This is a genomic window from Ruegeria sp. AF7, assembly GCF_056541885.1.
On record NZ_JBQFYX010000016.1, the window covers coordinates 1 to 56,730 of the forward strand.

Sequence of the window (56,730 nt, forward strand, 5' to 3'; positions counted from 1 at the left end):
CGCCCGGCCTTCAGGGCCGGGCGCGCGCTGGTGTCAGGCAGCGAGGCCAACCTTGGTGCTTTGCATGGCCACAAAGCCGGGCAACGCCTCAACCCGGGCCAGCAGGGCACGGATATTGGGATAATCATCCAGTGAAACGTTTCCCTCAGGCGCATGGGCCGTATAGCTGTAGATCGCGACATCAGCGATGGATGGGCTGGTTCCGACCAGCCAGTCGCGTCCGCTCAAATGCGCCTCAAGCCGGTCAAAGGCGGATTTGGCGATGGCCTTGGCACGTTCTGCATCCAGTTGAGCGCCAAAAACGGTGATCAATCGTGCTGCCGCAGGGCCGTGGGCGATGTCGCCGGCGGCCAGCGACAAGAACTTCTGAACTTCCGCCTCGCGCACCGGATCAGTCGGCAGCCAATCAGGCGCGTATTTCCGCGCAAGGTACACGAGGATAGAGTTGGAGTCGGCGATCGCGATTTCACCGTCCTCAATCACCGGCACCTGTCCGGCAGGGTTCAGGGAAAGAAACGGCTCTTTCTTGTGTTCGCCAGACAGCAGGTCGACATCGATCAGCTCGTGATTGATGCCGCCAAGCTTGGCGAATAGTTCCACCCGGTGTGAATGCCCGGACAAGGGATGACGGTGGATACGGATGGCGTTTGGCATGTCTGTTTCCTTTCGGAGGAGTTTCTTGGGAGCGAGCTGGCAATGCTCGTCAGCGGTCACTGGCTAGAACATGGCAAAACCTTTTTTAGTTATAATCCTGCGTTTTATTCAGTAACTATGAACAAATTGGGTATAATTGACCAAACACCAACCTGACGAAGGAGCGCTGCGTTGGATACAATTGACACGATGCGGGCATTTATGGCGGTTGCTCATGAGGGCTCGTTCACTGCCGCGGGGCGGCGGCTGGGCCTGTCTACCAAACTGGTCAGCAAGTATGTTGCCCAGTTGGAGGCCAAGCTATCGGCGCAACTGTTCAACCGGACAACCAGAAGCGTTTCGCTGACAGACGTCGGCATCGCGTACCTTGAACGCTGCCGCCCGATCGTGGAACAAATCGACGAGCTGGAAGACCTTGTTCAGGAGCGGCAATCGGCACTGGCCGGGCCAATCCGAATAACCGCACCAACCGGGTTCGGCAGCATCAACCTGACTCAGGCTTTGGCTTCGTTTCTGCGGGCACATCCGAAGGTCGATATCGACCTTAAACTGTCGGACTCGCGCGTGGCGCTTGTTGAAGAGGGGTTCGATCTTGCCATACGGATCGGGGTGTTGCGGGATTCGACCCTGATTGCGCGGAAGCTGTCCGATATGCCGCTGATCGTCTGCGCGTCGCCTGATTATCTGGCGGAAAGGGGGCGTCCGGGTGATCCGATGGCACTGGCCACACATAACTGCCTGATTGACGAAAATCCAGCCGACGCAACAGCATGGAGGTTTCGAGCCGGGACAAGGGATATTGTGGTCAAGGTGGCGGGAATGTTTCATGCCAATGCCCCGGCGGCGATTGCCAACATGGCGATTGCCGGGCTGGGTATTGCGCGTTGCCCGCACTATGTGATTGCCCGCAGTCTGGAAGAGGGTACCCTGGAGCGCCTGTTTCAGGACTATGAAACGGAAAATTTCGGCCTTTATGCGCTCTATCCACCCAATCGTCACCTGACGGCCCGGGTGCGCGCGTTGATTGATTTTCTGGCGCAGCATTTTCGTTCAGGCTGAGGCTTCGCACCTGAACCAGGAGGTAAAACCCAGTTACAAAATTCGCGCTGCGCTCTCAGCAGGTTGCGTTGTTTGTGTCTGCACTTATTCTGAATGCAGCAAGTTTCGGTTCACTGTTTTTGAGGCTGGTTACCGCGCGGGCACCTGCAACTCTATGTGCCGGAACAGCAGAGAAATGAGGCCCGCGATGATCAGGTAAATTAGCGCCAACAGCAAAAGCGGCTCGTATACCACGAACGTATCCGCTCGAACTCTGGAAGACACGGCGTAAATTTCAACCACGGTAATGGTCGCGACCAGCGGGGTTGCCTTTAGCTGCAGGATGGTCTCGCCACCGAGCGTCGGCAATACACTGCGAATAGCTTGAGGAAGCCAGATCCTGCGAAACATCGTAAAGCGCGGCATGCCAAAGGACTGCGCCGCTTCAAGCTGGCCTTTTTTTACACTGGCGAATGCGCCGCGCATGATCTCGCCCTCATAGCCTGCGTAAGATAGGGTAAGAGCCAAAACTGCATAGGGCCAGGCCTGCCTTAGATAGGGCCACAGTTCGCTGCCGCGTATCCACGGGACTTGAGGGAAGAGTGATCCAAGCCCGTAGTACAAAAGCCAAATTTGTAAGAGGATCGGCGTGCCTCGAATGATGGTGCAAAACACGCGCGCCGGGACCGACAGATACCAGGGCCCAATCGCCTGCGCGAGGCCAAGCGGGATCGCCAGTAGAAACCCGAGCGCTGTGGTGACGACAAGCAGCCAGATGGTTCTCCACAAACCTTCCAGTGCCAGCGGTGCATAGGTCGGAATCCAATCCCATCGTAACGAGAGAGCGCACCAGATTACGAACGCCGCAAACAGGGCCATCAGCACGATCCGGTGCGGTTGCATGAGTGCCCGCCAGTTCATCATCGGCTTGCTCCCTTCAACGAAGGTTGCCCGCGGCGGGCCCATTTCTCGATCCGGCCAAACACGACGCCGGAACACAGGGTGACGATCAAATAAAGCGCACCGGCAGCAAGGAAGAACGTGAAATATGCGCGCGTGCTTGCAGCAGCCTGGCGTGTTTCCAGCGTTAGTTCGCTGAAACCAACGATGGCAAGCAAAGCAGTGTCTTTGGTGGCGATCAGCCAAAGATTGGCCAGCCCCGGTGTGGCAAAGGACATCATCGCGGGGATCGTGACACGCCGCATAAGCATGAATGGCGGCATACCAAAGGATCGCGCCGCCTCAATCTGCCCTGAGGGTACCGCCTGGATAGCCCCACGCAACACTTCGGTCGCATAAGCCCCCTGCACAATGCCCAATACCCAGATACCAGCTACAACGCCGCTGATTTCAACCCGGCCATAACCCATTGCCTGTGCGGCCTGATTGATCAGGTCGGTCCCTACATAGTAGAGGATCAGGATAAGCACCAGTTCAGGTACGGCGCGCATCACGGTTGTGTATATGGCGAGAAGGTCGCGGGTGACCGGTCCGCCATATAGTTTCCCATAGGCCCCGAAAAGCCCGATGATCAGTCCGAAACCGAACGCGCCAAGTGCGATCTGCAACGAGTGAACGAGGCCACGCAGGAGATTACCGCCCCAACCCGGAGGGGTTAGGGACAGCAGCTCCAAGCTTTGGGCAAGCCCCAGGCTTTCGAGGAGCGCTTCCACGACGAAGCTTATTCGCTGTAGATGCTGGTCGTGAAATAGCGCGAGGTAATTTCCTCATGCGTACCGTCGGCAAGAATTGCCGCGATTCCCGCATTCAGTTTTTCACGCAGCGCGTCGTCACCCTTGCGAACACCAGCGCCGACGCCACGGCCCAGAATTGCCACGTCGTTCGCAACCGGGCCCTTGATTTCGCAGCAGGCACCGGTGTCGGTTGCGACAAAGTCAGCCATGGCAATGCTGTCCGCTTGAATTGCGTCGATCCGACCGGCGAACAAGTCCTGATTGGCCTCGTCCTGGGTTTGGTATACTCGGATTTCTACGGCATCTTTGAAGTGTTCGTTCGCATAGGCCTGGTGGATGGTTGATGCCTGCACGCCGATGATCTTGCCAGCCAGAGATTCCGGCGTTGGTTCGATGTCCATCGACTTGTCGGCGACGATCACTGCCGGTGTGTTGTAGTAGGGATCGCTGAAATCGATGGTTTTCAGGCGCTCTTCGGTGATCGACATCGACGCCATCAGAGCGTCGATTTGCTGACCGGTCAGCGACGGGATGATGCCGTCCCAGGCAACCGGTGTGATCACGCAGTCAAGCTCGGCCGCGGAACAAACCGCGTCAATCACCTCGATTTCCCAGCCGACCCAGGTGCCCGAGGAATCGAGTGAGGCAAATGGGGGGTAGGGTTCGGCGGCAATCCCGATTTTTACTTCTTCTGCACTGGCCGTTCCGGCGCTGAGCATTGTCGCAGCCACACCTGCTGCAATTAGGTTTCTTTTTATCATTTTAGTCTCCCTGTCATGATTTTGTTTACTCAGCCGACTGATTTCAGGAATTGCTTCAGCCGAGCGGATTTAGGATTATCAAAAAGCTCGTCAGGTGGCCCCTGTTCCTCGATTTTTCCTTCGAAAAGATACACAACGTGGGTCGCAACCTCACGCGCAAACTTCATCTCATGGGTCACTATCAGCATGGTCCGGCCCTCGGCGGCGAGATCCCGAATGACGGTCAATACCTCGCCGACCAGTTCGGGATCCAGCGCGCTGGTGGGTTCGTCAAACAACATCACACTGGGATCGACCGCCAGCGCGCGCGCAATCGCTGCACGTTGCTGCTGACCACCTGAAAGGAACGAAGGGAAGGTGTCGGCCTTGTCGCCCAAACCCACGCGCTCCAGCAGTTGATGCGCCCGTTTGATTGCCTGGTCACGCGGCACTTTCAAAACGTGAACGGGCACTTCGATGACGTTTTCCAACAAGGTGCGATGAGTCCAGAGGTTGAAGGCCTGGAATACCATCGCCAGCCGCGTGCGGATACGCTCAAGCTGACGCCGGTCTTTGGGCAACCCGTCAGGGCGCATCGCGATCGTTTCACCGTTTACAACGATCTCGCCAGAGCTAGGCGTTTCAAGGAAGTTGATGCAACGAAGGAACGTGGATTTTCCGGAACCGCTGCCTCCGATGATGGCGACGACATCACCCTGATGGGCAGTGAGCGAAACGCCCTTGAGAACCTCAAGCGAGCCAAAAGACTTGTGCAAGTCAATGACCCGAATGGCCTCATCCGGCTTGGTCTCGGGGTCAACGTTCATTTGTTGTTTCCATCCCTATCCACCATTTTTTCCTTGCAGCTTTAGCGATTCCCCACAATTATGCAACTGTATAATTGTAATATCTGGAAAGAATAATGCCGGATCACGTAACAAAATTTAGGCGCGAACCAGCAGAGCAGCGTAAAGAGTCGTTGATTGAGGCTACGTTGTCTTTGATTGCCGAGCAGGGTTTGCAAGGGGCAACCGTTCGGGCGATTGCTGATCGGGCGAATGTGACTCAGGGTCTGATCCGGCATCATTTTTCTTCGAAAGAAGACCTGATTACAGCAGCTTACGACTATCATATGCGGCGAATGACCGCCATGACTGCCGCGCAGAGTGCTGAACCAAATGACTCCGCCAGATCACGGCTGGCGACGTTTGTAGTGACCGGGTTGACCCATCCCGTGGTCGACCCGGACTGGGTTTGTCTGTGGGCGGGGTTTCTGAATAAAACGCGCAAAGATACCAAAATGCAGGAGATCCACGAGCAGACTTACCGTGATTTCCGTGATCGGCTAGAGGCGCATATTTCAGATGCTCTGCAAGAGGCGGGTATGCCCCCAAAAAGCAGCCACCTAAGACGAATGGCCATCGCTTGCAACGCGGTGATCGACGGACTGTGGATGGAAGGTGGCGCCCTGCCAAGCGCTTTCAAAGCGGGCGAATTGCCCGAGATTGGGCTCGACTCAGTCGGATCAATCATCGGTTTGGACTTAACGGTTATTGAGTAGGATTGAAGATGAAAGAAACAGCGATAACCGAACGCCTGTCCGGGTTGGGTGGCGCAAAGTGGGAAGTGCATCTCACAGCTCAGCGCCGTGTTGCAGAAGGGCAGGACATCATCGAATTGACGATCGGTGAGCCTGACGTTCCAGCACCTACCAGACTTGTGGACGCGGCTGTGAACGCCCTGCATCAGGGTCGAACGACCTACTCGAGTGGACGCGGTGAAGCCGGGCTGCGTGCAGCATTGGCAGAGCGCTACTCCGATAGGTCCGGCCGGGCGATTTCCGATTTGCAAGTGTTGTGTTTCCCAGGGACCCAAACTGCGCTTTATGCCGTACTAATGGGTGTTGCGGAAACCGGTTGTGAAGTGCTGGTAGGTGATCCGATGTATGCGACCTATCAAGGTGTAATCCGCGCCAGTGGGGCAGACGTCGTGCCTGTTCCTCTGCGACCGGAGAATGGCTTTCGGATTGCTGCCGATGACATCGCCGCTCGCATCACCCCGAAAACCTCTGCCATATTGCTCACAACGCCACACAACCCGACGGGTTCGATCCTAACTAAGGCAGATCTGAATGCTATCGGGCAGCTGGCCATCGATCATGATCTCTGGATCATTTCAGATGAAGTCTATGAAGAGTTGATTTTCGACGGAAACGAATTTGTTTCGCCCCTGTCCCTTCCAGAGTTGTCTGATCGGGTCATTGTGGTGTCATCCATATCAAAATCGCATGCCGCCCCTGGATTCCGCAGCGGATGGTGTATCGGCCCCGAGACATTTGCAGAACGCCTTTTGCCTCTGTCTGAGACCATGCTTTTCGGCAATCAACCCTTCATCGCGGACATGACCGAAATGGCCATTCGCGAGGGATCGGATGTCGCGGCCGGGATGGCGCAACGCTTTGCCAATCGCGCGCGCATCTTGCAGGACAGGTTGTCGACTGAAACGCGGCTGCGTGTTCATCGTCCTCAGGCCGGCATGTTCGCGATGATCGACGTTTCGGCGACCGGACTGAACGGCAACGATTACGCATTTCACCTGCTGGAACATGGCAAAGTGGCTGTAATGCCGGGCACATCGTTTGGCGGCACAGTGGATGACTGGGTGCGTATCGCACTGACGGTGGATGACGCGGACTTTGCTGCGGCTTGTGACCGGATCATCAATCACGCGAACCAGTTGCAGTTGGAGAACGCATGACAAGCATTGGTGAGGCGTTGGTGTCCCAACTGGTTGCGCGCAACGTAGATACTGTCTTTGGTATTCCTGGCGTACATACGGTCGAACTGTATCGGGGGCTTGCATCCTCTGGTATCCGCCACGTCACCCCCCGGCACGAACAGGGCGCGGGGTTTATGGCGGACGGGTATGCCAGGGTGTCCGGCAAGCCCGGCGTTGCATTTGTTATCACTGGTCCAGGTTTGACAAATACACTTACTGCGATGGGGCAGGCCAGGGCAGATAGTGTTCCGATGCTTGTGGTCTCTGGGGTGAATACGCTGTCCAGCCTTGGTAAAGGTTTAGGACACTTACACGAGTTGCCGGATCAGAGGGCGATGGCGCGGACAGTCGCGTTGCGGTCCGAGCGCGTTGAGGGCTCGGATGATTTGCTTCCGGCCATGGATCGGGTCTTTCGACCGTTCCAATCGGGACGCCCGGGGCCGACGCATATCGAAATTCCCTTGGATATTGCTGGGGATCAGTATGTTGAAACAACGGTAGCGCCCGGATCTCTGACCGAAAAACCAGAAGACATGGCGCTAATTGACAAAGCTGTCAGCCGATTGGCCGCAGCCAAGGCTCCGGTGCTGTTGGTCGGTGGCGGTGCGCGTCGGGAAAGCGCGGCAATACGTTTGCTGGCGGAACGTTTGGATGCGCCGGTCGTGCAGACCGTAAATGCGCGCGGGCTGATGTATGGTCATCCACTCAGTGTGCCGGCAAGCCCAAGTCTTCAGGCTGTACGCGATTTGATTGAAGGATCAGACGCGATACTGGCGCTGGGAACTGAACTGGGGCAAACGGACTTTGACATGTACGCAACCGGAAACATCGTCAGTATGTCGTCCCTGATCCGGGTCGACCTCTGCCCCGACCAAATGCGTCGCCACGAAGCCGAAGTCGCAATTGTTGGCGATGCAGGCGTTGTAGCCGCTGCGATATTGGAAGCTTTGGGTCCTGCGACCGCATCCTTGAACGGCGCACGACGTGCCAAAGCGGCACGCCGCGGTGCTTTTGAGGAAATCGGTGCGGATATGCGCGCGCTTCACGACATTCTCGTTGCGATGCGTAGGGCCGTTCCAGACGCGATCATGGTAGGCGATTCCACTTATCCGATCTACGCGGGCAATCTCTACTATGACCATGATCGTCCTGGTGGTTGGTTCAATGCGTCGACCGGGTTTGGCGCACTTGGATACGGCATACCCGCAGCGATCGGAGCGTCGCTGGCAGCGCCGAATGCATCTGTGCTCTGTATCTCTGGCGATGGTGGGGCACAGTTCAGCCTGCCCGAGTTGATGACCGCAGTTGATGAAAACCTGCCGATTACTTTCGTTATATGGAACAATCACGGCTATCAGGAAATTGCGACCTCGATGCAAGCTGTCGGGGTGACCGTTCTTGGGTGCGAACCAACACCGCCTGACTTTGAAGGCGTGGCCCGCTCCTGCGGGATGCCGTTCTGGCGGATCGGGCCGGATGCAGCAGAGGTGGCGCAAGCTTTGACTGCTGCGCAGTGCCATGAAGGCCCACGACTTGTTGAAATCCGCGCACCTAATCAATCACACTCCTCATAAAAAGCGAGAACGGAAATGACTGACCCGACTTTTCAGTTTACGCGGGCGATTACGCGCCGCCCGGCTGCAACCATCACCATGGGTTTGCGTGCAGAAGATATCGGTACACCAGATTTGGACGGGATGCTGGCGGCACACGCACACTATGTAGCAACGCTGAAGAGCACCGGTGCCGAGGTGATTGAACTGTCACCGCTGGATACGTTCCCGGATGCAGTGTTTGTCGAGGATACAACCCTTTGTCTGCCGCAGGGCGCCGTTATGATGCGTCCAGGGGCACCCAGCCGCATGGGGGAAGTGGCCGAGATGGAACCAACTATTCGCTCGGTTTACGACGACGTGCACCGTATCAAAGGACCGGGCCATATCGAAGGTGGGGATATCCTGGTCACTGGCCGCGAAATCCTAGTTGGGCGTTCGGATCGCACTGACGCGGCTGGTGTTGCCGAACTGACCGACATCGTTTCGAAATGGGGCCACACCGTGCGTGAAGTGTTCACACCGCCGGGTGTACTGCATTTCAAAACGGATTGTTCTCTGTTGGATGGGGAAACCATCCTTTCAACCAAGCGTCTGGACGATTCAGGATGTTTCGAAGGGTACCGCGTTTTGCACGTAGCCGAAGGTGAGGAAGCAGCGGCGAACTCGATCCGGTTCAACGAGCTTGTGCTGGCCCCGGCTGGGTTCCCACGTACAGTAGAAATGTTGCGGAAAAACGGCTACGAGGTCGTAGAAATCAACAACACCGAATGTGCAAAACTGGATGGCGGAATGTCATGCCTATCTCTTAGATTCTGAAGGCTTTGCACGTTACTTTTTCCTATGGCGATCGCAATTGTTGGTCCTGACAAAAAAGTCAGGGCCATCGGTTCAGAATTGAGTCATCTGATTTATTCGGCAACTACATCAAGTAGGCGTAAATCGCGTTCAGCTCCGAACACTTGGGATATAGTGGTCTTCCGGGATGTTTGTGGCGGAACCAGTCTTGCCCATTCACGCTTCTGCTCACGCTCCCCCGCAAAACCTTGTCTGGTCTCTTTGAAATTCACAGTCAAATTGATCCATAGGGCTGGCTTATGGTTTTGAAGGTATAATCGATTTTTCTTGACACCTTATTCTGTCAAAATGCCAATGCTAAAATGTGAATGTAACGCCGCACAAGAATGGCGAACCTGTCGAACAATTCACCAACAGAGGAAAACAATGAAACACACCACATCATTTCTCGCAGCTTTGGCCGTCGGCGCACTGACCGCGACGGTAGCGGCATCGGAAACAGAATTGACAGTTTACACCGCCGTTGAGGCGGAGGATCTGGCACGATATGCCGAGACGTTCAATCAGAGTAACCCGGATATCAAGATCAACTGGGTTCGTGACTCGACCGGGATTATCACGGCGAAACTGCTGGCCGAGCGGGACAACCCTCAGGCGGATGTCATATGGGGTTTGGCAGCGACCTCTCTTCTGCTGTTGAAATCCGAAGGGATGCTGGAGCCTTATGCCCCGGTTGGCGTAGACAAGCTGGATGCGAAATTCGTCGATGGTGACAACCCGCCTGCCTGGGTTGGCATGGACGCCTGGGTTGCCTCGGTTTGCTACAACACGGTTGAGGCGGAAAAGGCCGGGCTGAAGCCGCCCACTTCGTGGAAGGACCTGACTGATCCGATGTACAAGGATCAGGTGATCATGCCGAACCCGAATTCCTCGGGCACGGGGTTCCTTGATGTGTCCAGCTGGCTTCAAATGTTTGGCGAAGAAGGTGGCTGGGAATACATGGATGCGCTGCACGAGAATATTGCGCGCTACACCCATTCCGGCTCGAAGCCTTGCAAACTGGCGGCGGCGGGCGAGATCCCGATTGGTATTTCTTTTGCGTTCCGTGGGGCGAAGTCCAAAGCTGATGGTGCACCGCTGGAGATCATTGTGCCTTCGGAAGGCGTCGGCTGGGACATGGAAGCAACCGCGATTGTGGCCGGTACCGCAAATCTGGAAGCCGCGCAGAAGCTGGTGGACTTCACCGTCACCAAAGAGGCCAACGAGATGTACAATACCGGCTATGCGGTCGTGGCGTATCCCGGCGTTGCAAAACCGGTTGAACACTTCCCAGAAGGTCTTCTGGATGCGATGATCAACAATGATTTCGAGTATGCCGCCAACAATCGCGCGGCAATCCTGAAGGAATGGCAGTCTCGCTATGACGGAAAGTCTGAAGCGAAATAATTCCATTGGCAGGAGGGGCTTTTGTGCCGCTCCTGCCCGCCACTCTCTTGTTCCCACCAACACAACCAACTCACCCGGCGCGCACCGGCCAGGATCGGTCGTGCCCGAGGTGCAGATGTGAGGACCTCTCCCGTGCTTCAGAAAACACCACCCGGTGAACTGTATCTCAGCATCCAGAATTTGTGGAAAGCGTTCGGCAGCTTTCTGGCACTCAAGGACATCTCTCTTGAAATCAAAGAAGGTGAATTCATTTGTTTCCTTGGCCCGTCCGGCTGCGGCAAGACCACCTTGTTGCGGGCGATTGCCGGGCTGGATCTGCAGACCAAGGGTACGGTTATGCAGGATGGCAAGGACGTCTCCAACCTGCCCCCGTCCGAGCGCGATTTCGGGATTGTGTTTCAGTCCTATGCGCTGTTCCCGAACCTGACGATCGAAAAGAACATCGCATTTGGCCTTGAAAACACGGGCCGCAGCAAGTCGGATATCGCAGTTCGGGTGAGCGAGCTGTTGAACCTTGTTGGTCTGCCGGATCAGGGCAGGAAATACCCGGCACAATTGTCCGGGGGCCAGCAGCAGAGGATTGCGCTGGCCCGCGCCATTGCAACCAATCCCGGTTTGCTGCTGCTGGACGAACCCCTGTCGGCGCTGGACGCCAAGGTGCGCGTTCACCTGCGGCATGAGATCAAGGAATTGCAGCGCAAACTGGGTGTGACCACCGTGATGGTGACGCACGATCAGGAAGAAGCGCTGGCCATGGCCGACCGCATCGTGGTGATGAACCACGGGGTGATTGAACAAGTTGGATCGCCCACGGAGATCTACCGCGAACCGGCCAACCTGTTCGTGGCCGACTTTATCGGTGAAATGAACCAGATCCGATCTCAGGTCACCAAAGGCGGGCGGTTGAGCGTCGGGGAAAAGACCTTTGCCTGCCTCAGCCACACGTTCAATGATGGCACTCCGGTCATCGCAGCCATTCGTCCCGAAGACATCATCCCTCATGAAGCTGGTTATCTTGACACGGGCGGCAATCGGAACTGCATCGAGGTCACGCTTGATGAAATGGAGTTTCTGGGCTCGTTCTGGCGCTGCCGCCTGAACAACGAGCGGTTCGGATCTTCTGAACTGATCGCGGATTTTTCGATCAACGCCGTGCGTCGTCTTGAGCTGGAAGAGGGGTGCAGCATGGTGATCGAGCTTCCCGAGAACCGCCTGATGGCGTTTGACCTTCCGGGGGCTGCGGCATGAGCACGATGTCGACCAATCACGACACATTGCCTGTCGGGCCGGATATCAGGCCCAGGCTCAGCCGCGATGACATCCTGATGCGCGGAAGCATGATGGTGATCGCGCTCTATCTGATCGTGACACTGGCGCTGCCGCTTTACACGATGCTTTCCAAGTCCTTCTCGACCTACCGGGTCGAGCTGTCCCAGTATGAGTTTCAGGTCAGTGATGAAGCGGGTGTGTTTGACGGAACGATCCTGACGGCTGACGAACTGAACAGGCAATTGGGGGTGTATTCCGACACCGATCTGACAACTGGCTCGGACGGGCGTTTGCCGGTGACCGGGTTCTTTCCGGATTTCAGCTTTCGCAGCCCGGTCATGTACCAGATGCGGAACACGACGGAGGTCGGGCGCTTTCTGGTCGGGTCGACTTTGAACGAAGGCACCGATTGGGTCGAGCTTGATTCCAACACGTTCCGCCGAGTGCAGATGCGACCGGTTCAAGCGCGGGGTCTGGGAAACTTCATCAACTACTTCTCAACCCCGGCCCTGTTCAACTCGATCAAGAATTCCCTTTGGATTTCGGTTGTCAGCACAATCGTTACGGTGACGCTGGCGTTCTGGTTTGCCTATGCGCTGAACCGAAGCTGCATGCGGTTCAAGGGGGCCTTTCGCCTGATTGCGATGGCGCCGATTCTGGTTCCCTCGCTGCTGCCGGGCATCGCGCTGGTCTACCTGTTCGGTAACCAGGGGATGATCAAGGAGTTGCTATTCGGCGCCAGTATCTATGGCCCCATAGGCATCGTGATCGGATCGGTCTTCTTTACCTTTCCACACGCGTTCCTGATCATATCGACCGCGCTCGCGATATCGGATGCGCGGTTGTACGAGGCCGCTGTCAGCTTGCGCTCAACCCCCTGGCGGACATTCTGGACCGTTACCATACCCGGCGCGCGCTATGGCCTGATTTCCGCAGCCTTTGTCGTGTTCAATCTGGTGATCACCGATTTTGGCCTGCCAAAGGTGATCGGCGGCCAGTTCAACGTGCTTGCCGTGGATATCTACAAACAGGTGATCGGCCAGCAGAACTTTGAGATGGGCGCCGTGGTCTCGGTGGTTCTGGTCATCCCCGCAATTCTGGCTTTTGCCATCGACCGGATGGTTCAGTCCAAGCAGGTGGCGCTGCTGTCTGCGCGCTCGGTTCCATATCAGGCAACACCAAACCCAAAGACTGATCGCATATTCCTGATCTACTGCAGTTTGATCGGCCTGTTCATTGTTGGTCTTCTGGCCGTGTGTCAGTTTGCGGCGTTGATCAAGTTCTGGCCCTACGATCTGAGCCTGAGCCTCAAGAATTACCAGTTCGACAAGATGGATGGCGGCGGCTGGGGATCGTATTTCAACTCGATCAAACTGGCTTTCCTGACGGCGGTGATCGGCACGACGGTTGTCTTCTTCGGGGCGTACCTGGTGGAAAAATCGAACGGCTTCAAAACCGGGCGGTCGATCTTTCAGATGTTCGCCATGCTGCCGATGGCCATCCCGGGCATGGTTCTGGGGCTGTCGTATATCTTCTTCTTCAACAACCCGTCCAATCCGTTCAATGCGATCTACGGCACCATGGCGATTCTGGTGATTTGCACGGTGACGCATTTCTATACCGTATCGCACCTGACGGCGGTCACCGCTCTCAAGCAGATGGATAAAGAGTTCGAGTCAGTGTCAGCCTCTCTCAAACAGCCAACAATGAAGCTGTTTGCCCGTGTCACGGTGCCGGTCTGCCTGCCTGCGGTGCTGGACATCTCAATCTATCTGTTCGTCAACGCGATGACGACTGTATCGGCGGTTGTGTTCCTCTACTCACCCAAAACCACACTCGCGTCCATCGCGGTGCTGAACATGGATGATGCCGGGGACATCGCACCCGCAGCTGCGATGGGCATGATGATCTTCTACACCAACGCAGCCGCCCGGATCGTCCACCTGATTGCGTCAAAAGGCATTCTGGCCCGCACACAGGCCTGGCGCAGCAGGTAAGCCCTACAAAACTCAAAGCCCCGCAGGTCACATATCAGCGGGGGTTTCTTTCTCCTTAAGCACCCGCTCAGCAAAGTCCATAAACGCCCGTATGATCTTGACGTCGCGACGCTGGGAAAGTGAGATCATGCTTTCACCCATTTGCAAGTTCACACCCTTCAATTTGATTTGCTGCAATCGATCATCGTGCCCGTATTCCGCCTGAGATACAAAACCGATACCCGCACCCGAGGCAACAAGCTCGCGAACGGCCTCTCGGCCTTCTGCAACGATTGCCGGGTTTAATCTGATGCCGTGTTTCTCGGCTGCATCCTCTAGTTTCTCGCGTGTTTTTGACCCGTGCTCTCTGAAAATCAGGGGCAATTCGGCCAACTCTTCCAGGGATAAGGTTGGTTTGGATGCCAAAAGCACGCCCTGGGCAGCAAAGGCCACAATCTCAGTGGACCCCAGATTCAATACGTCCATGTCCTTGCCAGGAGACAGGCTGCCTACAACACCGATTTCCGCATTGTAAGACCGAAGCTCCTCCAGGATTTCTTCGGTGTTGCCGGATCGTACGGTGATCGTGATTTTTGGGTATTTCTTTTGGAACGAACCTAGAAAAGACGTCATGTGATGCGCTGAATCGGCAATGATCCTTAATTCTCCATCAATCGCGGCTTTGGTTTCAGAGAGATAATCCTCAATCTGATCTTCGATCTCGAAATACTGTTTCGTGAATCGGTAAAGCTGTTCGCCTTCGGGCGTTAAGTTCACGCGTTTTCGTTCACGCTGGAACAACAACAGGTCGTGATCCTGTTCCAGTTTTCGAACCTGTTCGGAAATCGCTGGCTGGGTCAGATACAAAGCCTCAGCTGCACGGGAAAATCCACCATGTTTGGCCACGTAATGAAAAGCTTTCAACTGGCTGTGTCGCATAACGGTTTCCTGGATATGAATGCATAGGCTGCGCTTATTAATGGATTGATAATTGCAATTTCACATATAGCAACCGTTACTGCAAATGTGTTCCTGAAAACGCTGTTCTGGAGCCTGGTAATGACGCCATCCATACCCAAAATTGAGCAACCGCGCCTTGGCGAACCCTACCTTCTGACACCCGGTCCTTTGACAACGTCCTACGCGGTTAAAGAGGCCATGTTACGCGATTGGGGAAGCTGGGATGACGATTTCCGCGCCATGACGCGGGAGGTGCGATCAAGCCTGCTGAATCTGCTTGGCGAGGGCGCTGACGAATTTGATTGTGTGCCGATGCAGGGCAGCGGATCGTTTTCTGTCGAAGCGATGCTGGCATCCTTTATTCCGCGGGACGGAAAGGCGCTGGTATTGGCCAATGGTGCTTATGGGCAGCGTTCGGCCCAGACGTTGCAGTATCTGGGTCGTGATCATGTCGTATTGGACAAGGGCGATTACCTGCCTCCGAGGGGTGACGAGGTGGCGCGCATTCTCGCGGATGACCCGGACATCACGCATGTCGTCGCCATTCATTGCGAAACCAGCTCGGGCATCCTGAACCCGGTCGAGGAGATTTCAGAGGTCACATATGCCGCCGGGCGCAAGCTTTTGATCGACTCGATGTCCGCATTTGGAGCGATTGAGCTCAAACCCACTGAAATTCGATACGAGGCGATGGTGTCTTCGGCGAACAAATGCATCGAGGGCGTTCCGGGCTTTGGGTTCATCGTGGCGCGCAAATCCGAGCTGGAAGCCGCAAAAGGTAACAGTCATTCGCTGTCTCTGGATGTGTATGCGCAGTGGGCGCATATGAACAAAACGGGACAGTGGCGGTTTACCCCGCCGACGCATGTGGTTGCGGCTTTCATCGAGGCACTTCGGGCGCACACTGCCGAAGGCGGTGTTGCAGGTCGCGGTGCCCGCTATACCCGCAACCGGGACGTCATGGTTGCGGGCATGCGGGAACTGGGTTTCGAGACGCTGCTGGATAATCGTTGGTTGAGCCCGATCATCGTCACCTTCTTCTGCCCGGCTGATGAGAATTTCGTTTTTGATCAGTTCTATAACCGGATGAAAGAAAAAGGGTTCATTATCTACCCGGGCAAGCTGACTGTCGTCGACAGTTTCCGCGTCGGTTGCATCGGCCAGATGGACGAAGATGTCATGCGTAAAGTTGTGATCGCTGCAAAAGAATCTCTGGAAGAAATGGGCGTGACAAGCGCTGCGCCTCCTCTCCGGGCACTGGAAGAACGCGCCAAGTTGGCCGCATAAAAATCAAGGAAAACACAGATGACCATTCAAACCCCTGTCGAAGCAAATGAGCGCGTCTACCCAACGCCGAAGGTGCCCGCAATTGCCATCTGCCTTGATGGATGTGAACCTGAATACCTCGACGTGGCGATTGCGAAAGGGCTGATGCCCAACCTCAAACGGATGCGGGAGGAAGGTACAGACCGTCTGGCGCATTCTGTTATTCCGTCGTTCACCAACCCCAACAATCTTTCGATTGCCACCGGGCGTCCGCCGATCGTGCATGGAATCTGCGGCAACTACCTTATTGATCCCGACACCGGTGTAGAGGTTATGATGAACGATGTCCGCTTCCTGCGCGCGCCGACCATCTTCTCACAGTTCTATGATGCAGGTTTCCGCGTGGCGATGGTAACCGCCAAGGACAAGCTTCGCGCGCTGCTTGGTGCCGGGCTGAAGTTTGACGAGGGCAGGGCGGTTGCATTCTCTTCTGAGCGTTCGGGCGAAACGACGCTTGAGGAACATGGCATCGACAATGCCAGCAAATGGTTGGGCATGGACGTGCCCGAGGTATACTCGGCCGAGCTGTCGGAATTCGTTTTTGCTGCTGGCGTCAAGCTGCTGAAAGAGTTCAAGCCCGACGTCATGTATTTGTCGACTACCGACTATATCCAGCACAAGTTTGCACCCGATCAAAAGGGCGCACTTGATTTCTACGCCATGTTCGACCGCTATCTGGGCGAGTTGGACGCATTGGGGGCCGCCATCGTGGTGACGGCTGATCATGGCATGAAGCCTAAGCACCTGGCAGATGGATCCCCTTCGGTCATCTATGTGCAGGACCTGATGGACGAATGGCTGGGCAAGGATGCGGCGCGGGTCATCCTTCCGATCACTGACCCCTATGTCGTGCATCATGGTGCACTGGGTTCGTTCGCGACCGCTTACCTGCCGGATGGCGCGGATCAGAGTGACATCATTGCCAAACTCAAGGCGACCGAAGGGATCACCCATGTGCTGACCAAGGCTCAGGCCATTGAACGGTTCGAATTGCCCGGTGATCGGATTGGCGACATTGTGATGGTTTCTGGCGAAAACATTTGCATCGGAACGTCCGAGCATCGCCACGATCTGGCAGCGCTCAAAGAGCCCCTGCGCAGCCATGGTGGTTTGACGGAACAAGAAGTTCCCTTCATCGTGAACCGTGTCATCGACCTGCCAAACCAACCCGTGCTGCGCAACTTTGATGCCTTTTTCTACGCAACTACAGCGGCGGCACAGTAAGCCATGAAAGACCAGACCATGTCGAAAATCGAAGTACGTAACGAAGGAATGCGGATCGGTGGCGAAATCGTCTTTACCGATGAAACCATTCCTGTTCTTTACCCGTACACCAACGAGGTCGTGGGCCATGTTCCCGCTGGCACCGCAGAACACGCACGCAGGGCATTCGAAATCGCGGCGAATTACAAACCTAAACTGACCCGGTACGAGCGCAGCCAGATTTTGCAGCGCGCAGGCGAGCTGATCGGCGAGAAACGCGATTACCTTGCGAAATGGCTGACGTTGGAGCTGGGCATCTGCCACCAGCATGCGATCTACGAAACCAAACGCGCACAGGATGTTTATCAGTTTGCGGCGGCTGAGGCGCTAAAGGACGATGGCGAGATCTTTTCCTGCGATCTGACCCACAATGGCAAAGCCCGCAAGATTTTCACCACCCGAGAGCCGGTGAAAGCAATCAGTGCGATCACCCCGTTCAATCACCCTTTGAATATGGTTAGCCACAAAATCGCGCCGTCGATTGCGACCAATAATTGCATGGTTTGCAAGCCCACGGAACTGACGCCGCTGACTGCGCTGACATTGGCCGACATACTTTATGAAGCAGGCCTGCCGCATGAGATGTTCCAAGTGGTGACCGGCTGGCCGGCTGACATTGGCGATGAGATGATCACCAATGAACATATCGACATCATCACCTTCACCGGGGGTGTGCCGGTGGGCAAGTTGATCGCTGAGAAAGGCGTCTACAAGCGGCAGGCGCTGGAACTTGGGGGTAACGATCCTCTGATCGTTCTGAATGACCTCAGCGATGCGGATTTGGACAAAGCCGCAACAATTGCAGTGGCGGGTGCGACCGGAAACTCCGGTCAGCGGTGTACGGCAGTCAAGCGCATCCTCGTGCAGGAAAGTGTGGCCGACAAGTTTGTGCCGCTGGTTCTGGAGAAGGCCAAGAAGATCAAATTCGGCGATCCGCAAGACCCCGAAACCGAGCTGGGGTGTGTGATCCACGACAAAGCCGCGGAGATATTCGAGAACCGCGTTCTGCAGGCTGAGAAAGAGGGTGCAGAAATCTTGTATCACCCGGGCCGTCAGGGCGCATTGCTGCCGCCTATCGTTGTCGACAAGGTTCCCCATGACAGCGAGCTGGTGATGGAAGAAACTTTCGGTCCTATCGTGCCGATCGTGCGCGTGCCAGACAACGACGAAGAGGTGATGGCGATCTCGAATTCGACCGAGTTCGGCCTGTCTTCGGGGGTATGCACCAATGACCTGAACAGGGCCATCGCCTTTATCAACGGGTTGAATGTCGGCACCTGCAACATCTGGGAACAGCCGGGTTACCGCATTGAGATGTCACCCTTTGGCGGCATCAAGGACAGCGGAAACGGGGTGAAAGAGGGCGTTATCGAGGCGATGAAGTTCTTCACCAACGTCAAAACCTATTCGCTGCCCTGGCCCAACTAAACCTTGTGTCCTTTCCCCACAGACGGGAAGGACGCTTCAAATCCTCCCTGATACTGGCGGGCCTTTTGGGGCCCGCATCTTTTGATGACAGAAATGAGGAGCGGACATGCCACAGATTGTCCACACGGAAGGGGAATCAAACACATCCGAAGCGCGCAAGGCATGGTTGCGAAAGTCCACGGGGCCGAAGTCGGCACCTCTGCTCAAACGCGATGCGGATGTGTTCCTGCATCAATCTCTGTCATCACCCTGCGTCAGCACTATTGCAAAGGCCGAGGGGATCTGGATCGAGGATATGGAGGGTCGCCGGTACATGGATTTCCATGGCAACTCGGTGCACCACATAGGCTATGGGCACCCGCGTCTGATAGCCGCCATCAAAGCGCAACTTGATGATCTTCCTTTTGCACCCCGCCGCTTTACCAATGACCCGGCAGTGGATTTGGCAGAAAAACTGGCAGATATCGTGCCTGGCGATCTGGGGAAGATGCTCTTTACCACTGGCGGCTCTGACGCCAACGAGGTTGCCCTCAAAATCGCGCGTGCCGCGACCGGTCGGTTCAAAACAATCAGCTTCTGGGATGCCTTCCACGGTGCGGGCTTCGGCGCCGCAAGCGTCGGTGGCGAGGCGACGTTCCGCAGTCATATCGCGGGTCCCCTCTTGTCGGGCACTGAACATGTCGCGCCCTTCGCCTGCTACCGTTGCCCATACAATCACGCGGGACCGGAAACCTGCGGGTTGGCCTGCGCGAAAATGGTCGAATATGTTCTGGAGCGTGAAGGAGATGTGGCCGCAGTCATAGCCGAACCGATGCGCGCGGTGCCCTATGTACCACCGCCGGGGTTTTGGAAATCCGTGCGCGAGGCGTGCAATCGTCACGGCGCGCTTTTGATCATGGATGAAATCCCGACCGGCCTTGGCAAAACCGGCAGGATGTTCGCCTTTGAACATGACGAGATCATTCCCGACATTGTGACGCTTGGAAAAGCGCTTGGCGGTGGTATCCTGCCCATTGCCGCTTGTGTTGCCCGCAAACAATTGGATGTCTGCGGGGATTTTGCCATTGGTCATTACACACACGAAAAGAACCCGGTCACCGCGCAGGCCGCTTTGACAACACTTCAGATCATCGAAGATGAGGGGTTGGTTCATCGGTCGGCCATGCTGGGTGAGCACGCAATTGGTCGTCTGATGGACGAACTTCAGAACGTACCCACCGTCGGAGACATCCGGGGTAGGGGTTTGATGTTCGGGGTCGAAATCGTTGATGATCGCGTTGAAAAGATACCGGGCAATGCGCGTGCCGAACGGATTTACTACGCCTGTCTGGAGGCCGGTTTGAGCTATAAGATCAGTCAGGGATGCGTTCTGACACTGTCGCCGCCGCTGACCATCTCACAAACGGATCTGGACCACGCAATCGACATTGTGGTTGCTGCGATCAAGGCCGAGAGTTGACGCGTCGGAACAGTCAGTCTCAGCTGTTGTGAAACGGGGCTAGCCGGGACAGCATCGAAGGTTCCAAAGTACGGTTTGCGAATACGAGTTCGATGGTGCTCGGCGTACAACGGATTTTGGGTTTGGCCGATGGCGTTGTAATATCCAAATGCACTTAGCCCTCAAACGCCGACAAAGCGACGGAGAAAGGCAGAAACTTCAATTCGGACATTGGCGCAACTGAAACAGACCAAACTGGCGGAATTTCAGAAACTCAATATCAACAGAGCGGGGTCTTTCATGGTACCGAATGTATTTCAGAAGCTGAAAGACCTTTTGTTACTGCGCTCTATAGACAGCAGGCCGTCGTCTTTGCAAAAAAATGTGAAAAAAGATGCAGATCAACAGGCGACTACATTTTATCTGCCATAGATAATTCGGACTGACTATGTCGGCTAAGTCATTAGACTGCCTGTCAGTCTGGCCCTGTTGCATAAACCAGATGATGGACGCGTTTTGGCCCTTCCCCGGACAGACGTATCCCACAGACTCCGTGGCCGGGATGCCGAGCGCGGTGTAGCCGTTCAGGACGGCGATGCGGTCCTGGATCTCGGCGACCTGACGGTCGACATGCCTCGCCATGAGCCGTTGGCCCAGCAGTTTCACACAGTGCATCTTCGCCCCGACGCGGCTCCCACGATGGTATCCACTCTATCGTCGCCACAGGGCGCGGCCGAGGTATTTGACGTGCAGGGCTTTGTTGCGGGCCACGGCTCCAAAAGTAATCGTCTTCCAGGGCTTCGCGTTCTTGCGGGGTGGGATGACGGCATGGGTACCGCTATCTGCAATCTCATCGAGGTACTCGCGCGTACCGTAGGCACCATCTGCCGTGACGCCCGGTGATCCCGACCGCTCGGATTTTCAGGGTTTCCTCTTTGATCCCAAGGCGAATCTTGCGCCAGACCCGCCGTTTGGGGCCACAATGCTTGCGGGCGTGCCACTCGCCTTCACCTTCGACCTTGATCCCGGTGCTGTCGATCAGCAAGTGCAGCGGCCCGTTGGACCTGTGATACAGGGTGTTCATGGTCAGGGTCTTCTGGCGGCGATATTCCAAGCATAGCAGCGGCTTCGGTCACCGTCCCAGTCGAAACCACCGCTCGAAATGCCTCAACTTGTTTGAACGTGACCTCCATGAGGTGTTGGTTTCTTTGACCTTGTGTTGGAACGATCGTTCTTCGCGCGTTTCTGAGGGCGTCACCTCACGGTGATGACCTCAACTTCTTCGGACAATATCTCGGTGAAATCATGCGCCAGCATTGCATCGAAGCTCAAAGTGTCGCTGACCCCCAGAACAAAATCATCAGCTCTGCATTGATGCACGGCTTCGCCCCGGATCACGTACAGGAAGTCCAATCCTTTGCGTTGGTATCTTGGCAGCGATTTGGATTGGTCGCGGGCAATCGTGACATTGCTGATTGAAGCATGCCGCCAGCCCACCGTGCTTGCCCAGCAAACGGTCGCCATGCGTGTAACTCTTTGTGATGCGTCGCGAAGGCAATCCTTCGCCTGCCTAAACATGATGCACATCTGCCGTTACATCGGTAAGGACGAAGAGGGCCATCAGAGGGACTTCCAAAGCGGTAGACAGTGACTGGAGCGTGGCAAGCGATGGTGAGACTGATCCGCTTTCAACCCGGCCGAATGTACTGGCCGTTTGCCGCATGGGTTGATGGTTAAGTCGCAGGGACAACACAGTGCTCAAACTCTCCAATACTCAAAAGGATAGTGCTGTCACTCCACCGGGCCGATCCGGTCAATCTGTTGCAGTAATGTATGGCAGTTGGTCAGAGCCTGTCCCGTTGCCAGGATCATCTGGGGCAGGATCATCCATTCCAGCGTCCAGGCGGCACCGGATCTTTCCTGCTCGTGCACCAGTGCCTGATGCATTCCCGACAGTTGGGTGGTGTTGAAACGGGCCAGAGCGACCAGCAATTCCGCGCGGACCGGGTTGCGCTTATGAGGCATCGCCGAAGATCCGCCGCCACCTGTCAGCGAAACCTCGTCCACCCCCTGCTGAGCCATGAGCGACACGTCCTGACCGATCTTTCCCAGCGCGCCCGTTATCAATGACAGCCATGAGGCAAATTCTGCAAGATTGTCCCGGCGGGTATGCCAGTTTGCATCGCAACTGATCAGGCCAAGCCTATGGGCCATATGATCCGCGATTGCCTGTCCGGATCCGTGCATCCCGGCGCGGTCTCCAACGGCGCCGCCAAGTTGCAGCACAAGCAATCTGGGCTGCAATTCGGTCAGGCGTTTCTGGTGATCGGCCAATGGCAACCGCCAGTTTTGCAGGCGCGTGGCAACTGTAATCTGCAATGCCGCCTGCATTCGGGTTCGCCCCATCATCACGCATTCGCCGTGTGCCTGTTCCAGCGCCACAAGCGCATCCGTCAGGTCTGAAAGACGGGCTGAAAACAACTCCAGAATGTCCTTGATTGACAAGACCAGAGCGGTGTCGACAACATCCTGCGACGTCATCCCCTTATGCAGCGCCACGTGGCAATGATCAGGCAATGCCGCTTTGAGCGACCGCACCAGCGCGGGCACCACCACGCCATCCAATGCCGTCCCGTCGCGCAGCGCCTGCATGTCGGGACGGTGTTGTCGGATAAGTTTTGCCGCGGTATCCGCCACCTCTGCTGGTACGGAGCCGACGGCTGCCAAAGCCTCAGAATATGCGGCCTCGACGGACAGCATGTGTCGCAGCTGAGCCTCTGTACCCAGCATCTCTGAGGTCTGTGGGTCCTCAAACAGCCCGCTGAGCCAGGGATGAGTGGAAAGCTGTTCCATCCTATTTGTGGCCTTTGAACTGAAGAGGGCGGATATCAATCGTCATGGCGCCATTCCTCCCTGCGCTCAAAGAGCCAAAATTTCGCGGGCCTGTTGCCATGTTGCGACCGGACGTTCGTGCTTGGCGCATAGCTCGATCACGCGATTGACCAGCGCAGCATTCGAAGGCGCAAGCGTGTTCCGGTCCAGCCGGACATTGTCTTCCAGACCTGTTCGCGTGTGCCCACCCGCAGCAATGGCCCATTCATTTACCACAACCTGATTTGGACCGATCCCGGCCGCACACCATTCAGCATCCGGTGCGCGATCCTGCATGGACTTCACGTAAAAGTCGAATACGGCCCTGTCGACCGGCATCGCGTTTTTGACACCCATGACAAACTGAACATACAGCTTGCCATAAAGCTTGCCTTCCTTGTGCAATCTGATCGCTTGCAGGATGTGGGACAGGTCAAACGCCTCGATCTCGGGTGTGACTTCGTATTTTCTCATCTCGGCTGACAGCCAGTCCACCAGATCGGGTGGATTTTCATAAACCCGGGTGGGAAAGTTGTTCGATCCAACCGACAGCGACGCCATGTCAGGTGACAGGGGCAGCATTCCGCCCCTGGCCTGGCCGGCGCCTGACCGCCCACCGGTGGAAAACTGGATGATCATTCCGGGGCAGTGTTTTTGCAAACCCTCTTTCAGGAGAGCGAATTTTTCGGGGTCGCTGCAGGGCGTCTGATCATCGTTGCGAACATGGGCGTGGACGATGCTGGCCCCGGCCTCGAACGCCTCTTGCGTGCTTTCGACCTGTTCCGCAACCGAGATCGGCACCGCGGGGTTGTTCTTCTTGGTGGGCAGGGAACCGGTGATAGCCACGCAGATGATGCAGGGTTTGGTCATGGTGATTTCCTGAATTAAGTGCTGCCTTGGAAAGACAGCACCAAGTAGTCAGATATCAAAAAAGACGGTCTCATCTTCGCCTTGTATCTTGATATCGAAGCGATAGACAACTTGACCGTCCCGATTGGTCCGTTTGGCCAGCAGCGTTGCGCGGCGGCGTTCCCATTCGATGAGATTAAGGACCGGGTCCTTGCTATTGGCCTCTGCCTCGTCCTCGAAATAGATACGCGTATTCAGGCCGACATTGATACCCCGGGCAACAACCCAAAGGTTGATATGAGGCGCTTGCTGGCCCACGTTTCGTCCCGGTGTCGGACCGGGTTTGACTGTGTCGAACGCCCATTCGCCGGTTTCAAAGTTGGTGATGACGCGTCCCCAGCCGCGAAAGCCGTCTTCGACATCGCCGCCGCCCTCAGGATGGGCATAGACGCCCCTGGCATTTGCCTGCCAAGCCTCAAGCAAAACATCCTTGATGGGCGATCCTGCCCCGTCCACGACCAGCCCTTCGACCCGAATACGCTCACCCTCGGCATTTGGTCCGGCTATGTCCCAGCCCAATTCCTGCCTGTAGATTTCGAATCCGGCGGCCCCGGGTGCCAGGCCGATATGGACGTAAGGCCCAGCTGTTTGCGAGGGGGTTTCCTTCAGATAATTAAGCTGTTGCATCTTCAGTTCCCCTCCAGACGGTTTTCAAACAGGGTCGAGCGCCGACCGCGCAAAACCACGTCGAATTTATAGGCGATGGTATCCAGTGGGATCGTTGAATTCATGTCGAGCCGCGAAATCAGGCGGCTGATCGCATCGGCGTCAGGAATAGTTTTCACGATCGGACACCTGTCGATCAGCGGGTCGCCTTCGAAATAGCATTGTGTGATCAGGCGTTGCGCAAAACCTGTTCCGAATATCGACATGTGGATATGGGCGGGACGCCAGCTGTTCACCCAATTGCGCCAGGGGTAGGCCCCGGGTTTTACGGTGCGGAAGAAATAATACCCGTTTTCATCTGTCAGGGTGCGGCCGCAACCACCGAAATTGGGATCGATCGGTGCCAGATAGGTATCTTTCTTGTGACGATAGCGCCCACCTGCATTCGCCTGCCAGATCTCCACCAACGTGTTTGGCACCGCGCGTCCGTTTTCATCCAGCACCCTGCCGTGTAGAATGATACGCTCGCCAATCGGGCTTTTTCCGGGTTGCGCATAGTTCGAGATCAGGTCGTTATCCAGAGGGTCAACATCGTTGTCGCCAAAAACCGGGCCGGTGACCTCACTGATTGAGTTTTGCAGCGAGATCAGCGAATATTGCGGTGAACGGGTCACGCTGGTCTTGTAGTCGGGTGTCAGCGCAGGTGGGTGCCACTCGCGGTCACGCTGGTAGAAATCACCTTGTTTCAACATTGTCGGATCACACTTCCTTTTTGTCTGACTCGGGTTTCTGCGCGTTTCCCATTCAGTCCTGTTCCATTTGATCATAGGTCAGTTTTGCCAGTTTGAGGGCCTGATTGGCGCGTGGCACGCCCGCGTAAATTGCGACGTGCTGAAACGCTTCAAGTACATCCTGCTTGCTGGCGCCGGTACGGACTGTGGCGCGGATATGCATCGGGATTTCTTCGAAATTTCCCAACGCAGCAAGCAAAGCCAGCGTCAGCATGGATCTTTCTCGGTCACTGATCCCGTCCGAGGCCCAGACGGTGCCCCACGCGCCTTCGGTGATAAGCGTCTGAAATGGACCGTCCAGATCAGACTTGGCGTCTTCGGCGCGATCCACATGGGCGTCGCCCAGAATTCTGCGGCGCACTCGCATACCGGACTCGTATTTGTCACTCATTGCGGTTCTCCATCAGGAAGGCGGACAAGTGTTCAGCATAGGTGGCGGGGGCTTCCACGCATGGCAGGTGCCCGGTGTTGGGTATCTCGACATAGTGCGCTCCGGGGATCATAGCACAGGTCTGCCGGACCAGTTCGGGCGGGCAGGCGCGGTCATCTGATCCCGCGATGGCCAGAACCGGCAATCGCAGCGTCCGGGTCATGGATTCAAGATCAGCATTTGCAATGGCGTTGCAACATCCCAGGTACCCAGAATCAGGGGTACGCACCAGCATGTTGCGCCAAAGCAGCACGTTATCGGTTGCCCTGAAACCCGCCGCAAACCAACGGTCCAGAATTGCGTCTGCCACAGGCTCGATGCCGGACGATCGGATTGCGCCCATCCGGTCACGCCACATCTGGGCCGTCCCCATTTTTGCGGCGGTGTTGGACAGAACAAGGGCGCGGATCAGGTCTGGTCGGCGCGAAGCCAGCACCTGACCGATCATGCCGCCAATCGACAGGCCGACAAACACCGTGTCGCGAACCCCGATATGGTCAAGCAACGCCTCGGCGTCATCTGTCAGCTCAGCCAAGCTGTAAAGCGCCTGAGGGCATTCCGACAGGCCGTGACCACGCAGATCGAACCGGATCAGGCGCAGCCCCTTGGGAAGCAAGGGCAAAACCCTGTCCCAAAGGCGCAGGTCAGTTCCCAGCGAGTTGGCAAACACCACAGGCGTGCCATCTGGATCGCCATCCTCACGCCAATGCAGGTGAATGTTATCCAGCGCCGCAATCTGCATCAGTAGGGCAGCCCGACGTAGTTTTGTGCAAACACTGATTGGGCCTCTTTGTTTTCGCGCAGGAAATCAATGTCAGCCTTTTGCATTTTCAGGTCAAAGCCGTTCTGTTCCGGAAAACGGTGCAACAGATTGGTCGTGGACCAACTGAACCGCTCGGCCTTCCAGATCCGGGCCAGCGCTTTTTCGGAATAGCGGTCGATGCCTTCGCTGTCGTGGTCTTCATAGAATTGCAGCAGTGCGTTGTGCAGATAGTGGATGTCGCTTGCCGCCGTGTTAAGCCCCTTGGCCCCGGTGGGGGGCACGATATGCGCGGCATCCCCACACAGGAACAAACGGCCCCAGCGCATTGGTTCGGTCACAAAAGACCGCAGCGCCGCAATTGATTTTTCGACCGATGGCCCGGTAATCAGCGTCTCAGCATATTGCGCGGGGATCCTGCGTTTCAGCTCCTGCCAGAAGGCTTGATCAGTCCAGTCATCGGCACTGTCGGACAGCGAGCATTGAATGTAGTACCGGCTAAGGTTCTCATTGCGCATTGAACAAAGCGCAAAACCGCGTTCCGATCCGGCATAGATCAGTTCGTCATGGACCGGGGGTGTTTCGGACAAAACGCCCAGCCAGCCAAACGGATAGACCTTCTCATATTCCCGGCGCACGGTCAGCGGGATGGTTTGACGCGACACCCCATGGAACCCGTCGCACCCGGCGACAAAATCGCAATCAATCCGGTGTCCGGTCCCATCCGCTTGATACGTCACACAAGGTGCATCGCTGTCAGCCCCATGAATCTGAACATCATCGACGTTAAAAGCAATCTTGCCGCCCATCGCATCGCGTGCATCATACAGGTCGCGGGTTACTTCCGTTTGTCCGTAAACAACCACGTGGCTGCCGGTCAGCTCTTTAAAGTCGATACCGAATTCGATATCGCCATATGAGATCACTGTGCCGTCATGGACAAAACACTCCTTGTCCATCCGATCTGCTACACCGGCTTCGCGCATCAGCTCCACAAAACCGGTTTCCAGAATGCCAGCGCGAATGCGGCCCAGAACATATTCCCTGGTTTTGCGCTCTAACACGATGGTGTCTATGCCGTTGCGGTGCAACAACTGGCTGAGCAAAAGACCTGAAGGTCCACCGCCGATGATCGCGACCTGAACGCGCATGTTGGCTCTCCTGATTTCGCGTGTCTAATAATTGAACGTCATTTCTCGATATGTAAAATGAGTTCTACTTGGACTTAGTTGCTATAATTGGAAAGTAATGATAGATCGCCGCATCAAAGTTAGGCATATTCAATGTTTTATTGAGATATGTCGCGAGAAAAGCCTGAAAGTTGCGGCAGAGAAGCTGTTTCTCACGCAACCGGCGATATCCAAGACGCTTAAGGAGCTTGAGGATATTCTGGGCACTGTGCTGTTGTCCCGTAACCGGTCCGGTGTTTCTCTGACGCGGCAGGGCGAAGTGTTTCTGCATTTCGCCGAAATGTCGCTGGCCGCTTTGCAGCAGGGCTTTTCTGGTGTGGAGCAGATCGAAGCGCGCGGCAGGGCCAGTCTTCGGGTCGGGGTGCTGCCTTCGGTTGCGGCCCGTTTGATGCCAGCCGTTGCCACCGATTTTTCCGAACTTGCGGGCAATGCCCGACTGAGCGTTTTCGACGGTCCACATGGCCATTTGATGGAGCGTCTTCGTCTGGGCGACCTGGAGCTTGTTATCGGGCGTTTGGGTCGCCCTGAAACCATGCAGGGCATTTCCTTTACCCAGCTTTACGAGGAGAAGGTCGTCTTTGTCGTGCGCGCGGATCACCCGCTGCTGAAAGCCCCCGATCTCAGGCGGATTACCGAGTGGCAAGTGCTTTACCCGCCTGAAGGATCGGCAATTCGGCCCTTGGTGGATCGCCTCATGATCGCGCATGGGATTGGTGAAATCGAAGATCGTTTGGAAACTGTCTCGGGTGCTTTCGGGCGGGTGTATACCCGGCAGACCGATGCGATCTGGATCATCTCGGCGGGGGTGGTTGCCAATGAAATCAGCGATGGCCACCTTGTAGCGTTGCCGTTTGATACGTCGATAACGCGCGGACCCGTTGGGCTGATGCGTCGGCCAGACCAGGTCCTGTCACCTCAGGCGCAGGTTTTCGGGTTGGCTTTGGACAATGCAATTGCAAGGTTGGGCTTGTCGCCTGATGGTGCGACCTCTGATAACTAAGGCTGGTCCATTCTGCCGGGGTGGCGCGAGGACAGGAGCACAAGATGGATGACAAGGAACGCAGAGTCCGTGAGGCGATTATCGAGAAATGCCTTTTTCTGAATTCCAGCGGGCTTAGCCAAGGCACATCGGGCAATATCTCGGCCCGATACGAGAACCGGATGCTGATCACACCCTCGGCGACGCCCTATGACAAGCTGAACCCCGAGATGATCGTCTCAATGCCATTTGATGGAGAGTATGGGACCTGGGATGGCTCGCTCAAACCTTCGACCGAATGGCGGTTCCACTTCGACATTCTCAAAACCCGCCCCGATATGGGCGCGGTGGTCCATGCACATCCGACCTATTGCACGGCGCTGGCGATTGCACACAAGGAAATTCCGGCAGCGCATTACATGGTTGCGGCCTTCGGTGGTACTAATGTCCGCTGCGCACCCTATGCGCGCTTTGGAACGCCCGAGCTGTCCGAGCTGGCGATTGAAGCGATGCAAGACCGAACCGCCTGTCTGCTTGGCAATCATGGGTCCATTGCCATGGGTGAGGATTTGGACAAGGCCATGTGGCGCGCGGTCGAACTGGAAACCATAGCCCGGCAGTATTACCTTTCCCTGGCCCTTGGTCCGGTGATCCTGACCGATGAACAGATTTCCGAAACGCTATCCGGTTTCGCTTCTTACGGTGTTCAGGGCGACTACAAGGATGTCGCAGCAGGTACTGCTAAGAAGCAAAATGAGCCTGAACAGACCTGACGACCAAGATGGCTGCGCTTGGGGTCGGCATATTGGGCGTAAACCCAAAACGTCGCGACTTGATCAGGAGGTTTTCGCCTGTTCGCCGTTGGTGCCACGCATCTGGCCATTCGCGCGGATACGGCTGCCTATTGATTTATTGGCGCGCGTAAAGAAAATGTAAGGTCAAAGCAAAAGAGTTCCGCAAGCGGGTAGGTATGGCAAAAATAAGAAATATGGAGGAATTCGCGGCCCTGAGCGGGATTTCTCGGCCAACGGTTTCCAAATATTTCCACGACCCGGAAAGCGTTCGTTCCTCTACGCGGGCGCGTATCGAAGAAGCTTTGGAAAAGTTCGATTACCGCCCCAACATCTACGCGGTGAACCAGAACCGAAAGCTGACCAAGAATATCGGCATCGTTGTTCCCTATCTAGCCGATCCTTTTTTTGCCGAGATGGCCAGATACCTTGAGCAGAGCTGTATTGCTGCCGGGTATCGTCCATCTCTTTTCAGCTCGCATGGTGAACAGAAGCTGGAGAATGAAATTCTCGATAGTTTGCGCTCTCTGAAACCGGCGGGCGTGCTGTTTGCCCCATTAGGGCGTGCCTCGGACCGCGCTCACATCGAGAAGTTTTGCGCCGAGGTGCCTACTGTTCTGTTTGACAGCAACCTTGAAGGGTTGGGCGCCGCATTTATTGGATCGGACAATTTCAGTTTTGTGTCCCAAACCGTGGAATACATGACCCGGACGGGTGAACCTCCGTCTTTCTTTGAAATGCGCACGCCAGCAAACCCAAACGCCAACAAGCGACGCAAGGCATATATCGAGGTAATGGAACGTCTGGGGTTCGAGCCCCATGTCATTAAAATCGATGGTGAAGGCTGGGCGTTTGAAGAGATCGGGCATCAAGGTGCTTTGAGGGTGTTGGAGAAAGGCGCTCTCAGGACGAATTCGGTTTTGTGCAGCAATGACCGCCTTGCGATCGGATTTCTGGCTGCCTGTTATGAGCAGGGGATTCGGGTTGGGCGAACGGAAGAATGCTCACTCCGTGTCGCATCAAATGACGACCACCCTTTTGCAAAATTTACGTGCCCATCGCTGACAACAGCTGCGCATGATTATGACAACGTGGCAGGATGCAGTGTGGACACCTTGTTTGAACTCATTGAAAGCGGGGGAAAATTTGATGATCGGACGGAAACTCTGTTTCCGGCACGGCTTGTCTTAAGAGAATCTGCGTGAATTAAAACTTAACGCGCGTAAAGTTATTATTGACGCCGCGACAATTTATAAACTAGGGTCTCTGTACAGCATCCAAGCTCAGGGAGGACAGGGATGTATTTGAAGAACGCACTTCGTGCGGCGACTGCGTTGACTTTCGTCGCTACGGCAGCAGCCCAAGCGGAAACCATCACGATCGCGACCGTCAACAATGGCGACATGATCCGAATGCAGGGCTACACAGACAACTTTACCAATGCGACCGGCATTGATGTTGAATGGGTGACGTTGGAAGAAAACGTTTTGCGTCAGCGCGTCACGACCGACATCACCACCAATGGCGGTCAGTTCGACATCATGACCATCGGCATGTACGAAACCCCGATCTGGGGTGCGAACGGCTGGCTGGTACCGCTGGACGGTTTGTCCGATGAATATGATGTTGGCGATCTGCTGCCTGCGATGGCAGGCGGGTTGAGCCATGATGGCACGCTTTATGCTGCGCCGTTTTATGGCGAAAGCTCGATGATCATGTACCGCACCGACCTGATGGAAAAGGCCGGTCTGGAAATGCCCGAAGCACCCACATGGCAATTCATCCGTGAAGCTGCGGCTGCAATGACCGATCGCGACAACGACATCAACGGCATCTGCCTGCGTGGCAAGGCGGGCTGGGGTGAAGGTGGTGCCTTTATCACCGTAACCGGCAATTCTTTCGGTGCGCGCTGGTTCGATGAAAACTGGAAGCCGCAGTTCGATCAGCCCGAGTGGAAAGAGGCGCTGACGTTCTTCGTCGACATGATGAGTGAATCCGGCCCGGCTGGCTATGCAACAAACGGTTTCAACGAGAACCTGTCTTTGTTCCAGCAAGGCAAGTGCGGCATGTGGATTGACGCCACCGTCGCCGCGTCTTTTGTGACAAATCCGGACGACTCAACCGTAGCTGACAAGGTTGGCTTCGCACTTGCACCAAATTCGGAAGGTGTCGACAAGCGCGCCAATTGGCTTTGGGCTTGGGCGCTGGCGATCCCGGCGGGAACTCAGCAGGAAGATGCGGCCAAGCAGTTCATCGAATGGGCAACCTCGAAAGACTACATCGAGCTGGTGGCTGAAAACGAAGGTTGGGCCAATGTGCCTCCGGGCGCGCGGACCTCGCTTTATGAGAATGACAACTACAAGGAAGTCCCATTTGCAAAAATGACTCTGGAATCGATCCTGATGGCTGACCCGCAGAATTGCTGTGTGCAGCCGACACCCTATACCGGTGTCCAGTTCGTGGCCATTCCGGAATTTGCAGGGATTGCCACACAGGTAAGCCAGGAATTCTCGGCCGTTTATGCCGGGCAGCAAACAGTGGATGAGGCGCTTGCCAAAGCGCAGGCCTTCACAGCAGAAGAGATGGAAGCCGCAGGGTACTGAGGCAACCTTCCCAGCGGGGGGCAGACGTTTTGTCCCCCGCTCCCACTTCCACAATTCGTGTTTTTCTCGCAGGCTGCCTTACGCCTGAACAGAGAGGTCTTGCACAATGGCAACTCAACATTCCAGATCAGTTGCACGCCTGATGATGGCACCCGCAGTGGTGCTGCTGCTTGGCTGGATGCTCGTGCCGCTGACGATGACCCTGTATTTTTCCTTCAAGAAATACCTTCCCTTGCGGGGCGGAGATCTCGGATGGGTGGGTTTCGACAACTATATCCGATTTGTTTCGTCCAGTTCGTTTTGGCCTGCGGTACAGGCAACGCTTGTCATTGTTATCGGCGTGTTGGCGATTACGGTCCTACTGGGCATCCTGCTGGCGATGCTTTTAGATCAACCGATGTGGGGCCAGGGGGTGGTGCGCATCCTCGTTATTGCACCATTCTTTGTTATGCCGACTGTGTCAGCTCTGGTCTGGAAAAACATGTTCATGGACCCGGTCAACGGGTTGCTGGCCCATCTGTGGCGCTTTTTCGGGGCTGAACCGGTCTCGTGGTTGTCCGAAGCTTCAATGACCTCGATTATCATGATCGTGTCGTGGCAATGGTTGCCATTTGCGACACTGATCCTTTTGACCGCAATCCAGTCGCTGGACAGTGAGCAACTGGAAGCTGCTGAAATGGATGGCGCACCTCCGCTCAAGCGGTTCTACCACATCATTCTGCCGCACCTGAGCCGTGCAATCACAATCGTAATCCTGATCCAGACAATCTTTCTGCTTTCGATCTTTGCCGAGATTTTCGTCACCACAGGTGGCGCGTTCGGCACCCGTACACTCACCTACCTGATCTTCCAGCGCGTTTTGGAAAGCCAGAATGTCGGTCTCGGATCAGCCGGAGGTGTCTATGCGATCATTCTCGCCAATATCGTTGCGGTCTTCCTGATGCGCATCGTCGGCAAGAACCTGGACGCGTGAAGAGGTAAAACCATGGCCCGCACCGTTACAATCCAACGCAAGTCGCTGAACACTGCCCTGGCCTGGGCCGTCGGTCTGCTGATCTTTTTCCCGATCCTCTGGACCATCCTGACCAGCTTCAAAACCGAAGCACAGGCCATCGCAAGCCCGCCACTGTTCCTGAACTTCGACTGGACGCTCGAGAACTATGCTGTCGTGCAGGAACGCTCGAACTACATGCGTTTCCTTTGGAACTCGGTCATCATCGCAGGCGGGTCAACCCTGTTGGGTGTGATCATTGCCGTACCGGCAGCATGGGCAATGGCGTTTGTTCCTTCGAAACGTACAAAGGACATTCTGCTTTGGATGCTCTCTACCAAGATGTTGCCGGCAGTCGGTGTCCTTTACCCGATCTACCTGCTGTTCATCCGTCTGGGGCTGCTTGATACACGAGGTGGACTGGTTGTCGTGTTGATGCTGATCAACTTGCCGATCATCGTCTGGATGCTCTACACCTACTTTCGCGAAATTCCCGGTGAAATTCTTGAAGCTGCGCGGATGGACGGGGCAACGCTGAAAGAGGAAATCCTGCACATCCTGACACCCATGGCTGTACCGGGCATCGCTTCGACTGTTTTGCTGAACTTCATTCTTGCCTGGAACGAGGCATTCTGGACCCTCAACCTGACAGCCGTTGACGCGGCCCCGCTGACCGCATTTATCGCCAGCTATTCCAGCCCCGAGGGCCTGTTCTTTGCCAAGCTCAGCGCGGCTTCGACAATGGCCATTGCACCGATCCTGATCCTTGGCTGGTTTAGCCAGAAACAACTTGTCCGCGGCCTGACTTTTGGCGCTGTGAAATAAGGAAAACTTCTCATGGGACGTATTCAACTCAAGTCCGTGACCAAAAGCTTTGGCGACGTGCAGGTTATCCCGCCACTGGATCTGACCATCGAAGACGGAGAGTTCACGGTGTTCGTCGGGCCATCGGGTTGCGGTAAGTCCACTTTGCTGCGCCTGATTGCGGGGTTGGAGGACATCACCTCTGGCTCCATCGACATTGATGGGGCCGATGCAACAAACGTACCACCTGCAAAACGCGGTCTGGCGATGGTTTTCCAGTCTTATGCCTTGTACCCGCACATGTCCGTTCGCAAGAACATCGCCTTTCCCTTGCGGATGGCAAAACTGGATCAGGCCGAAATCGACAAACGTGTGGAAGGGGCCGCGCAGGTTCTGAACCTGACCGACTATCTGGATCGCCGCCCCGGCCAACTGTCTGGTGGCCAGCGCCAGCGTGTGGCCATCGGGCGTGCCATTGTCCGCGAACCCGCAGCGTTTCTGTTCGATGAGCCGCTGTCCAACCTGGACGCCGCGCTGCGCGTTGGCATGCGTTTGGAGATCAGCGAGTTGCACGAGCGGTTGGCGACAACCATGATCTATGTGACCCATGATCAGGTCGAAGCGATGACGATGGCCGACAAGATCGTCGTGCTTCAGGCTGGTGTGATCGAGCAGGTCGGAAGCCCGCTGGACCTATATCGAACGCCGCGAAACCTTTTTGTCGCCGGGTTCATCGGTTCGCCCAAGATGAACTTTATCGAAGGCGAAGAGGCTGCAAAACACGGCGCACATACAATCGGTATCCGCCCCGAACATATTGCAGTGTCCGAGAACGAAGGAACCTGGAGCGGTGTCGTCGGCGTGTCCGAACATCTTGGATCAGATACGTTTTTCCACATACATGAAACCGGTCTGGCGGAAACAATCACGGTGCGCGCGGACGGAGAGGTTGGATTTCGGCATGGCGACCGCATCTACCTGACACCACGTGCCGACGTGCTTCATCGCTTTGACGCCCAAGGGCTACGGATCGAATGAAGCGACTGGACGGAAAAACCGCGCTCATCACTGGGGCTGCGCGCGGAATCGGGCTGGCCTTTGCAAAAGCTTACGTCGCCGAAGGCGCGCGTGTGGCCATTGCCGACATTGACATCGCGCGGGCGCAATCCGCAGCCTCGGAAATTGGTGACGCTGCAATAGCGGTCGAAATGAATGTCGCTGATCTGGACAGCATCGACCATGCTGTTGCATGCACCGTGGATCAATTCGGTCAGATTGATATTCTGATCAACAATGCCGCCGTTTTCTCAGCGGCGCCCATCACCGAAATCGATCGCGCCGATTACCAGCATGTCTTCGATATCAATGTCTCTGGCACCCTGTTTACACTGCAGGCCGTTGCGCGACACATGATCGACGCCAATGTCAAAGGCCGGATCATCAATCTGGCCTCACAGGCCGGTCGGCGTGGCGAACCTCTGGTCGCCGTTTACTGCGCCAGCAAGGCCGCCGTAATCTCTTTGACGCAGTCTGCGGGGCTCAATCTGATCGCCCACGGGATAAATGTGAATGCGATCGCACCCGGTGTTGTGGATGGAGAGCATTGGGACGGTGTGGACGCCTTCTTTGCGAAGTACGAAAACAAAAAACCCGGACAGAAGAAGCGCGAAGTTGCATCAGCGGTACCGTTCGGCCGTATGGGACGGGCCGAGGATTTGACCGGGATGGCTGTGTTTCTGGCGTCTGATGAAGCGGAATACATCGTAGCCCAGACTTACAATGTCGACGGCGGAAACTGGATGAGCTGATGACCCCTTTGGCGGACATAACACCGGTAGAGCTGCGCCTCGACCACCTTGGGGCGCTTCCGGCAGATATCAAGAAACCCGGATACCGGCGAGAAGATTTGGCACCTGGGATTGTTCATATCGGACTTGGGAATTTTCACCGTGCGCATCAGGCATGGTACATCCACAGGCTGATGCAAAAAGGGTTGGCCCTCGACTGGGCGATCATCGGGGCGGGCGTTCGGGCATATGACGCGGACATGCGTGAAAAGCTGATCCGGCAGGACTGTCTGACAACTTTGATTGAGCTTGACCCGTCCGGTGTTTCCGCCGAAGTCATCGGCCCGTTGATGGACTATCTGCCCATTGAACCCGGAAATGCGCCTCTGATCCGGAAGATGTCCGATCCCGCCATTCGGATCGTGTCCCTTACCGTCACGGAAGGTGGCTATTTTCTGGATGCCAAGTCGGGTGCTTTCGACGTGGACCACGATGATATTCGACACGACGTGCAAAACCCGCAACAGCCTCGCACGGTCTTTGGTGCCATAGTGGCAGCACTTGGCAATCGCCGTTCTGCCGGACATCTGCCCTTTACGGCATTAAGCTGTGACAACCTTCAGGGCAACGGTACCATCCTGCGCAATTGCGTTGTTGAACTGGCGCGCCTTACGGACCCTGATCTTGCGGATTGGATCGATCAGAACGGGGCGTTTCCGAATTCAATGGTGGATTGCATTGTTCCCGCCACCTCTGATCAAGTTCGGTCGCAGGCTCGAGCCCTAGGAATTGAAGACTGCGTTCCGGTGTCACACGAGAATTTCCGCCAATGGGTGATTGAGGATGATTTCTGCGCCGGGCGGCCAATGTTGGAGAATGTCGGCGTTACGATCACCAAGGACGTACACGCATATGAAACACTGAAACTGCGCATTCTGAACGGCGGGCACCAGATTCTGGCGAATGTGGGCGAGGTTCTGAACATCCCCACAATCTCGGACTGCATGAACGACCGGGAAATTTCGGCATTCTTCCTGAAAGTCCAGACCGAAGAAATTCTTCCTCATGCCAGTGCGGTTCCTGGGATGACACCGGAACAGTATCTGGATCTGGTTAAACGCAGATTTTCGAATACGGCTATTCACGATACCACGCGACGCGTGGCCTTTGATGGGTCTGCGCGCCACCCCGGTTTCCTGCTTCCGTCCATTCGCGATGCTCTGGCCTCGGGTACATCTGTCACTGGGCTGGCGCTGGTTGAAGCTTTCTGGTGCCGGATGTGCGCCGGTCTGCGTGAGGATGGATCAGAGATTGCGCCCAATGATCCCATCTGGAGCGATTTGCAGAGTGCGGCCCTTGCCGCCAGGGAACAGCCCGAAAAGTGGCTTGAGGCAGCAAACCTGTACGGAAGTACTGGTCGTGAAGCCCAGTTCGCAGAAGCCTTCATACGCTGGTTGCCACGGATTTGGCAGCACGGATGCCGGACGACGATCAAAAGCTATCTGAATGCGCTTTCCTGACGGATGTGATCTCGGTTCAGGTGGTTTCCATTATAGAACTGGTCGCAGGCTTTGAATTTCCGGTTGTCCGATCGAAAACTGCCATAGGCGTCAATCTTTGGATTTCCGCACGATATATACGCCTGCGAGGCAGAGAGCGAAACCAAAGGCGATGCGCCAGGTGACCGGCTCGCCCAGGATCATCCAGGCCAGTGCTATTGCCAAAGGTGTGACAAGGTAAAGCAATGTGGACACGCGGGTCGCGTCGCCGCGCTGAACAAGTGCGACATAGAGGCTGATCGAGATCAGGGAATTGGCGATGACCAGATACGCAAGGGAAAGGATCAGGTTTGGATGCCAGGTGACTTCCATTGTTTCGGTCGCCATTGCGATGGGAAGCAGCACGGCAAATCCGATCACATATTGAACAGCACCACCCAACACTGGGTCGCTGCGCCGCCCGTGACGTTTTTCCAGCAAAGTGGCGGCGGTCAGGCCGACCAATGCACTAACCGCAAGCAGCCCGGCGGAAAGAGGCACTGCGCTGGTCTTGTCAAAGACGCTGATTGCAACCCCCGCAAAACCCAGCGCCAGGCCGACCCACATCACGGGCCGTCCACGCGCTTCTCCGACCAACGGAGAGAAGGCGGCGACAAGTGCGGGTTGCAAGGCCATCACGATGGCAGTGGTGCCGGCACCCAACCCCTGTTTCATCGCCTGGTAGGCCAGACCGAAGTAAACACACTGAATAAGAAACCCACTTGCCGCCATCGCGGCCCAGTGCGCCGGATCACGCGGCAGGGCAGGGCGGAACACCGCCAGCAGCGGCAGAAGACACAGAACAGCCAGACCATAACGGATCGCAAGCATGGTCATCGGTTCCACATAGGGCAGCCCCAGCTTGGCAAAGCTGTAGCCACCCGCCCAGAACAACACGAACAGAACCGGTGCACCCAACCAGAATATCGATACCGCGCGGGCCGAGGTCATCATCTATTCCAGCTTCGAAGATAATCGCCCAAGCATATCAAGGCATTGGGCCATTTGGTCGACCGAGACGTATTCATCGGGTTTATGCGCTTGATCGATTGATCCGGGGCCGCAGACAACGACGCTCATCCCCAACTGCTGGAATATCCCGGCCTCGGTGCCGAAAGGTACAACGTCGGCGCCATTTGCCCCTGTCAGTTCCATCACAAGGTCACGCGCTTCGTTGTCGTCCATTGGCTCCAGCCCGTCGACCTCACCGATTACTTCGGTCTTGATACCGGCATCGGGATGAACAGTCTGCATTGCCGGGATCAGGGTTTGCGCGCAAAACCGGTGCAGTTCGTCTTTGACGTAATCCGCATCCGCCTTTTGCACTGGTCGCATCTCCCAATCGACCCGCGCCTTACCGGGGATCACATTATGGGCCACCCCGCCCACCAGCGAACCGGTATTTATTGTTGTCCATGGCGGGTCGAACGGGCTGTTTTCCGGTGCTCGCCCTTGCAAATCAGCCTTCAGCGCCAGCAGTTTCGACACGTATTGCACTGCGTATTCGACAGCGTTAACGCCGCGCTCGGGGGCCGAGCCATGGCCTTCGAACCCGGTAAAATGTGCTGTATATTCATAGCAGCCCTTGTGGCCTTCGATGATGCGCATCGAGGTGGGCTCGCCGATGATGACCACAGCGGGTTTGATCGCTTTCTCCCGCAGGGTTTTGGCCAAAGCCTGCGCGCCAAAACAGCCGATTTCTTCATCATAGGTAAAGGCAAAATGCACCGGGCGCTGAAGGGCCAGCTTTGCGTAGTACGGGGCCATGACGACTGCCGCCGCGATAAACCCTTTCATATCGCAGGTTCCGCGCCCAAACCACTTGCCGTCCCGCTCATCCATCACGAACGGGTCCGAGGACCAGTCCTGATCGGCGACAGGCACTACATCGGAATGGCCTGACAGAACGACACCACCGTCGCGCTTGGGGCCCAACGTGGCAAAAAGATTGGCTTTGGTGCCGGTTTCGTCATGCCATATTTCCACCGCTGCACCGCAATCGCTCAACCGGTCCGCGAGGTGCTTGATCATGTCCAGGTTGCTGTCTGACGAAACCGTAGGGAAGCTGATCAGTTCGCCCAGCAGGGTCTTGGCGTCTTCGAGGATGCTCAAGCTTAGTCTTTCACAAAGAGCTTTCGCTCGATATTGCACAGGGCTTCGGCGGGGCCGTTTTCAGTAATAAGAATGGTTTCCGTGGTCTCAAGCCCCCAGCTGTCCATCCACAGCGCAGGCATGAAATGGAAAACCATGCCCGGTTGCAGAATGGTCTCGTCTTCGGCACGGATCGACGCTGTCCGTTCGCCCCAATCTGGCGGATAGCTCAGACCGATAGGGTATCCCATGCGCCCCTCACGTTCGAGTCCGTGACGGGCAAGAACCTTTAGAAAAGCGTTTGCAATGTCGCTGGTCCGTTTGCCAGCCCGGGCAGCCTCTAGACCCGCCGCTATCCCTTCGATCTGTGCGCGTTCCGCGTCCCGCATTTCTGGCGGCGGAGTGCCAAGAAATACCGTGCGGCAAAGCGGAGCGTGATAGCGCCGATAGCAGCCGGACAGTTCGAAAAATGTTGCTTCACCCTTCTTCATCGGTGCGCCATTCCATGTCAGGTGCGCGGCAGTGGCATCCAGCCCCGAAGGTGTCAAAGGGACAATAGCCGGGTAATCCCCCCAATCATCCTCAACCCCGGTAATCCCGGCGTGAAAGATATCTGCGACAAGGTTGTTCTTGCGCACGCCCACTGCGGCGCGATCAATGGCCGTTTGGATAACTTTTTCTGAAATCCGGGCCGCCTTGCGAATAAAAACAACCTCTTCTTCCGACTTGATCAGGCGCTGCCAGTTAACCAGTGCCGTCGCATCCACCAGCGTTGCTTCGGGCAATTCCTTGCCTAAAACCTCGTGTGCCTTTGCGGAATAGTAATAGTTCTCCATCTCAACGCCGATACGGGTCGCGTCCAGCCCAAGCGCGCGAATGTGGCCAGCCAGATCCTGCATGGGATGGCGTATGGTTGATTGAACGTAGTGGTCTGCATAGCCGCGAATGTTGTCCCTGGACATCCAGCATGTGCGCAACCCACCCAATGCATCCATCTGGCGTCCCCACCAAATCGGCTCACCTTCCATGCCGAGCAATACGCCCTGATGCACGTAAAAGGACCAACCATCATAGCCAGTCAGCCAAGCCTGGTTCGAAGGGTCGGTGACAAACAGTAGCTCTAACCCCGCTTTTTCCATAGCGCTTCGGGTCTTGGCGATCCTGCGGTCATATTCCGCTTGGCTGAAGGGGGCGTGTTCAATCGGCATGGCATCCTCGGAGGCTGGATATGACACGTACTTGAGCGCAATCTTACCAATTTGTACACAAATGAACTTGTAAGCGATACCTGAACCGAAACCCCTATTAGAAGTTATTGGGTTATCTAACGAGGAGATCATGGTACGCGTACAGGGTATTCGCCCTCAGCATCGAAGGACGCAGTAGAATAGAGCGCTGGAAGCATGCGAAGTCCCTGTTCGGTGGTTAGTGCGCTTCCGAAACCGCGCCAAAAGTCATGAGCCACCGAGGGTCATGAGAAAGTTCTTCAGACCTCATCTGATCGCGGTTTTCGCGGGCCAATCGACTATTTGTGCGGTTTTATGCTGCGCCTGAGCGAGGATCGGCATTTCTCCGCTGGATATGATTGCAAGACGGCAACGGTGGCACCTGATCTCGCGCGCGGCATGGTGCAGAGGGTCGGTGTCTTGGGGCACAGTGAAGGCTCGCTGCCAAACCCCAGATGTCCAAGGACTCAATCAATGCTACACACTGCGCCCACCTGTCGAGAGGCGGCCCCTTGTTTCGATGCATGTCGATCCAGCGCGCTCGACACCAACGGCATTCTCAATTCAACGCGTGCCGCGTCCCCTGTGGTGAACGAGGCAGAGTGTCAAAGCCTGCGCAACTCGGCCGGTCAGAGGAAAGCGCGCAATCTTTGGGGAATGGTTGCGTGGGGTTTGTTGGTGATAGTCCAAATCGCTGCGTACGCCGCCATGTTCTATGGCGTGTTGGTTATGCATATCTCGCTGCTTCCCTACGTATTTCTGGTAGCACTGACAGTCTTATTCTGGCTGGGCTACGATTGCATTCGCGATATGCGCAAGGATGCTTCATCAGCTAACAGTCAAAGTTAGATATCCTTTCTTACCTGAATGACTTCGGGTCAATGACAGTCAATATCTGTGGCCAAACTGCCGGGCCCAGTGGAATGTAAGTGTTGCCCTTCGTGATTTCCTTGGGGCAGGGCGCTTTCAGGTTCAAGACACACCCTGGCAACAGGCATCTTTCACGAAAGTCAGTGACAGAGCCGGTTGACAACAGGTTTTGTATTTTGGATACATTTGTCAGGGATATCGCAACGACCTGTATTGTCACTGAACGCTCTGACGACAAAGAGCCCTGCGATTGTCTTGCCAAGTCCATTTCTGGGAGAAAATCATGAAACTCAATCTTCTGGCCGCAACCACGGCAATAGCCCTGTCGGGTGCCGTGGCACAGGCAAATACCCTGGTGTATTGTTCCGAAGGTTCACCCGAGGGGTTTGACCCTGCACTGTTTACCGCAGGAACTACCTTTGATGCCTCGTCGCATCCTATTTACAACCGGTTGCTTGAATTCGAAACCGGTACAACCAATGTGATCCCCGGTCTGGCTGAAAGTGTCGAGGCCAGTGATGATGGCCTGGAATACACGTTCAAGCTGCGCCAGGGTGTCAAATTCCATTCGAATGACGAATTCACCCCGACCCGCGACTTCAACGCTGATGACGTAATCTTTTCCTTCATGCGCCAAAAGGACGAGAACCACCCCTATAACCAAGTGTCTGGCGGCACGTGGGAATACTTCCAGGGTATGGGGATGCCGGATCTGGTCTCTTCTATCGAAAAGATTGATGACTACACGGTGAAGTTCACCCTGTCCAAGCCAGAGGCACCCTTTGTTGCGAACATGGCGATGGATTTTGCATCGATCATGTCAGCCGAATATGGCGATGCTATGATGGCTGCCGGAACGCCTGAAAAACTGAATACTGCACCCATCGGGACCGGGCCTTTCTCGTTCGTGGCCTACCAGAAAGACGCGGTGATCCGCTATGCGGCCAATGGCGATTATTGGAAAGAACCGGCGCAGGTCGAAAACCTGATCTTTGCCATTACGCCGGACGCGTCTGTTCGTTACCAGAAGCTGAAAGCTGGCGAATGCCATGTGATGCCTTACCCGAACCCGGCTGACATTCAGGCGATGAAGGATGATGCAGACATCAACATGATGGAGCAGGAAGGGCTGAACGTCGGGTATCTGGCTTACAACACCACGATGGCGCCGTTCGACAACCCCAAGGTTCGCAAAGCGTTGAACATGGCGATCGACAAGCAGGCGATCATCGACGTGGTTTTCCAGGGTTCAGGCCAGGCTGCCAAGAACCCGATCCCGCCAACCATGTGGAGCTATAACGACGCTATCGTGGACGATCCATACGATCCCGAAGCGGCCAAGGCTATGCTTGATGCCGAAGGTGTCACAGACCTGTCGATGAAGATCTGGGCGATGCCGGTTCAGCGCCCCTACAACCCCAATGCCCGCCGCATGGCCGAGCTGATCCAGGCTGATTTTGCCAAGGTTGGTGTGGGCGTCGAAATCGTCTCGTACGAATGGGGCGAATACCTGTCACGCTCGAAAGAACTGAACCGCGATGGAGCTGTTTTGCTGGGCTGGACCGGTGATAACGGCGATCCGGACAACTTCCTGGCCGTTCTGCTGGGCTGTGACGGGGTCGAGGCATCGAACCGTGCTCAATGGTGCCACCAGCCGTTCGAGGATCTGATCCTGAAAGCCAAGCAAAGCACCGATCAGGCAGAGCGGACCAAGCTGTATGAAGAAGCGCAGGTCGTGTTCAAAGAGCAGGCCCCATGGGCAACCATTGCTCACTCGGTTGTATTCATGCCGATGAGCAACAAGGTGCAAGGCTACAAAGTGCACCCGCTGGGCGGCCACATCTTCTATGGTGTGAGCGTCGAGTAAGGCACCACTCACTCACCGGAGCTGCCTGTTTGGCAGCTCCGGCTTTTTTATTGAGGAGGTCGGCCTGAATGCCGGATCTGTCCGAATATCGTCAACTGGCGCGGGACCTGTCAGTCGACGCAGTAGCTCTTGTACCTGGCCCGAATTTCACACGCGCTTTGGGAAAATCTTTCATGAGCCACGAACGGCCCTTCGTGGTCGTTGTCCCGGCTGAGGGACAGGCCGCGGCGATTGTGCCCAATCTGGAACTGGCCTCATGGGATCTTGTCGGGTTCGAGGGCGCTGTTTTCGATTGGCGCGATCAGACCGGTTATGACGATGCGTTTACCGCATTGGCCGCGCATATGCCGATCCGCTCGCTGGCGGTGGAAGGTCAGGTGATGCGGGTTTTTGTCTCTGCCGCGTTTACCCGTGCTTTGCCGGATTTGAGGATCGTCGACGGTGAACGCGAAATCTCGGGCCTGCGCAGCATCAAGACCGATGAAGACATTGCCGCGATGCAGGCGGCCATCGATATCTCGGAACGTGCGTTGGAGCGTGTGATTGCAGATGTGCGTGTCGGCCAGACCGAAAAACAGGTCGAACAGGCCTTGATACAGGCACTGTTTGCAGAAGGGGCCGAGTCACTGGCGTTTTCGCCCATCGTGGCGGCTGGCGACAATTCGGCACGGCCGCATGGGAAAGCGCGCAACGACTACCAGATCAGGACAGGCGACGCGTTACTGTTCGATTTCGGTGCCCGCAAAGATGGTTTTGCCGCCGACATCACGCGAACCTTCTTTGTTCAGGACGTGTCGGACGAGGGCAGGGAAGTCTACGATGCCGTTCTGCGCGCCAACAAAGCCGGGTTCGAAGCCTGCCGCCCGGGTGTAACGGCCCATGACATCGACGATGCGGTCATAAGCGTGCTCGAGGCCTCGCCATTTGCGGATCGTATTCGCACCAAAACGGGTCACGGGTTGGGTCGGGATGTGCATGAGGCACCTTATATCATGCGTGGGAATCATCAGAAAATCCTGCCGGGTATGGTCTGGACGAATGAACCAGGTCTGTATGCGCTCGAAAGTTTTGGCGTTCGCATCGAAGATGATGTGCTTGTCACTGAGGATGGCTGCCGGTCGCTGACCCATTTCCCCAAAGAGCTTACAATCATAGGTCGCTGATGTTTGGTTACTTACTCACCCGCATTGGCCTGTTCGTCCCGACCTTTCTGGGCGTGACGTTGATTTCATTCATGTTTATCCGGGTGCTGCCGGGTGATCCGATCATCGTCATGGCCGGCGAGCGCGGCATGACTGAAGAACGCTACCAGGAAATGGTGGAAAAGCTGGGTTTCGACAAACCGGTGTTGCAGCAATACTGGGAATACCTTGCCGGAGTTTTGCAGGGCGATCTCGGCGAAAGCTTTGTCACAAAAAAACCGGTCTGGGAGGAGTTCTTTTCGCTGTTCCCCGCGACAATGGAACTTTCGCTCTGCGCCATGATCTTCGCCATCGCATTGGGTCTGCCTGCCGGTGTGATTGCGGCGGTGAACCGGGGGAAGTTTTTTGACAGGGCACTGATGTCTTCGGCATTGGTCGGATATTCGATGCCCATCTTCTGGTGGGCGCTGCTGCTGATCATCGTGTTTTCGGGCAATCTTGGCTGGACACCGGTGTCCGGCCGGATCGACCTGCTTTATTACTTCCCAAGTGTCACTGGCTTTATGCTGATCGACAGTCTTTTGTCCGGACAGGAAGGCGCATTCGGGTCGGCCGTTCGTCATCTGATCCTTCCGACGATTGTGCTAGGTACTATTCCGCTGGCCGTGATCGCGCGTCAGACCCGGTCGGCGATGCTGGAGGTTCTGGGCGAGGATTATATCCGCACCGCGCGTGCCAAAGGGTTGTCGCCGACCCGGGTAAACGGGCTGCATGCGCTACGTAACGCGCTGATACCGGTTGTCACGGTGATCGGGTTGTCGGTTGGTACGTTGCTGGCGGGGGCAATTCTTACTGAAACCATCTTCAGCTGGCCGGGCATCGGCAAGTGGATGGTCGACAGTATTTTCCGCAGGGATTACCCGGTGGTGCAAGGGGGTTTGCTGATGATCGCGGTGATCGTGATGCTGGTGAACCTGCTGGTCGATGTCCTGTACGGCATCATCAACCCAAAAATCCGGAGACGATGATGTCCGAGCTTTCGTCGACCCAGCCCGTAACTGAAAATCGTCCCAGCGCACTGCGAGAGTTCTGGTATTACTTCAGCGAAAACCGCGGTGCCGTGATTGGGTTGTGGGTCTTTGCAGGTTTTGTGTTCTGTGCGGCCTTTGCCCCTTTGCTGGCCCCCTATGATCCGACCGAACAGTTCCGGGACCATATCCTGCAACCCCCTGCCTGGCAGGAAGGCGGAAGCTGGGCCTTTCCGTTGGGTACCGATCCTTTGGGCAGGGATATGCTGTCGCGGCTGATCATGGGTTCACGCTATTCCTTCTTTGTGGGGATCGTTGTGGTCTGTGTTGCCGTAACGGGTGGCGTAATGGTCGGCCTTCTGTCGGGTTTTGCGCCCAAATGGGTTGATACATTGATCATGCGGGTGATGGACATCGTCCTGGCTTTCCCGTCTTTGCTGCTAGCCCTTGTTCTGGTCGCCATTCTGGGCCCATCACTGACCAACGCGATGATCGCCATCGCCATCGTGTTTCAACCGCATTACGTGCGCCTGACCCGCGCGTCGGTTCTGGCGGAACGGCAGAAAGACTATGTAACCTCGGCCCGTGTGGCTGGTGCGGGCAAGTCGCGGCTGATGTTCATCACGGTGTTGCCCAATTGCCTGGCGCCAATCATCGTTCAGGCGGCCCTGTCTTTTTCCACTGCCATTCTGGACGCGGCGGCCCTTGGGTTTCTGGGCATGGGCGCGCAGCCCCCCACGCCGGAATGGGGCACCATGCTGGCTGAAGCGCGCGAGTTCATCCTGCGCGCATGGTGGGTTGTCACCTTCCCCGGTCTCGCAATTCTGGTCACCGTGCTTGCCATCAACCTAATGGGCGACGGGTTGCGCGATGCGCTGGACCCGAAACTGAAACGGAGCTGATCGCATGAGCCTTTTGCAGATCCGTAATCTGACTGTCGAGTTCGCCACATCTTCGGGCAGTTTCCGCGCCGTGGACGGTGTCGATCTGTCGGTCGACAAAGGCGAATTGCTGGCCATCGTTGGCGAAAGCGGTTCGGGCAAGTCTGTGTCGATGCTGGCACTGATGGGCTTGCTGCCCTGGACCGCCACGATCACCGCCGATGAGATGAGCTTTGAAGGCCGCGACCTGTCCGGTATCTCGGCCCGTGAACGGCGCAAGATCATAGGCAAGGACATGGCGATGATCTTTCAGGAGCCGATGTCTTCGCTGAACCCCTGTTTTACTGTCGGGTTCCAGATCAAAGAGGCATTGCGCATCCACCTTGGCCTGAACCGAAAAGAGCGTCATGAGCGTGCGGTCGAATTGTTCGATCAGGTTGGCATTCCCGCGCCTGAAAGCCGCCTGAATACTTTTCCGCATCAGATGTCAGGGGGTATGAACCAACGGGTTGTGATCGCGATGGCCATTGCCTGCAAGCCCAAGCTGCTGATTGCAGATGAACCGACCACCGCGCTGGACGTGACCATTCAGGCGCAGATTCTGGACCTGTTGATCCGGTTGCGTGATGAGCATGACATGGGTCTTGTTCTGATCACCCATGACATGGGTGTCGTTGCGGAAACCGCCGAGCGGGTTCAGGTGCAATATGCTGGGCAAAAGGTTGAAGAACAGCCTGTCAGGGATTTGTTCCGAACCCCCCGCCATCCCTATACCACGGCCCTGCTAAGTGCTTTGCCGGAGCGGGCGACGTCCAAGATTCTGCCGACGATTTCAGGTGTTGTCCCGGGGCAATTCGACCGTCCAAAAGGATGCCTTTTCAGCCCAAGGTGCCGCTTTGCCGATGCGACCTGCGCACAAACCCCGCCGAGACCTCATGCCGAGGCGTTTGGCAAGGCGCGCTGTCACCATGTTGAAAAGATTGCCGCCGGAGAGCTGGTATGACCACACCTATCGTTCAGGCCAAAGACCTGGCCCGGTTTTACACGGTCAAAGGTGGGTTGCTGTCCAAACCCGCTACCGTAAAGGCTCTGTCGGGGGTGGATTTCGACCTGCTGCCAGGAAAAACACTGGCCATTGTCGGAGAGTCAGGCTGTGGCAAGTCTACGCTGGCCAGACTGATTACAATGATCGAAGAACCTACCTCGGGCAGCCTGACGATCAACGGGGTCGATATTACCCCTTCGCAATGGAGCAAGATGCGAGAGACGGTACAGATCGTCTTTCAAGACCCCTATAGCTCGTTGAATCCGCGTCAGCGCATCGGGCAGATCCTGCAGGAACCGCTGATTATCAACCGGCCACAGATGACAGCCGCCGATCGCGAAAAGCACGCTCGCAAGATGATCGAGATGGTGGGTCTGCGCCCGGAACATTATGACCGCTATCCGCATATGTTCTCGGGTGGGCAGCGCCAGCGGATCGCCATTGCGCGAGCGCTTATGCTGGATCCCAAGGTGCTGGTTCTGGATGAACCTGTCTCGGCGCTGGATGTTTCGATTCAATCGCAGATCCTGAACCTGCTGGTCGATCTTCAGGAACGGCTGAACCTGGCCTACCTGTTCATTTCACATGACTTGTCGGTTGTCCGGCATTTCGCCGATGACGTGATTGTCATGTATTTGGGGCGCGCGGTTGAAAAAGGCCCGAAAGAGCAGCTGTTCGCGGCACCCCGACATCCGTACTCCAAGGCGTTGCTGTCCACGACGCCCCGTGCCGACCCGGATGCCCGGAAAGAGCGGATCAAGCTGGAAGGCGAATTGCCGTCACCGATGAATATCCCGAAAGGGTGCGCTTTTGCGCAACGATGCTGGCTTGCGACGGACCAGTGCAGGCAAACATTGCCTGAATTGGATGACGAAACCCATCAGGTCGCGTGTCTGCATCCTCTTTTCTGAAGAACCAGATGGCAGACGAAAACGCCCGGGCCATAGGACCGGGCGTCAGGAAGTCCGCACGTCCTTGAAGGCGTCAGAGCCCCCATTTCTCGCGGTTTGCTTCAAAAAAACCTTCCGCTTTTTTCACTTCGATCCAGTTGTTCACATAGTTGATCCAGATCTGATCGCCTTGTGGCAGGATCATCGCAATCGGCGAAGGTGATCGGGGGCCGGCGTTTTTCACGCGGATAACAGGAAACTTCTCTTCAAGGGTCGAGCCCTCGATGTTCGACGTTATGAATACATCAGCACGACCGGCGATTACTTCCTGATACCCGCGGGCCGGGGCCTCGACCACCTTGATCTCGGCGTTCGGGAACCATTCGCGGACCCGTTTTTCGAATGTGGTGCCCAAAGTCGTCGCGACTTTCACACCGGTCTGGTTGATCGAGTCATACCCGTCGAATTTGTCGACCTTGTCCTTGGTGGTGTAGGGGAAGAGCTCCACCGAGATATAGCTGTCGGAAAAACCCGCAACTTTCATGCGCGGTGGCGAAATCGATGCCGACCCGGTCAGGTGGTACTTGCCCGCGACCACACCATTCACCAGTGTTTTCCAGTCGGTGGGGACAAATTCGACCTCAACTCCAAGATCGGCGGCCAATGCTTTCATGATGTCGATGTCGTACCCTTTGTAACTGTTGGTTGCCGGGTCGCGCAGTGTCATCGGGTTCCAGTCACCTGTGGTCCCAACCTTGAGAACGCCGGAATCCAGCACCTCGTTCAGCGCAGATTGCGCCTGTGCGGAACCGGACAATACAAGCCCCAACACGGCAACCGCCGCGGCTTTCCAAAAAACGCTCATAGGTATCTCCCGTTGGTGGCGTTACGACCTTGTGATTGCAATCCTCATTGATTTCAGTCCAAAGGGAAAGATAACCTCAAGAAAATATTACTATGGGGCAAAAACGGGGGCAGTTCAGCTTATGGCAGGCGCCGCAATCGAACTTGTGGGCGTGAATAAGTGGTATGACACGTTTCACGTTCTCAAGGACATTAGCCTGACGGTCAGCAGCGGCGAAAAGGTGGTGATTTGCGGGCCTTCGGGGTCAGGCAAGTCCACCGTCGTTCGATGTATCAACCGGTTGGAAAAACACCAGAAAGGGATCATTCGGATAGATGGGGTTGACCTGGCGGATGACGCTAAGTCAACGGCAACCATCCGGTCCGATGTCGGGATGGTTTTCCAGCAATTCAATCTGTTTCCGCATTTGACCGTTTTGGAAAACCTGACTTTGGGTCCGATCAAAGCGCGCGGCCTGAGCCGGAAGGACGCGGAGGAAAAAGCGCGCCGTTATCTGGATCGTGTTCATATCCCCGATCAGGCGGACAAAAAGCCCATGCAGTTGTCCGGAGGTCAGCAGCAACGTGTGGCGATTGCACGATCCTTGTGCATGGAACCGCGCGCGCTGTTGTTCGATGAACCCACGTCGGCGCTGGACCCCGAGATGATCTCGGAAGTGTTGGAAGTTATGGTTGAACTGGCGAATGAGGGCATGACCATGGTGGTCGTGACCCACGAGATGGGGTTTGCCCGCAAAGTGGCTGACAAGATGATCTTCATGGATGCTGGTGAAATCGTCGAAGAAGGCAAGCCGGAGCATTTCTTCACCAATCCTCAGTCTGACCGCTGTCGCAAATTCCTGTCTCAGATACTGCAGCACTGAGAGGGGCCGATGAAAAAACTTCTACTAATTGTACCTTTGCTGCTGCTGGCAGGCTGTTCGTCTTCCCAGACCTGGGGTTGGTATGTGATCGACCCGACCACAGCATCGGGCTGGATCAATGTGAAATTTCTGATCTCGGGGATGGGGGCAACGATTCAGATTTCACTAATCGCTGCGGCGGTGTCGATCATCATCGGATTGTTGGTGGCCCTGCCGGGATTGTCCGAGAAACGCGGCTGGCGGCTGGTTAACCGTGTTTACGTTGAATTTATTCGCGCCATTCCCCTGCTGCCGATGCTGTTCTGGGTCTTTTATGGCTTGCCCATCGTGTTCAAGTCGATGGGCATGAATGTCCCCATCGATCCTTTTTGGGGTGCGATCATCACATTGGCGATTTCTGACAGCGCCTTCACTGCCGAGATTTACCGCGCAGGCATTCAATCCATCGCGCGTGGTCAAAGCGAAGCGGCGCAGACCATCGGGCTGAACTATGTGCAGACCATGCGTTATGTGATCCTGCCGCAGGCAATCCGGCGCATTCTGCCGCCCTTGGCAAACCAGTTCATCTACATCGTCAAGATGAGCGCATTCGCCAGCGTCATCGGGATGCAGGAACTGACCCGGCGCGCGAATGAGCTGGTGGTCACGGAATACCGCCCGCTGGAAATATATACCCTGCTGGTCTTTGAATACCTGATCCTGGTTCTGATCATCAGTGCGGGTGTGCGCTGGCTGGAGCGTCGTATGGGCGCGGACGAGCGCGGATAAGGAGAATGGATATGGACTGGAAAGCTTTCATGGCCGAGACCGAGGCCAATATCGGAACCTTTTCAAAGGAAGTGCCCGAAACCGTTCGCGGTTTTGGCATAATGGGCAAGGCCGCCAAGACCAATGGCGTATTAAGTGAGAAGACCAAGGAATTCATGGCCCTTGGCATCGCCATTGCGACCCGCTGCGACAGCTGCATAGGGTTTCACGTGCGTTCCCTTGTCCGGCTGGGTGCAACCCGAGACGAGATGTGCGAGGCCTTGGCGATGGCGACCTATATGGGCGGCGGGCCGTCTTATGCTTACAGCGCCAAAGCTTTGAAGGCTTATGATGTGTTTTCCGGGTAATTGCTGCGCAAATCACCAAAGCGGATTGTGATCAGCCGTTTGGTTCCGGGTCAGCGTGCCCTAGACCTCCCGCGTTTTCCTCGGCGGTTTTGCGAATAATTGCACCGATTTTCAGGAGGTTTTCACCTAGCGGGTTAGTCTTTCGCCAGATCAGGCCGATGGTCCGGGTTGGTGGAGTGTCCTGAAAGCGGGCGATGGACACGTCCGCAGACCGTGTTTCCAGCCCCACCGCCATTTCCGGTATCAGTGTCACACCGATGCCGGCCCCGACCATCTGCACCAGTGTGGACAGAGAACTGCCCTCCATAATGTGCTGCGGTTCGATGTTGCGGATCGAACAGAAGGAAAGCGCCTGATCCCTGAAACAATGCCCTTCTTCCAGCAACAGCAGCCGCATCGTTCTGAGCTGTGACGAACTTGGCATTGGCAATCCAGCGTCCCGCGCCGGGCGAACCAGCAGAAAGTCTTCGTTGAACAACGAAAATTCCCGAAGGCTGGGCTCCGAGACAGGCAAAGCGACAACAGCAAAATCCAGCCTGGACTCCAATATTTCGCCGATCAGGGTTTGGGTGATGGTCTCTTTGGGCTCGATCGTCAGCTGTGGGAATCGTTGCGACAGTGCCTTGATGATTGATGGCAGCAAGTAAGGCGCGACCGTGGGGATGACCCCGATTCTGATGCGACCCGACAAGGGACCAGCGGAAGATTGCACAAGATTCCCCAAATCTTCGACCCGCGTCAGGATTTCGCGGCCATGTTTTAGGACATCTTCGCCAAGCGCGGTCAGGCGCGTCTCGCGCGCTGCGCGTTCGACCAAGGGGCCACCCATGATGGCCTCCAGCTCTTTGATTTGTATGGAAAGCGCGGGTTGCGAAATCGCGCTGGCCGCCGCGGCTTTGCCGAAATGGCGGTGGGTGGCAAGCGCTTCAAAGTAGCGCAGGTGTTTAAGTGTGAGTAACTTCATAGGAAAAACTAATCGCAATGATAGTAATTACAAATTTCCAATTATCGAAACTGTGGGGTACGAGTCAAGACATCTGAACCCCTCAGTAAATACTCAGGAGATTTACAATGGACGGTAATCCCCACAATCATCAATCCGGCGGCTGCCCAGTCTTGCATGGCGGGAACACGGGCACAGGCAACTCTGTCACCAAATGGTGGCCGGATGCGCTGAACCTGGACATTCTGAGCCAGCACGACACCCGCACCAACCCGATGGACGCGGATTACAACCACCGCGAAGCGGTCAAAGGGCTGGATTTCAATGCTGTTCGTGCTGACGTCGAAGCGTTGCTGACCGACAGTCAGGACTGGTGGCCAGCCGATTGGGGCCACTATGGCGGCCTGATGATCCGTCTGGCGTGGCACTCTGCCGGGTCGTACCGCTTGGGGGATGGTCGCGGCGGCGCTGGTTCGGGCAACATCCGGTTCGCGCCGCTGAACTCCTGGCCGGACAATGCAAGCCTGGATAAAGCCCGCCGTCTGCTGTGGCCGGTGAAAAAGAAATACGGCAATGCGCTGTCCTGGGCAGACCTGATTGTTCTGTCAGGGACGGTGGCCTATGAATCCATGGGTCTGAAGACCTTTGGCTTTGGCTTTGGTCGCGAAGACATCTGGGGCCCCGAAAAAGATGTTTACTGGGGTTCTGAAAATCAGTGGCTGGCACCGTCCGAGAACCGTTATGGCGATTTGGAAACCCCCGGCACGCTGGAAAACCCTCTGGGTGCGGTGCATATGGGCCTGATTTATGTGAACCCCGAAGGCGTGAACGGTAACCCGGACCCGGCGAAAACAGCGCTGCACATCCGTGAAACCTTTGCCCGCATGGCAATGAACGACGAGGAAACCGCCGCGTTGACCTGTGGTGGTCACACGGTCGGCAAAGCGCATGGCGCGATGGCGGGCGATCATATCGGCGCCGAACCCGAAGCCTGCCCGGTCTCCGGTCAGGGTCTGGGATGGGAAAACCCCGATCAGAACGGCAAGGCAACCAACGCATTCACGTCTGGTATCGAGGGTGCGTGGACGAAAAACCCGACCAAATTCGACATGGGCTTTTTCGATTACCTGTTCGGATATGAGTGGGAATTGGGAAAATCGCCCGCGGGTGCCCATCAGTGGCAGCCTATCGACATGCCGGAAGATGAAAAGCCGGTCGACCCGACCGATCCTTCTATTCGCCGTATGCCGATGATGACCGATGCGGACATGGCAATGAAGATCGATCCGACATACAACGCGATCTGTCAGAAGTTCATGGCCGACCCGGATTACTTTGCTGACACCTTTGCCCGCGCGTGGTTCAAGCTGACCCACCGCGACATGGGGCCACGCGTCAATTACTATGGCCCAGACGTCCCGACAGAAGAGCTGATCTGGCAGGACCCGATCCCTGCCGGTTCGACCGGGTATGACGTCGATGCCGTCAAGGCAAAGATCGCCGACAGTGGTCTGACCGCGGTCGAGATGATCACCACCGCATGGGACAGCGCCCGTACCTTCCGTGGCTCGGACAAACGCGGCGGCGCAAACGGTGCGCGTATCCGTCTGGCACCTCAGAAAGACTGGGCAGGGAACGAGCCCGAGCGTCTGGCGAAAGTGCTGGGCGTTCTGGAGCCGATTGCAGCGGAAACCGGTGCCTCGATCGCCGACGTAATCGTTCTGGCGGGTAACGTCGGTCTGGAACAGTCGATCAAAGCCGCAGGCTTTGACATGACGGTTCCGTTCTCGGCTGGTCGCGGCGACGCAACAGATGAGCAGACCGATGCGGACAGCTTCTCGGTGCTGGAGCCGCTGGCGGACGGGTTCAGAAACTGGCAGCTGAAGGAATACGCGGTATCACCCGAGGCGATGATGCTGGACCGTGCGCAACTGCTGGGTCTGACCGCAGCTGAAATGACGGTTCTGGTTGGTGGCCTGCGTGTGCTGGGTGCCAATCACGGCGGATCGGCGCACGGGGTCTTCACGGATCGCGTGGGTCAGTTGACCACCGACTTCTTCGTCAACCTGACGGATATGTCGCTTAGCTGGCACCCGGTTGACGGTGGCACATATGAGCTGCGTGATCGTGCCTCGGGTGAGGTCAGGTTCACCGCAACCAGCGCGGATCTGGTTTTCGGCTCGAACTCGATCCTGCGTGGCTACGCCGAGGTCTATGCCCAGGACGATAATGCCCAGAAGTTCGTGCGCGACTTCGTGGCGGCCTGGACAAAGGTCATGAACAACGACCGGTTCGATCTGGTAGCCTAAGTCAAAAATTTTCAGGCGAGGGAAACCTCGCCTGATTTTGTGTTTGGGCAGACATCTGGTAGCGCCCGATTATCCCGCGATCACATTCTGTTTTTGAATGCCCAGACCTTCGATGCCCAGCTCCATCGTGTCGCCGGGTTTCAGATAGACTTGCGGGTTTTGCCCCATGCCCACCCCCGGCGGAGTTCCGGTCGAGATCACATCGCCCGGTTGCAGGGACATGAATTGCGACAGGTGTGAGATCACAGTTGCCACCCCGAAATGCATCGTCCGGGTCGAGCCGTCCTGATAACGGTGGCCGTTGACCTCAAGATACATCGGTAGATTCTGTGGATCTGCTATCTCGTCCCGCGTCACCAGCCATGGACCAATGGGGCCGAATGTGTCTGCCGACTTGCCCTTGACCCACTGCCCCGAGCGGTGAAGCTGAAAATCACGTTCTGACAGGTCATTGACCACACAATAACCTGCGACGTGATCCATTGCTTCGGCCTCGGAGATGTATTTCGCTTCCTTGCCGATCACCACGCCCAATTCGACCTCCCAGTCGGTCTTGACGGACCCGCGCGGGATTTCCACCGTGTCGTTTGGCCCGATAATGGCCGATGTCGCCTTGAAAAAGATCACAGGTTCCTGCGGCAATTCCATACCGCTTTCTGCCGCGTGGTCGGCATAGTTCAGGCCGATGCAAATGAACTTGCCCACATGGCCGACACACGCCCCTAAACGGGTGTTGCCTTCAACAATCGGCAAATCCTGTGGATCCAGCGTGCGCAGTCGCGCCAACCCTTCGTCGCTCAGAACATCACCCGATATATCGTCGATGACGCCTGACAGGTCGCGAATTGTGCCATCGTCGTGCAGCAGCCCGGGCTTTTCGGCACCAAAGGCGCCAAACCGCAGTAGTTTCATATTTTGATCCCTTTCAGCTTAAATCGCCCATCCGCCATCAATGGCAAAGGGCTGACCAGTGGTAAATGCGCTGCTGTCACTCGCAAGGTAGAGCGCCAGATCGGCAATCTCGTCCGCGGTCCCGATGCGCCCCATTGGCTGGCGGGCGATGAAATCCGTCATCGCTTTTTCGTAGTCGCCCGTCGCCCTCAAACGCTCGTGCAGGCTGGGGCTGTCGACGGTGCCGGGGCAGATGGCATTGCACCGGATGCCTTGGGTAACAAAATCGGCGGCGATCGACTTGGTCAGGCCAATTACGGCAGCCTTTGATGCGCAATATACAAATCGGTTTGGAACGCCCTTCATCGACGAGGCGACCGAGGACATATTAATGATCGATCCTCCGCCGTTTCTTAACATCGCGGGCAGGGTCAGACGGATCAGGCGATACATGGCCTTCACATTAAGATCGAAACTGAAATCCCAGTCGTCCTCTTCGCACTCAAGAATGGTGCCGTTTGCCACGTAACCCGCGCAATTGAACAGGATATCCAGCGGTGGCAATTCAGCCACGGCACGTTTCACGGCATGCGCGTCTGTCACATCGAGAAGGATCGGAGAGATCCTGTCGATCTCCGAAAGCTCGGCCAAAGTGGTTTCGTTGATGTCGCTGGCAAAGACATGCGCGCCTTCGGCTGCGAACAGTTCGGCCGTGGCACGTCCGATACCCTGTCCAGCCGCGCTGATGAATGCGGTTTTGCCTTTTAGTCGGTCAGAAGGCTGATGCGATGTCATTCTAGTCCTCATGATTTTCCCGAAGCCGGGTGGTGTGTTGGGGATAACTGCCTTGTTGTTCGCGCCTCAGGGAAAAGATTGGGCAGGATCAGCGGGCGCAAAGCAGTGCGTATTTGGGGTCGGTGCAGCACCGTCAAATCCTGACGTGATAAGCCTTGGCCGCATTCCCTCCAAGGATGGCCGCACGGTCATTGGTGGAAAGTTCGCTTAGCAGTTCATCGGTTGCATCTATCCAGCGTTCATAGCTGCCTGCCAATGTGCAGACCGGCCAGTCGCTGCCCCAGATCAACCGCGATGGCCCGAACGTGTTCAGTAGGTGATCCACATAGGGGTACAGGTCCCGAACCGTCCAGTCAGACGCAGCTTCGGTGACGAGACCGGACAATTTGCAGAACGCGTTGGTGTCTCGCGCGATGGCGGCCATGTCTTCGGCCCATCCGCCAAGCACGCCGTCACGGATCAGAGGTTTCGAGCCATGGTCAATCACAACCCGCATGTC

The 56,730-nt window shown here is 56.1% G+C and carries 53 protein-coding genes and 1 pseudogene (1 of these 54 only partly in view); 31 read left to right on the plus strand and 23 right to left on the minus strand.

Annotated elements, in window-relative coordinates; all coding sequences use genetic code 11:
• Positions 1 to 33: 33 nt before the first annotated feature.
• On the minus strand, positions 34 to 654 hold the full coding sequence (locus tag ACR0AP_RS17385; protein ID WP_480482879.1) for a glutathione S-transferase family protein: 621 nt from the start codon (positions 652 to 654) through the stop codon (positions 34 to 36).
• Positions 655 to 825: 171 nt separating this feature from the next.
• On the opposite strand from ACR0AP_RS17385, the gene ACR0AP_RS17390 reads away from it, so the two are divergent.
• Positions 826 to 1,713 carry a LysR family transcriptional regulator gene (locus ACR0AP_RS17390; protein WP_480482877.1) on the plus strand — a complete coding sequence of 296 codons (888 nt, stop codon included), beginning with the start codon at positions 826 to 828 and terminating at the stop codon, positions 1,711 to 1,713.
• Positions 1,714 to 1,842: 129 nt separating this feature from the next.
• Here ACR0AP_RS17390 and ACR0AP_RS17395 read toward each other — a convergent pair whose 3' ends face one another.
• From ACR0AP_RS17395 to ACR0AP_RS17410, 4 genes are read right to left on the minus strand one after another with little or no spacing between them, the layout of a single operon-like run.
• Entirely contained in the window at positions 1,843 to 2,616 is a 774-nt protein-coding gene (locus ACR0AP_RS17395; RefSeq protein ID WP_209599067.1) for an ABC transporter permease, read from the minus strand.
• Positions 2,613 to 3,365, minus strand: a complete 753-nt coding sequence (locus ACR0AP_RS17400; RefSeq protein WP_209599066.1) for an ABC transporter permease — start codon at positions 3,363 to 3,365, stop codon at positions 2,613 to 2,615. Before ACR0AP_RS17400 ends, ACR0AP_RS17395 begins: the two co-directional genes overlap by 4 nt.
• Before the next feature lie 8 nt (positions 3,366 to 3,373).
• Positions 3,374 to 4,147 (minus strand): transporter substrate-binding domain-containing protein, encoded by a 774-nt coding sequence (locus tag ACR0AP_RS17405; RefSeq protein WP_480508212.1) that lies wholly within the window; start codon positions 4,145 to 4,147, stop codon positions 3,374 to 3,376.
• 29 nt (positions 4,148 to 4,176) lie between these two features.
• Positions 4,177 to 4,953: an ABC transporter ATP-binding protein gene (locus ACR0AP_RS17410; RefSeq protein WP_480508214.1), complete on the minus strand. Its 777-nt coding sequence runs from the start codon at positions 4,951 to 4,953 to the stop codon at positions 4,177 to 4,179.
• Positions 4,954 to 5,120: 167 nt separating this feature from the next.
• Here ACR0AP_RS17410 and ACR0AP_RS17415 point away from each other — a divergent pair, with 167 nt between their 5' ends.
• The 7 genes from ACR0AP_RS17415 to ACR0AP_RS17445 all read left to right on the plus strand — a co-directional run bounded on the left by ACR0AP_RS17415 (position 5,121) and on the right by ACR0AP_RS17445 (position 13,967).
• The gene (locus ACR0AP_RS17415; protein ID WP_480508216.1) at positions 5,121 to 5,687 is read left to right on the plus strand and encodes a TetR/AcrR family transcriptional regulator; all 567 of its coding nucleotides are present in this window, start codon (positions 5,121 to 5,123) and stop codon (positions 5,685 to 5,687) included.
• Positions 5,688 to 5,695: 8 nt separating this feature from the next.
• Entirely contained in the window at positions 5,696 to 6,883 is a 1,188-nt protein-coding gene (locus tag ACR0AP_RS17420) for a pyridoxal phosphate-dependent aminotransferase (RefSeq protein WP_480508218.1), read from the plus strand.
• Entirely contained in the window at positions 6,880 to 8,478 is a 1,599-nt protein-coding gene (locus ACR0AP_RS17425; protein WP_480508220.1) for a 5-guanidino-2-oxopentanoate decarboxylase, read from the plus strand. Before ACR0AP_RS17420 ends, ACR0AP_RS17425 begins: the two co-directional genes overlap by 4 nt.
• Positions 8,479 to 8,493: 15 nt before the next feature.
• Positions 8,494 to 9,276 carry a dimethylarginine dimethylaminohydrolase family protein gene (locus ACR0AP_RS17430; RefSeq protein ID WP_480508222.1) on the plus strand — a complete coding sequence of 261 codons (783 nt, stop codon included), beginning with the start codon at positions 8,494 to 8,496 and terminating at the stop codon, positions 9,274 to 9,276.
• 405 nt (positions 9,277 to 9,681) lie between these two features.
• Positions 9,682 to 10,701, plus strand: coding sequence for a putative 2-aminoethylphosphonate ABC transporter substrate-binding protein (locus tag ACR0AP_RS17435; protein WP_480508224.1), 1,020 nt, complete (start codon positions 9,682 to 9,684; stop codon positions 10,699 to 10,701).
• A 132-nt stretch (positions 10,702 to 10,833) separates the two neighbouring features.
• Complete coding sequence (locus ACR0AP_RS17440) at positions 10,834 to 11,949, plus strand: putative 2-aminoethylphosphonate ABC transporter ATP-binding protein (protein WP_480508226.1); 1,116 nt, start codon at positions 10,834 to 10,836, stop codon at positions 11,947 to 11,949.
• On the plus strand, positions 11,946 to 13,967 hold the full coding sequence (locus ACR0AP_RS17445) for a putative 2-aminoethylphosphonate ABC transporter permease subunit (protein ID WP_480508228.1): 2,022 nt from the start codon (positions 11,946 to 11,948) through the stop codon (positions 13,965 to 13,967). Before ACR0AP_RS17440 ends, ACR0AP_RS17445 begins: the two co-directional genes overlap by 4 nt.
• A 27-nt stretch (positions 13,968 to 13,994) precedes the next feature.
• Here ACR0AP_RS17445 and ACR0AP_RS17450 read toward each other — a convergent pair whose 3' ends face one another.
• Complete coding sequence (locus tag ACR0AP_RS17450) at positions 13,995 to 14,885, minus strand: LysR substrate-binding domain-containing protein (protein WP_480508230.1); 891 nt, start codon at positions 14,883 to 14,885, stop codon at positions 13,995 to 13,997.
• Between the two features lie 120 nt (positions 14,886 to 15,005).
• Here ACR0AP_RS17450 and ACR0AP_RS17455 point away from each other — a divergent pair, with 120 nt between their 5' ends.
• From ACR0AP_RS17455 to pbfA, 4 genes are all read left to right on the plus strand, one after another.
• A complete protein-coding gene (locus ACR0AP_RS17455; protein ID WP_480508232.1) occupies positions 15,006 to 16,193 on the plus strand; it encodes a 2-aminoethylphosphonate--pyruvate transaminase in 1,188 nt (395 codons plus the stop codon).
• Positions 16,194 to 16,211: 18 nt separating this feature from the next.
• Positions 16,212 to 17,456 (plus strand): phosphonoacetate hydrolase, encoded by a 1,245-nt coding sequence (phnA, locus tag ACR0AP_RS17460; protein WP_480508234.1) that lies wholly within the window; start codon positions 16,212 to 16,214, stop codon positions 17,454 to 17,456.
• 3 nt (positions 17,457 to 17,459) lie between these two features.
• Entirely contained in the window at positions 17,460 to 18,923 is a 1,464-nt protein-coding gene (phnY, locus tag ACR0AP_RS17465) for a phosphonoacetaldehyde dehydrogenase (protein WP_480477695.1), read from the plus strand.
• 106 nt (positions 18,924 to 19,029) lie between these two features.
• Positions 19,030 to 20,382: a (R)-1-hydroxy-2-aminoethylphosphonate ammonia-lyase gene (pbfA, locus tag ACR0AP_RS17470; RefSeq protein WP_480508236.1), complete on the plus strand. Its 1,353-nt coding sequence runs from the start codon at positions 19,030 to 19,032 to the stop codon at positions 20,380 to 20,382.
• Between the two features lie 519 nt (positions 20,383 to 20,901).
• Here the strand turns inward: pbfA and ACR0AP_RS17475 are convergent.
• From ACR0AP_RS17475 to pobA, 9 genes and pseudogenes are all read right to left on the minus strand, one after another.
• Positions 20,902 to 21,466: pseudogene (locus tag ACR0AP_RS17475) on the minus strand (transposase); the annotation flags it as partial.
• Between the two features lie 149 nt (positions 21,467 to 21,615).
• The gene (locus ACR0AP_RS17480; RefSeq protein ID WP_480508238.1) at positions 21,616 to 21,885 is read right to left on the minus strand and encodes a hypothetical protein; all 270 of its coding nucleotides are present in this window, start codon (positions 21,883 to 21,885) and stop codon (positions 21,616 to 21,618) included.
• A gap of 267 nt (positions 21,886 to 22,152) precedes the next feature.
• Complete coding sequence (locus ACR0AP_RS17485) at positions 22,153 to 23,214, minus strand: 3-carboxy-cis,cis-muconate cycloisomerase (protein ID WP_480508240.1); 1,062 nt, start codon at positions 23,212 to 23,214, stop codon at positions 22,153 to 22,155.
• A gap of 66 nt (positions 23,215 to 23,280) precedes the next feature.
• Positions 23,281 to 24,102 (minus strand): 3-oxoadipate:acetyl-CoA acetyltransferase, encoded by an 822-nt coding sequence (locus tag ACR0AP_RS17490; RefSeq protein ID WP_480508242.1) that lies wholly within the window; start codon positions 24,100 to 24,102, stop codon positions 23,281 to 23,283.
• Between the two features lie 48 nt (positions 24,103 to 24,150).
• A complete protein-coding gene (gene pcaG, locus ACR0AP_RS17495; protein WP_480508244.1) occupies positions 24,151 to 24,768 on the minus strand; it encodes a protocatechuate 3,4-dioxygenase subunit alpha in 618 nt (205 codons plus the stop codon).
• Between the two features lie 2 nt (positions 24,769 to 24,770).
• On the minus strand, positions 24,771 to 25,499 hold the full coding sequence (gene pcaH / locus ACR0AP_RS17500; protein ID WP_480508246.1) for a protocatechuate 3,4-dioxygenase subunit beta: 729 nt from the start codon (positions 25,497 to 25,499) through the stop codon (positions 24,771 to 24,773).
• Positions 25,500 to 25,551: 52 nt separating this feature from the next.
• Positions 25,552 to 25,929, minus strand: a complete 378-nt coding sequence (pcaC, locus tag ACR0AP_RS17505) for a 4-carboxymuconolactone decarboxylase (RefSeq protein ID WP_480508248.1) — start codon at positions 25,927 to 25,929, stop codon at positions 25,552 to 25,554.
• Complete coding sequence (pcaD, locus tag ACR0AP_RS17510; protein ID WP_480508250.1) at positions 25,922 to 26,710, minus strand: 3-oxoadipate enol-lactonase; 789 nt, start codon at positions 26,708 to 26,710, stop codon at positions 25,922 to 25,924. The genes pcaC and pcaD overlap by 8 nt, the downstream gene beginning before the upstream one ends.
• Positions 26,710 to 27,879: a 4-hydroxybenzoate 3-monooxygenase gene (pobA, locus tag ACR0AP_RS17515; protein ID WP_480508252.1), complete on the minus strand. Its 1,170-nt coding sequence runs from the start codon at positions 27,877 to 27,879 to the stop codon at positions 26,710 to 26,712. The genes pcaD and pobA overlap by 1 nt, the downstream gene beginning before the upstream one ends.
• Before the next feature lie 97 nt (positions 27,880 to 27,976).
• Here pobA and pcaQ point away from each other — a divergent pair, with 97 nt between their 5' ends.
• The 9 genes from pcaQ (at position 27,977) to ACR0AP_RS17560 (ending at position 37,393) form a co-directional block, all read left to right on the plus strand.
• On the plus strand, positions 27,977 to 28,918 hold the full coding sequence (gene pcaQ / locus ACR0AP_RS17520) for a pca operon transcription factor PcaQ (protein ID WP_480484633.1): 942 nt from the start codon (positions 27,977 to 27,979) through the stop codon (positions 28,916 to 28,918).
• A gap of 44 nt (positions 28,919 to 28,962) precedes the next feature.
• The gene (locus tag ACR0AP_RS17525) at positions 28,963 to 29,670 is read left to right on the plus strand and encodes a class II aldolase/adducin family protein (protein WP_480484634.1); all 708 of its coding nucleotides are present in this window, start codon (positions 28,963 to 28,965) and stop codon (positions 29,668 to 29,670) included.
• Positions 29,671 to 29,867: 197 nt separating this feature from the next.
• Positions 29,868 to 30,893: a LacI family DNA-binding transcriptional regulator gene (locus ACR0AP_RS17530; protein WP_480484635.1), complete on the plus strand. Its 1,026-nt coding sequence runs from the start codon at positions 29,868 to 29,870 to the stop codon at positions 30,891 to 30,893.
• 93 nt (positions 30,894 to 30,986) lie between these two features.
• Positions 30,987 to 32,291, plus strand: a complete 1,305-nt coding sequence (locus tag ACR0AP_RS17535; protein ID WP_480508254.1) for an ABC transporter substrate-binding protein — start codon at positions 30,987 to 30,989, stop codon at positions 32,289 to 32,291.
• A gap of 106 nt (positions 32,292 to 32,397) precedes the next feature.
• A complete protein-coding gene (locus tag ACR0AP_RS17540; RefSeq protein ID WP_480488815.1) occupies positions 32,398 to 33,264 on the plus strand; it encodes a carbohydrate ABC transporter permease in 867 nt (288 codons plus the stop codon).
• A gap of 12 nt (positions 33,265 to 33,276) precedes the next feature.
• Entirely contained in the window at positions 33,277 to 34,107 is an 831-nt protein-coding gene (locus tag ACR0AP_RS17545; protein WP_209506825.1) for a carbohydrate ABC transporter permease, read from the plus strand.
• Between the two features lie 12 nt (positions 34,108 to 34,119).
• Entirely contained in the window at positions 34,120 to 35,124 is a 1,005-nt protein-coding gene (locus ACR0AP_RS17550) for an ABC transporter ATP-binding protein (protein ID WP_480508256.1), read from the plus strand.
• The gene (locus tag ACR0AP_RS17555) at positions 35,121 to 35,894 is read left to right on the plus strand and encodes an L-iditol 2-dehydrogenase (protein WP_480508258.1); all 774 of its coding nucleotides are present in this window, start codon (positions 35,121 to 35,123) and stop codon (positions 35,892 to 35,894) included. The genes ACR0AP_RS17550 and ACR0AP_RS17555 overlap by 4 nt, the downstream gene beginning before the upstream one ends.
• The gene (locus ACR0AP_RS17560; RefSeq protein ID WP_480508260.1) at positions 35,894 to 37,393 is read left to right on the plus strand and encodes a mannitol dehydrogenase family protein; all 1,500 of its coding nucleotides are present in this window, start codon (positions 35,894 to 35,896) and stop codon (positions 37,391 to 37,393) included. Before ACR0AP_RS17555 ends, ACR0AP_RS17560 begins: the two co-directional genes overlap by 1 nt.
• 90 nt (positions 37,394 to 37,483) lie before the next feature.
• Here the strand turns inward: ACR0AP_RS17560 and ACR0AP_RS17565 are convergent, their stop codons facing one another.
• Genes ACR0AP_RS17565 through ACR0AP_RS17575 form a run of 3 tightly spaced genes read right to left on the minus strand, consistent with a single transcriptional unit; the run spans position 37,484 to position 40,710 of the window.
• Complete coding sequence (locus tag ACR0AP_RS17565; protein ID WP_480484641.1) at positions 37,484 to 38,365, minus strand: DMT family transporter; 882 nt, start codon at positions 38,363 to 38,365, stop codon at positions 37,484 to 37,486.
• Positions 38,366 to 39,523, minus strand: coding sequence for an acetylornithine deacetylase (argE, locus tag ACR0AP_RS17570; RefSeq protein WP_480508262.1), 1,158 nt, complete (start codon positions 39,521 to 39,523; stop codon positions 38,366 to 38,368).
• A gap of 2 nt (positions 39,524 to 39,525) precedes the next feature.
• Entirely contained in the window at positions 39,526 to 40,710 is a 1,185-nt protein-coding gene (locus tag ACR0AP_RS17575; RefSeq protein ID WP_480508264.1) for a M24 family metallopeptidase, read from the minus strand.
• 1,171 nt (positions 40,711 to 41,881) lie between these two features.
• Here ACR0AP_RS17575 and ACR0AP_RS17580 point away from each other — a divergent pair.
• From ACR0AP_RS17580 to ACR0AP_RS17605, 6 genes are all read left to right on the plus strand, one after another.
• The gene (locus tag ACR0AP_RS17580) at positions 41,882 to 43,465 is read left to right on the plus strand and encodes an ABC transporter substrate-binding protein (protein ID WP_480508266.1); all 1,584 of its coding nucleotides are present in this window, start codon (positions 41,882 to 41,884) and stop codon (positions 43,463 to 43,465) included.
• Between the two features lie 68 nt (positions 43,466 to 43,533).
• Complete coding sequence (locus tag ACR0AP_RS17585) at positions 43,534 to 44,628, plus strand: M24 family metallopeptidase (protein ID WP_480508268.1); 1,095 nt, start codon at positions 43,534 to 43,536, stop codon at positions 44,626 to 44,628.
• Complete coding sequence (locus tag ACR0AP_RS17590) at positions 44,628 to 45,635, plus strand: ABC transporter permease subunit (RefSeq protein WP_480477613.1); 1,008 nt, start codon at positions 44,628 to 44,630, stop codon at positions 45,633 to 45,635. The genes ACR0AP_RS17585 and ACR0AP_RS17590 overlap by 1 nt, the downstream gene beginning before the upstream one ends.
• The gene (locus tag ACR0AP_RS17595) at positions 45,635 to 46,537 is read left to right on the plus strand and encodes an ABC transporter permease subunit (RefSeq protein WP_480508270.1); all 903 of its coding nucleotides are present in this window, start codon (positions 45,635 to 45,637) and stop codon (positions 46,535 to 46,537) included. Before ACR0AP_RS17590 ends, ACR0AP_RS17595 begins: the two co-directional genes overlap by 1 nt.
• Positions 46,538 to 46,541: 4 nt before the next feature.
• On the plus strand, positions 46,542 to 47,519 hold the full coding sequence (locus tag ACR0AP_RS17600) for an ABC transporter ATP-binding protein (protein WP_480508272.1): 978 nt from the start codon (positions 46,542 to 46,544) through the stop codon (positions 47,517 to 47,519).
• The gene (locus ACR0AP_RS17605; RefSeq protein ID WP_480508274.1) at positions 47,516 to 48,472 is read left to right on the plus strand and encodes a dipeptide ABC transporter ATP-binding protein; all 957 of its coding nucleotides are present in this window, start codon (positions 47,516 to 47,518) and stop codon (positions 48,470 to 48,472) included. Before ACR0AP_RS17600 ends, ACR0AP_RS17605 begins: the two co-directional genes overlap by 4 nt.
• Before the next feature lie 73 nt (positions 48,473 to 48,545).
• Here ACR0AP_RS17605 and ACR0AP_RS17610 read toward each other — a convergent pair whose 3' ends face one another.
• On the minus strand, positions 48,546 to 49,316 hold the full coding sequence (locus ACR0AP_RS17610) for a transporter substrate-binding domain-containing protein (RefSeq protein ID WP_480508276.1): 771 nt from the start codon (positions 49,314 to 49,316) through the stop codon (positions 48,546 to 48,548).
• Positions 49,317 to 49,437: 121 nt separating this feature from the next.
• Here ACR0AP_RS17610 and ACR0AP_RS17615 point away from each other — a divergent pair, with 121 nt between their 5' ends.
• The 3 genes from ACR0AP_RS17615 to ACR0AP_RS17625 are packed head-to-tail and all read left to right on the plus strand — an operon-like array spanning position 49,438 to position 51,293.
• Positions 49,438 to 50,178, plus strand: a complete 741-nt coding sequence (locus ACR0AP_RS17615; RefSeq protein WP_480508278.1) for an amino acid ABC transporter ATP-binding protein — start codon at positions 49,438 to 49,440, stop codon at positions 50,176 to 50,178.
• Between the two features lie 9 nt (positions 50,179 to 50,187).
• Entirely contained in the window at positions 50,188 to 50,946 is a 759-nt protein-coding gene (locus ACR0AP_RS17620; protein WP_480508280.1) for an amino acid ABC transporter permease, read from the plus strand.
• An 11-nt stretch (positions 50,947 to 50,957) separates the two neighbouring features.
• Positions 50,958 to 51,293, plus strand: a complete 336-nt coding sequence (locus ACR0AP_RS17625) for a carboxymuconolactone decarboxylase family protein (RefSeq protein WP_480508282.1) — start codon at positions 50,958 to 50,960, stop codon at positions 51,291 to 51,293.
• 31 nt (positions 51,294 to 51,324) lie between these two features.
• Here the strand turns inward: ACR0AP_RS17625 and ACR0AP_RS17630 are convergent, their stop codons facing one another.
• Positions 51,325 to 52,257 carry a hydrogen peroxide-inducible genes activator gene (locus ACR0AP_RS17630; protein WP_480508284.1) on the minus strand — a complete coding sequence of 311 codons (933 nt, stop codon included), beginning with the start codon at positions 52,255 to 52,257 and terminating at the stop codon, positions 51,325 to 51,327.
• Between the two features lie 107 nt (positions 52,258 to 52,364).
• Between ACR0AP_RS17630 and katG the strand changes: the two genes are divergently transcribed.
• Complete coding sequence (katG, locus tag ACR0AP_RS17635; RefSeq protein ID WP_480508286.1) at positions 52,365 to 54,545, plus strand: catalase/peroxidase HPI; 2,181 nt, start codon at positions 52,365 to 52,367, stop codon at positions 54,543 to 54,545.
• A 69-nt stretch (positions 54,546 to 54,614) separates the two neighbouring features.
• Here katG and ACR0AP_RS17640 read toward each other — a convergent pair whose 3' ends face one another.
• The 3 genes from ACR0AP_RS17640 to ACR0AP_RS17650 form a co-directional block, all read right to left on the minus strand.
• Entirely contained in the window at positions 54,615 to 55,457 is an 843-nt protein-coding gene (locus ACR0AP_RS17640) for a fumarylacetoacetate hydrolase family protein (protein WP_209506844.1), read from the minus strand.
• 18 nt (positions 55,458 to 55,475) lie between these two features.
• Positions 55,476 to 56,231: an SDR family oxidoreductase gene (locus ACR0AP_RS17645; protein WP_480508288.1), complete on the minus strand. Its 756-nt coding sequence runs from the start codon at positions 56,229 to 56,231 to the stop codon at positions 55,476 to 55,478.
• Positions 56,232 to 56,364: 133 nt separating this feature from the next.
• Positions 56,365 to 56,730, minus strand: the 3' end of a protein-coding gene (locus tag ACR0AP_RS17650) for an amidohydrolase family protein (RefSeq protein ID WP_480508290.1). The gene runs 465 nt beyond the window's last position; the window shows 366 of its 831 coding nt (coding positions 466-831); the start codon falls outside the window, past its right edge — the gene reads right to left on this strand; the stop codon is at positions 56,365 to 56,367.

Bases quoted from the DNA above. Each gene is read 5' to 3' on its own strand.
- ACR0AP_RS17385 (WP_480482879.1), bottom strand. From the start codon at position 654: ATGCCAAACGCCATCCGTATCCACCGTCATCCCTTGTCCGGGCATTCA.
- ACR0AP_RS17395 (WP_209599067.1), bottom strand. From the start codon at position 2,616: ATGATGAACTGGCGGGCACTCATGCAACCGCACCGGATCGTGCTGATG.
- ACR0AP_RS17405 (WP_480508212.1), bottom strand. From the start codon at position 4,147: ATGATAAAAAGAAACCTAATTGCAGCAGGTGTGGCTGCGACAATGCTC.
- ACR0AP_RS17410 (WP_480508214.1), bottom strand. From the start codon at position 4,953: ATGAACGTTGACCCCGAGACCAAGCCGGATGAGGCCATTCGGGTCATT.
- ACR0AP_RS17420 (WP_480508218.1), top strand. From the start codon at position 5,696: ATGAAAGAAACAGCGATAACCGAACGCCTGTCCGGGTTGGGTGGCGCA.
- ACR0AP_RS17425 (WP_480508220.1), top strand. From the start codon at position 6,880: ATGACAAGCATTGGTGAGGCGTTGGTGTCCCAACTGGTTGCGCGCAAC.
- ACR0AP_RS17430 (WP_480508222.1), top strand. From the start codon at position 8,494: ATGACTGACCCGACTTTTCAGTTTACGCGGGCGATTACGCGCCGCCCG.
- ACR0AP_RS17435 (WP_480508224.1), top strand. From the start codon at position 9,682: ATGAAACACACCACATCATTTCTCGCAGCTTTGGCCGTCGGCGCACTG.
- ACR0AP_RS17445 (WP_480508228.1), top strand. From the start codon at position 11,946: ATGAGCACGATGTCGACCAATCACGACACATTGCCTGTCGGGCCGGAT.
- ACR0AP_RS17450 (WP_480508230.1), bottom strand. From the start codon at position 14,885: ATGCGACACAGCCAGTTGAAAGCTTTTCATTACGTGGCCAAACATGGT.
- ACR0AP_RS17455 (WP_480508232.1), top strand. From the start codon at position 15,006: ATGACGCCATCCATACCCAAAATTGAGCAACCGCGCCTTGGCGAACCC.
- phnA (WP_480508234.1), top strand. From the start codon at position 16,212: ATGACCATTCAAACCCCTGTCGAAGCAAATGAGCGCGTCTACCCAACG.
- phnY (WP_480477695.1), top strand. From the start codon at position 17,460: ATGAAAGACCAGACCATGTCGAAAATCGAAGTACGTAACGAAGGAATG.
- pbfA (WP_480508236.1), top strand. From the start codon at position 19,030: ATGCCACAGATTGTCCACACGGAAGGGGAATCAAACACATCCGAAGCG.
- ACR0AP_RS17480 (WP_480508238.1), bottom strand. From the start codon at position 21,885: ATGGCGACCGTTTGCTGGGCAAGCACGGTGGGCTGGCGGCATGCTTCA.
- ACR0AP_RS17485 (WP_480508240.1), bottom strand. From the start codon at position 23,214: ATGGAACAGCTTTCCACTCATCCCTGGCTCAGCGGGCTGTTTGAGGAC.
- ACR0AP_RS17490 (WP_480508242.1), bottom strand. From the start codon at position 24,102: ATGACCAAACCCTGCATCATCTGCGTGGCTATCACCGGTTCCCTGCCC.
- pcaG (WP_480508244.1), bottom strand. From the start codon at position 24,768: ATGCAACAGCTTAATTATCTGAAGGAAACCCCCTCGCAAACAGCTGGG.
- pcaH (WP_480508246.1), bottom strand. From the start codon at position 25,499: ATGTTGAAACAAGGTGATTTCTACCAGCGTGACCGCGAGTGGCACCCA.
- pcaC (WP_480508248.1), bottom strand. From the start codon at position 25,929: ATGAGTGACAAATACGAGTCCGGTATGCGAGTGCGCCGCAGAATTCTG.
- pcaD (WP_480508250.1), bottom strand. From the start codon at position 26,710: ATGCAGATTGCGGCGCTGGATAACATTCACCTGCATTGGCGTGAGGAT.
- pobA (WP_480508252.1), bottom strand. From the start codon at position 27,879: ATGCGCGTTCAGGTCGCGATCATCGGCGGTGGACCTTCAGGTCTTTTG.
- pcaQ (WP_480484633.1), top strand. From the start codon at position 27,977: ATGATAGATCGCCGCATCAAAGTTAGGCATATTCAATGTTTTATTGAG.
- ACR0AP_RS17525 (WP_480484634.1), top strand. From the start codon at position 28,963: ATGGATGACAAGGAACGCAGAGTCCGTGAGGCGATTATCGAGAAATGC.
- ACR0AP_RS17530 (WP_480484635.1), top strand. From the start codon at position 29,868: ATGGCAAAAATAAGAAATATGGAGGAATTCGCGGCCCTGAGCGGGATT.
- ACR0AP_RS17535 (WP_480508254.1), top strand. From the start codon at position 30,987: ATGTATTTGAAGAACGCACTTCGTGCGGCGACTGCGTTGACTTTCGTC.
- ACR0AP_RS17540 (WP_480488815.1), top strand. From the start codon at position 32,398: ATGGCAACTCAACATTCCAGATCAGTTGCACGCCTGATGATGGCACCC.
- ACR0AP_RS17545 (WP_209506825.1), top strand. From the start codon at position 33,277: ATGGCCCGCACCGTTACAATCCAACGCAAGTCGCTGAACACTGCCCTG.
- ACR0AP_RS17550 (WP_480508256.1), top strand. From the start codon at position 34,120: ATGGGACGTATTCAACTCAAGTCCGTGACCAAAAGCTTTGGCGACGTG.
- ACR0AP_RS17555 (WP_480508258.1), top strand. From the start codon at position 35,121: ATGAAGCGACTGGACGGAAAAACCGCGCTCATCACTGGGGCTGCGCGC.
- ACR0AP_RS17560 (WP_480508260.1), top strand. From the start codon at position 35,894: ATGACCCCTTTGGCGGACATAACACCGGTAGAGCTGCGCCTCGACCAC.
- ACR0AP_RS17565 (WP_480484641.1), bottom strand. From the start codon at position 38,365: ATGATGACCTCGGCCCGCGCGGTATCGATATTCTGGTTGGGTGCACCG.
- ACR0AP_RS17575 (WP_480508264.1), bottom strand. From the start codon at position 40,710: ATGCCGATTGAACACGCCCCCTTCAGCCAAGCGGAATATGACCGCAGG.
- ACR0AP_RS17580 (WP_480508266.1), top strand. From the start codon at position 41,882: ATGAAACTCAATCTTCTGGCCGCAACCACGGCAATAGCCCTGTCGGGT.
- ACR0AP_RS17585 (WP_480508268.1), top strand. From the start codon at position 43,534: ATGCCGGATCTGTCCGAATATCGTCAACTGGCGCGGGACCTGTCAGTC.
- ACR0AP_RS17590 (WP_480477613.1), top strand. From the start codon at position 44,628: ATGTTTGGTTACTTACTCACCCGCATTGGCCTGTTCGTCCCGACCTTT.
- ACR0AP_RS17595 (WP_480508270.1), top strand. From the start codon at position 45,635: ATGTCCGAGCTTTCGTCGACCCAGCCCGTAACTGAAAATCGTCCCAGC.
- ACR0AP_RS17600 (WP_480508272.1), top strand. From the start codon at position 46,542: ATGAGCCTTTTGCAGATCCGTAATCTGACTGTCGAGTTCGCCACATCT.
- ACR0AP_RS17605 (WP_480508274.1), top strand. From the start codon at position 47,516: ATGACCACACCTATCGTTCAGGCCAAAGACCTGGCCCGGTTTTACACG.
- ACR0AP_RS17610 (WP_480508276.1), bottom strand. From the start codon at position 49,316: ATGAGCGTTTTTTGGAAAGCCGCGGCGGTTGCCGTGTTGGGGCTTGTA.
- ACR0AP_RS17615 (WP_480508278.1), top strand. From the start codon at position 49,438: ATGGCAGGCGCCGCAATCGAACTTGTGGGCGTGAATAAGTGGTATGAC.
- ACR0AP_RS17620 (WP_480508280.1), top strand. From the start codon at position 50,188: ATGAAAAAACTTCTACTAATTGTACCTTTGCTGCTGCTGGCAGGCTGT.
- ACR0AP_RS17625 (WP_480508282.1), top strand. From the start codon at position 50,958: ATGGACTGGAAAGCTTTCATGGCCGAGACCGAGGCCAATATCGGAACC.
- ACR0AP_RS17630 (WP_480508284.1), bottom strand. From the start codon at position 52,257: ATGAAGTTACTCACACTTAAACACCTGCGCTACTTTGAAGCGCTTGCC.
- katG (WP_480508286.1), top strand. From the start codon at position 52,365: ATGGACGGTAATCCCCACAATCATCAATCCGGCGGCTGCCCAGTCTTG.
- ACR0AP_RS17640 (WP_209506844.1), bottom strand. From the start codon at position 55,457: ATGAAACTACTGCGGTTTGGCGCCTTTGGTGCCGAAAAGCCCGGGCTG.
- ACR0AP_RS17645 (WP_480508288.1), bottom strand. From the start codon at position 56,231: ATGACATCGCATCAGCCTTCTGACCGACTAAAAGGCAAAACCGCATTC.